We start from the raw sequence: 55,101 nt of genomic DNA, 5'->3' as shown, positions 1-55,101 counted from the left end.
ACGGGCAGCTGCTGGCGGTGGCGGTGGGCAATGACCGTCAGTTCCGGGAGCTGGCGCGGGCACTGGGCGCCCCGGAACTCGCCGAGGACCGCCGGTTCGCCCGCAACGGAGACCGGGTGCGAAACCGCACAGATCTCATCAAAGCCCTGGAGGCCCGGCTGGCCTCCGACACCCCGCACGGCTGGACCGAGCGGCTGACCGCCGTGTCCGTGCCGTGCGGTCCGGTCAACACCGTCTCCGAGGCCCTGGAGTTGGCGGCACGCCTCGGTCTCGATCCGGTGACAACCGTCGGGGAGGGGCGCGTCCCTCAAGTCACCAGCCCACTTCGGCTTTCGGGGACGCCGGTGGCCCAACCCTTCGCTCCACCCCGCCTGGACGAACACGGCACGGCACTGCGAACCTGGCTGTCAGGGCCATCCGACGCCCCCTTGCCGCCACGTATGTGACCTTCATCACAAGAGAGCCGTACCCGCAACCAAATCCGCCCGCTCGTGCTGTTTACCAGCACGGAATCACAACCCCCTGTTATGGAGCAGCTCGTGACAACGCCGGACAACCCCGCGCCCGCTCGGTCCCGCACCCCGCACCAGCTGCTCCTGTCAGACGAGCAGCCGGCGCCGGGCACGCCGCGCCGCAACCGGCGGATGCGCCGCACGCTCGCCGTGACGGCCCTGTTCGCCGCGGGCGCGCTGACCCTGTCCGCCTGTGGCGGGGACGCCTCGGCCGGTGGCAATGACGACGGCAAAAACGGCCAGGCCGGCGCGGACGCCGCGGCCGCCAAGAACGCCTCCGACGTCAAGATCAAGGTCTCGTCGGACGACGGTGCCACCAACGCCAGCATCAATGACACCGGGGTGAAGGTCACCGACGGCAAATTGACCGAGGTGAAGCTCACCGACGCGAACGGCAAGGACGTCGCCGGCGCCATATCGGCCGACGGCACGTCCTGGAAGCCGGGCGTCCAGCTGGAGCGCGGCACCAAGTACCGGATCGTGGCGAAGGCCAAGGACGCCAAGGGCCGGGCCGCCACCGAGAACGCCTCCTTCACGACGGTCTCCTCCGCCAACAGCTTCATCGGCAGCTACACCCCCGATGACGGCAAGACCGTCGGCGTCGGCATGCCGGTGTCGTTCAACTTCGACAAGGCGATCACCAACAAGAAGGACGTCCAGTCCCACATCAAGGTGACCTCCAGCAGCGGCCAGCAGGTCGTCGGCCACTGGTTCGGCGCCCAGCGCCTGGACTTCCGGCCCGAGGACTACTGGAAGGCCGGCTCCAAGATCACCATGAAGATCGACCTGGACGGGGTCAAGGGCGGCCAGGGCATCACCGGTGTCCAGTCCAAGACGGTGTCCTTCACCATCGGGCGCTCGCAGGTCTCCACCGTCGACATGAACACCCAGACCATGACGGTCAAGCGGGACGGCAAGACCCTCAAGTCCGTCCCGATCTCCGGCGGCAGCCCCGAGAACCCCACCTACAACGGCCAGATGGTGATCTCGGAGAAGTTCGAGCAGACCCGGATGGACGGCTCGACGGTCGGCTTCAAGAAGAAGGACGGCAAGGGCGAGTACGACATCCCTGACGTTCCGCACGCCATGCGGCTGTCGTCCTCCGGCACCTTCCTCCACGGCAACTACTGGGGCGACCCGTCCATCTTCGGCAAGGCCGGCACCAGCCACGGCTGCGTCGGCCTGCGGGACAACAAGGGCGGCGGGGGCGACACCCCGGGCAAGTGGTTCTTCAACGAGTCGCTGATCGGCGATGTCGTCGTCGTGAAGAACTCGAAGGACGACACCATCAAGCCGGACAACGGCCTCAACGGCTGGAACATGTCCTGGTCCGAGTGGCAGGCGGGCAGCGCGGCCTGACGGTCCGCGTCCGTGAGGCAGATCTGAAGGCGGTGGCCGGTCCCTGGCAGGGGCCGGCCACCGCCTTCTCCGTACGGGCCCCCGCTCCCCATTTGTCCGTACGGGGCCGGGCGGTCAGTCCGCCTCCGCCGGGCCCACCGTCGTCCGCAGCGGCACCTCCCGTACGAACCAGGCTGCCGCGAAGCCGAGCGCGGCCAGCACCGCGGCGCCGATGAGCACCCCGTGCAGCCCGCTGGTGACCGCCGCCCGGTAGGCGGCCCGTACCGGTGCGGCCACCCCGTCCAGCACCTGTGGCGTCAGCTGTCCGGCGCCCGCCGTCAGCCGGTCCGCGGTGGCCTCCCCCACCCGGTCGGCGAGCCCGCTGTGCAGCCGCCCGGTGAAGACGGCGCCCAGCAGGGCGACACCGAGCGAGCCGCCGACCGTACGCAGCAGGGTGACCGTGCCGCTGGCGGCGCCCATGTCCCGTGGTGCGGCGCTGTTCATGGTGATGATCATGGTGCTCTGCATGACGAACCCGATGCCCATGCCCGCGACGACGGTGAGCGCGGAGGCCAGGGCCGTCGCGGTGTCCGTACCGAGCAGCAACAGGAGCAGCACACCCGCGGTCAGCACCCCGCCGCCCAGGATCGGATAGATCCGGTAGCGGCCGTTACGGCTGATCAGGGCCCCGGTGCCGAGCTGCACACCGAGCATCCCGAACATCAGCGGCAGCAACAGCAGCCCGCCGGCCGTCGGCGACAGACCCTGTACGAACTGGAGGTACTGCGGCAGATAGCTGGTCGCGCCGAGCATCACCGCGCCGACCAGAAAGCTCAGGATCTGCGCCAGGGTGAAGTTGCGGCTGCGGAACAGCCGGGGCGGGATGACCGGCTCCACGGCCCGCCGCTCGACCCGTACGAACCAGGCCAGCGCCACCACGCCCACCGCCGCCAGCCCGAGGATCTGCGGCGATCCCCACCCGTAGCGGACGCCGCCCCAACTGGCCAGCAGGGTCAGTGCCAGGATCGCGCCGGACAGCAGCAGGACGCCCGGGTAGTCGATCCGTGCCGTGCTCCGCTCGGTGCGGCCCAGCCGGATGCACACCCCGACGATCACCAGCGCGACCGCGCCGAGCGGCACATTGACGTAGAACGCCCACCGCCAGCTCAGCTGATCCGTGAGGAAGCCGCCCAGCAACGGCCCCCCGATGAACGCGACCGGCATCATGGCGCCGATCATCGACTGCATCCGGCCGCTGTCCCGGGGCGGCACCAGCACCCCGATGATCGACAGCGCCCCGACCATCAACCCGCCCGCGCCCAGCCCCTGCAGGGCCCGGAACGCGATGAGCTGCCCCATGTCCTGTGCCAGCCCGGACAGCATCGACCCGGCCAGGAAGAGCACGATCGCCGCCATGAACGTGCCCTTGCGGCCGTAGAGATCGCCTGCCTTCCCCCAGAGCGGTGTGGCCACGGCGGTGGTGAGCAGATAGGCCGTCACCACCCACGACAGCTGTTCCAGGCCGCCGAGCTCCCCCACGATCGTGGGCAGCGCGGTCCCGACGATCATGCCGTCCACCATCGCCAGGAACATCCCGAGCAGCAGCCCGAAGACGCCGAGGTACAGCGACCGCGGCCGCCCCCCGTCCCCCGCCGCCCCGTCGGCCCCGTCGGCCCCCTCGGCCCGGCCGGTCCCGCCGACCGCTCCCCCCGTACTGTCCGTCACCTTCACTGCGCCCCCTCGCTCCGTCTCTCCGCGGCTTCCGGTGCGCCGTCAGGCGGCGTACGGCCGGACGGCCTTGGCGTCGGCCAATGCCCGTGCCCACCAGGACAGTTGGTCGAGCATGACCTTGGCCGCGCCCTCGGCCGCCGGGTCGGTCGGCCGCCCCTCCGCGTCGAACTTGTCCCCGTAGTTGTGGAAGCTGACGGTGTGCCGGACCGTCATCGCGTTCAGCTCCGCCAGCACCACACGCAGCTGCTCCACCGCCCGCAGCCCGCCGGACAGCCCGCCGTAGGACACGAAGCCGACCGGTTTGGCCTGCCACTCGGTGTGGTGCCAGTCGATGAGGTTCTTCAGGGGCGCCGGGAAGCTGTGGTTGTACTCGGGCGTGACGATCACCATCGCGTCGGCCGCCGCCAGCCGCGGTGAGATCTCGGCGAGCAGCTCGGTGGTACCGGGCGCCGGAGGCTGCCCGAACGCGGGAAAGACGGTGGGCGCCGGCGTCTCGACGAGATCGATCACCTCCGCGGCCATGTCCCCGCGCCGGGCGATCCGTTCGGCCACCCACGCGGCGACCGTCGGCCCGAACCGGCCGTCCCGCGTACTCCCGACGATGACCGCGACCCGCAGGCGCTTCTCCCCGTCCATGACACATCCCTCCCACTGCGCGCATACCGCCGTCCGGCATGCCGCTCCGCTGCTGTGTACGGCGTCGCGGTGCACGACGCCGAGGCGTACGTCCCTGGCGTGAACGGCCTGAGGTGTACGGCGTATCGAGCGAGTACAACGTACACAGCAGTGTGTACATCGTCTACTCCTGATACGTTGTACGCGATCTTCGGGGGGATCCTGGAAGGAAGTGGGGCCCATGGCCAGCAAGAAGACCGCCGACGCCGAGGGCCGGCGGCCGTCCGGGTCCGCAGCGAAGGCGCCGGACCGGGCGGACCAGACGGACCAGACGGAAGTCTCTCTCTGGGAGCGGCTGGACCGTCCGGCGCCGGCCCCGCGGGCCACTCTGACCCCGCAGAAGATCGCCGCGGCCGCCGTACGGATCGCCGACACCGATGGCATCGACGCCGTCACCATGCGCCGCCTGGCCACCGAACTGGGCGTCGCCCCCATGGCGGCCTACCGCTATGTCTCCGGCAAGGGCGACGTCCTGGACCTGATGACCGATGCGGTCTACGCGGACGTGCAACTCCCCGACGACCTGGAGAATTGGCGCGAGGTCATGCGCGCCCACGCGCTGCGCACCCGGGAGATCGTGCTGCGCCACCCCTGGCTCATCCAGATCTCCTCACCGCAGGCGCTGCGCGCGCTCACCCCCAGCCGGATGGCCACGGCCGAGCGGGCGCTCTCCTCCCTGGACGGCCTCGGACTCGACATCGACACGATGATGGCCGTGGTCGGGACCGTCGCCTCCTTTGTCCACGGGGCCGTATCGGCCGAGTGCGCCCAGTACTCCCTGATGCAGGAGCAGGGCTGGGACAGCCCCGATGATCTGCGGAGCGCCCTCGGCCCGCAGATGCGCTACCTGATGAGCACCGGCCGCTACCCCACCTATCACCGCTACCTCCGCGAAGCCGTCCACAAGGACGACCCGCAGTGGCGCTTCGAAACCGGCCTGGACAGCGTCCTCGACGGCATCGCGGCCCGACTGGACATCTGAGCCCTCGGCGCGAGGTGCGCGGAGCCCGCCTCAGCGCGGGTGCACCAGCTCCACCAGGCCCGCCAGCCCCTCGCTCCCGTGGCCGTCCGCCACCCGCCGTTCCATCAGCGCGAACAGCGGCGCGAAGAGTTCCGGGCTGACGCCCTGTGCGCGGCTGACCTCCCCGATGCTGTCGTGCGCGACCTGCATGGCGAGGGGTGACCCGGTAACGGAGTAGTCGCCGGAGTCGATCTGCGCCGCCATCGCGGGCAGGCTGCCGGCCATCGCCCCCAGCCACGGCTGAAGCAGCGTCGTGGTGAACTCCGCCACCGAGCCGCCCGCCGAGCGCACCAGCGCCGCCGCATGCAGAAAGCCGCCGAACATCCCATACATGCCGCTCAGCAGCGCAAGGTCGTGGAGCGGCGCGAGTCCTGGGTCCTCGCCCAGATAGACACTGCGTGCGAACGCGTCCAGCACGTCCCGGTGCGCCTCGAACGCCTCCCGCGAGCCGCTGTAGAGCACGAATGCATCCGGGCTCCCGATGATCTCAGGCACGGCCATGATCCCGCCGTCGAGGTAGGCGGCCCCGAGGCCCATCACCCGCTCCGCCATCACACGGGCCTCCTCGGGCGACCCGTTGGTCACATTGACCACCACCCGCCCCTGCAACGCCGCCCGCCCGCCGCCCTGTTGCTCCAGCAGCGGACCGATATCGCCGTAATCGAGGATGCAGACGAGCACGATCTCGCCCGCCCTGACCGCCTCCGCCACCGACCCGGCCCGCCGCGCCCCACGCGCCACCAGCCCCTCGCCTCGGCCGACCGTCCTGTTCCACACGGTCACGTCATGCCCGGCCCCCAGCAGCGCCTCCGCCAGCGCCGCCCCCATGCTCCCCAGCCCGAGAACCGCCACACTCTTCTTCACCGTCGACACGAACCGAACTCCCGCCTCATTGCGCATGATTCAGCGGCCGCCCGGGGGATTCCGGAGGCCGCTGCATCAGTCTTGGCCGAGGCTCAGCGCGGGACAAGTACCTACTTTTTGGTGCGTACTTACCTTGGGGTGAGTGGGCATGCAGGGCCGTGGGGAGGGGAGGCCCTCATCGCTGGATCGCCGCCGTCATGGTGAAGGCCGCCCCTCGCACAGGAGGGACGGCCCGTCCGGTGTCGGTCGGTGGCTGCCGGGGCGAGCCGTCAGCCGCTGCTGCGACGGCCCGTCGGTCGCTGCCCGATGTGCGACCCGTCAATCGCCGTCGGGGGCCGCCCGGGACGGCCGCACCAACAGGGCGGCGAGCGGTGCCAGCAGACCGGCCGCACCGGCCCACAGCCGCCACACACCGTTGTCCGGCACGGCCAGCAGCGCCCCCATGCTCACCAACGAGCAGACCAGGCCGGCCAGCAACAGCTTCGGGACGGTGGCGGACCAGGCGGCGCCGAGGTCCAGCAAGCGGACCTGCCGCCCGGCCCCGGGGAGCGCCCCGCGGTCCGGGCCCGGCGCGGCCGCCCCCATGTCCTCCGCCACACGGGCCGGCACCGCACCCGGCAACTGCCAGCCGTCATCGCCGATCAGCTCGGCGAGCATGTCCTTGCCCCGACGTCGCTGCGGATGCCACATCAGCAGCCCTGATGCCCCTGCCAGGACGGTCCCCGCGACGGTGCTGGACAGCCCGCCATGGAAGGGGATGGTCCGGTCCGTGCCGTCGACGGCGAGCAGCAGACACTTCAGCTGCCGGGTGTTCTCCCGGCGTTCGCGCACGGCTGCCTGATCCGTGCCCTCGACCGGCGGGGCGTCGGTGTGCTTTCCGCCGCCCGTGACGCGGACCCGCAGGGCGACCCAGCCCTCGCCGGTGCTGCACGCAGTCCGGCGCGTGACGCCCTCCCGCCACCAGCCTGCACAGACGGCCAAGGTCACCAGGATCCAGATACCGGCGACCACCCAGAACGTGGCGGCTTCCACCGTCCGCCCGGCCAACTTCCTTTCCACCTCGGCCTGTTGATCGTCACCCACGGCCCCCAGCTCGGGGTGCGCAGGGACGTAGCCGACATACAGCTCCCCGCCGACCTCCTGGCGCCGTTCGGTGTCCGCCGTGAAGCTCGCCGGAACCCCGCGGCCACCCCGCTGCCCGTTCGCCGGCGGAAGGAGGACGGTGTACTGGGCCGTGGCGTCCGCCTGCCGCCCGCGCCCCTCGGTCACCTCGTGCTCGATGGCGGTGATGCGGAGTTTGCCGGTGACCGCGCCGGCTTCGCGCAACGCCGCCGCCCGGCCACCGGAGTCCGGTTCCGCCACCGCGAGCGCGGCCCACAGGCACACCAGCGTCGGCAGTCCGACGAGCAGGCCGACGGCACGGACCGACGGCCAGGGCGTGCCGTGCAGCCGTGCCGGGAGGGCGGCGGTTTCACCTCCCGGTGCCGACGAGGCGGCCCGCACCGCCCGTGCGTAGGTGTGGTCCCGAGCCGCGCCGGCACGGAACACACTCACCCCGACGGCACCCAGGCACAGCACCAGCACCCCGAAGGCAAACCAGACGGCGACCGTCCGCACTTCCCCGGCCCCGAGAAACAGCCATGCCGCGGTGAGCGCCACCAGCGCGAGGGGCGCGGCCACGGTCACCCACCGGCCGCTGCGTGCACCGGCCGGAACCGGCTGCTCCTGGCCGCCGGGCCGGGCCGGCTTGGACAAGGTCACTTCGGACGGCTGCTCGCCCGTCATCCGAACGCTCCGAACTTGTCCGTGTCCGGGGATTCCTTCATCTTCTTCGTGCCCTCTCCGGCATGCCCGCGCGCATCGGCAGCGGCGCCGGGCTTGTCCTTTTCCTCGTCCGCGTTGGGGTCGCCATTGATCGCTGCGTCCATGTCCTTGACGATGTTGCCCTCAATGCCCAGGCCGATACTGACCGGGGCCCGTCCCGGCCGCACGAATCAACGGAACGCACACGACGGCGGCGACCGGCCCCGTGCTGGGGGCGGCCGCCGCCGTCGTGATCTTCGGGCCGGTCTCCTGAGACCGGGGCGTCAGGCGCCGGAAAGTTCGCCGCTCTTCACGACGGTGACGAAGGATGCCCAGGCGGGCGCCCCGAAGAGCAGGGCGGGACCGTGGGGAGCCTTGCTGTCGCGCACGGGGACGACGGGGAGGCCGTCGGCCACCTCGACGCAGTTACCCCCGTCCTGGTTGCTGTAGCTGGACTTGCGCCAGGTGACGGTGGTCAGGAGGTCGTCGGAGACCTCGATGCAGGCGCCGCCGTCCTGGTTGCTGTATGAACTCTTGCGCCAGGTGACGGTGCTCAGGTCGATGGCTCGCACGAGACTTCCTCCAACAGCTGGCTGATGAACTTCCGTGATTCAACCGGGGATAGGGCTAGGTCACGGACCAGATCGTAGCTGAGCTGAAGTCGTTCGGCTGCTGCTGTTTCCTCGACAAGTTCGCCGGAATATCCGGTCTCCACCCATGCCACGGTGCGGCCGTCCGGGAGTCGCAGGAACGTGGTGTCGGTGTTCGAGAGGGCATGGAGTCCGACCGCGTGTCGAACGACCTGAACCATCACGTTCGGCCGATCGCTCATGTCCAGGAGGAGTTCAAGCTGCTTCCTCCACTCCGCGGCATCCGCCAACGGTGTGCGTAGCACAGCCTCGGAAAGGATCGTGCGGAACCGTGGCGTGTCATCACCGTCCAGCAGCGCCCGACGTCCTTTGCGTGCTTCGACCTGCCGGGCCAGTTGTGCTCCGCTGAGGCCACCGGCCAACAGCAGTTCGTGTGCGTAACTCGGTGTCTGGAGCAGCCCGTGAACGGTGCTCACTCCGTAGTGCCAGATGCTCAACGCTTCCGATTCCAGCGTCATGTACCGCCGATACCGCTCCCGGAACTGCGTAGGATCCCCCGCCGCCAACTCCCACAGCGTCAGCAGAAGTCCAGCCGTCCCGTAATGCTGGTCCAAGGCCTGCGCGACCTCCGGGCCGCCGAGCGTCTCGCCCTTCTCCATCTTGCCGAACAGCGACCAGTCCCAGCCCAGCACGTCACCGAGCTGCCGGAGACTGTCGCCCTTCTCGGCCCGTAGTAATCGCAGCTCTTCTACGTAGCGCTGGCGCGGCTCCTGGCTGCGACCGGTGACCGCTCGCCTCGGCGGCATGGCGACCTCCTCCGTGGAAGGTGTGGAACTAACGGTGCGTGGCGACGAAGCACCGCCCACAAGCGGCATTCGCGCTCAATTCCGGGCCCATTCCCGTAGGGGCCGGAATACGCACGGTAGTGGTCCACGAGGGGCTCGGGCAGGGAAACGGAAGAGGGAAGTGGCAGGGATCAGGCTGCGGCCGGAACCCCTGCCCCTTCGTCGGCCGGTGCGGCCGCCGCGTGGGTGGGCGACGGCTTCCGCAGCCCCTTGAGCAGGACGACCAAGGCCGTGCTGACGCCTACGCCCGCGGCGATGGCGAGGAGGTAGAGGAAGGGCTGGCCGATCAGGGGGACGACGAAGATGCCGCCGTGTGGGGCGCGGAGGGTGCAGCCGAAGGCCATAGACAGGGCTCCGGTGACCGCGCCGCCGGTCATCGCGGAGGGGATGACGCGCAGGGGGTCGGCGGCGGCGAAGGGGATCGCGCCCTCGGTGATGAAGGAGGCGCCGAGCACCCAGGCCGCCTTGCCGTTCTCCCGCTCGGCCTTGGTGAAGAGCCGGCCCCGGACAGTGGTGGCCAGCGCCATCGCCAGCGGCGGGACCATGCCGGCCGCCATCACCGCGGCCATGACCTTGAGGCTGCCCTCGTTGGGGTTGGCGAGGCCGCCGACCGCGAAGGCGTACGCCACCTTGTTGAGCGGGCCGCCGAGGTCGAAGCACATCATCAGGCCGAGGATCGCGCCCAGGATGATCGCGTTGGCGCCGGTGAGACCGGACAGCCAGTCCGTCAGCCCCTTTTGCAGTGCGGCGATCGGCTTGCCGATCACGAGGAACATCAGGAAGCCGACGATCGCCGACGAGATGAGCGGGATGACCACCACCGGCATGATGCCGCGCAGCACCGGTGGGATACGGACCCGCTGAATCGCCATCACCACGGCGCCCGCGAGCAGGCCGGCGATCAGGCCGCCGAGGAAGCCCGCGTTGATGGTGAGCGCGATGGCGCCGCCGACGAAGCCCGGGACCAGGCCCGGCCGGTCCGCCATGCCGTACGCGATGAAGCCCGCCAGGACCGGGACGAGGAAGCCGAACGCGACGCTGCCTATCTGGAAGAGCAACGCCGCCCAGCTGGCGGACTCGGTCCAGAGGAAGTGCTCGGCGACGGGCGGGGCCTTGTTGATCGTGTAGCCACCGATGGCGAAGGCGAGCGCGATGAGCAGGCCGCCCGCGGCGACGAACGGCACCATGTAACTGACTCAGTACTGTTGCTTAGGTACTTGAGGATCTGACGAGAGGTTAGCAGTCGTGGCGACGTCGTCCAAGTGGCACATGCATCCCGATCTCAAACGGGCACTTGCCGGGGGGAAGACCCTTGAGGACTGGCTAGATGAGCGGACCCCATGTTGCTCGTACGCGCGCATCACCCAGGATCGCCGCGAAGAAATTGGCGTTGCCCGCCAGCATGCCAATAACGAAGAATTCGCCGCCAAGCACAATTGCGCAATTGTCTACCGTTACACGGATAACAACATCACAGCAGCCGACCCGGACATCGAACGTCCCGCATTCCTGCGATTGGTGCGTGACTTGCGCGCGCGACGCACCGAGGAGGGCATTACGGTTTGCGGCCTCTTCGTTGTTGAAGAAGAGCGAGTCGTCCGACTACCCGAAGACTACCTGAAACTGCATCGCGCCTTGACGGTAGATGATTCCGGAATCTACGGCGTTAGCGACACCAATACCGTTCTGGACGTACACGGCGACTCGGAGATTTTGCGAGGGCTCCTGACTTCCGCAATGGGAGAAAGGGAAGTGAAGAAGGTTAAGCGTCGGGTGACTCGCAACGCGCGAGACCACGCCTTAGAGGGTTCCCCCACAGGCCGCCGACGATTTGGCTGGAAAGGCGCCGACAAGAAGCTAGGCCGCCCGACGAATAAGTACCTGCACCCCGAAGAATCCAAGGTTCTACGCGAAGCCGTGGAGCTCGCACTAAAGGGTAAGAGTTGGGCAACGATCGTACGCCACTTCGGGAAAAGCGGATCGACTCCAGTCCGGGGAGGAAAGTGGGCGACAACCCCAATTCAGTACATGCTCACCAACCCTGCCCTTTGCGGGTATCGAATGCTGCACGGAGAATTGATCCTTGACCGGGAAACCGGAGATCCCAAGGTGGGCGACTGGGAGACCATCTGCACGCCTGAGGAATGGCACAAGCTCATTGGGCGATGCAGTACGTGGTTCAACTTGGACGGGAGCGAGACCGCATACACCCGCTACCGCCAAAAGGTAAAAACGCAGGGTAAGAAGAACTACCGCGAACTGGCCGACGCAACCCGCCGATTCCTTCTCACGAACATTCTCCGATGCGGATACATCGATGACGACGGGAATCTATGCGGAGCAAAAATGAAAGGCATGGGCCCAAGCGGCACTAACAAGCACGAGCGCTACAGGTGCGGGGACCCCAATTGCAATCGCGTCAGCAGGCGCGCCGATCTGGTCGATAAGGCCATCGAGATCGTAGTAATCAAGGTGCTCACGGCGCAGTACTCGGCGACCGAACCGGAAGATAAGAAGTGGTACGGGGAGGATTCCCTAGCCAAACTCCGTGCGCGCCGACAGGAGATCAAAGAGAGCTATAAGTCAGGAATCTTCTCTCTGGCCGAGTACCTTGAATTCAAAGACGCCAATGATACACAGATCTCAGAATCCGAATTGGACAGAAAGAAGTTCTACGCAGAGCAAGCAGCGCAGAACTTCCTGTCTGGATTCAGCGAAGAGAAATGGCATAACGAATACGACATGCGGCAGAAGCGTAAGGCCGTAGCAACGGTGCTCTCTGCCGTAATCGTTCATCCCCTACCGAAAGGCCGCGCGAAAAGCGCGCAGTTCGATCCGGAACTATTGGAGCCCATCTACAAGGCCAAGTCAGCCAAATAGCTCACGCAGAATCTCTAGCTGCTCCTCGTTTAGGCGAGGAGCAGCTTTTGCCTGTGCTTCCGCCCACCTCTCTATAGCCGCGTCGACATCATCCGTGGTGAAAATCAAGGACTGGTCAACTGAGGGCAGATTTCTGGTCTCGTCAGCCATCAGCCCTCCTGTCCCGATCCCGTATTTCCCGTGCGATCTCTCTCAGCTGCTCCTGATCCTCAGCGATGCCCGTGGCTATCTCTGCTTCAGCGGGTGTGTGGCCGGAACCGACGTACCGCCATGCCGACTCCGTCACCGTGCCGTCGCCCAAGTCGTGCAGGACCTCATCGGAGGAGTCCCACAGGTGTTCGGCTCGTGCCGCTCGCAGCTCCCCGTAAGTGGTCGAGTAGCGACGGGATTTGGTGAGCACGTGACCGCGATAGCCGAGGGTGTGAGCCCATGCCCGGAGTCTCAGGCCCTCCAGTTCCCGCAGGCCGCCGAGGCGCCAGCACATACCCATGAGCGCCCGCATATGGACTGTGGCGCCCGCATACGGGATCTCAGCGGCAGAGCTAAGCCGGCTGTCTGATCCGCCTGCCTGAGCAACCGACTTGCCGACGTACTTTGCGACGTAGGCAGCGACCCGGTCATCAGTCACGGGGGCGTCATCACCGAACGACCTGATCGGCGCAACGTCCAGCTCAGCGCCAAATCTGGCGGTCCACTCTCCAACGGCGGAGGAGTACGGGGCCGACATCGTGACCGTGGCCGCAGCCTCGCGAATAGCCGTTTCCAGACGCGCCGCAGTCGCCCAGTCCGGCGGAGCCGCGTCAGGGCCGGTCGGACCGTCGAGGCGAACAACCGCGTGGAAGTGGACCGCCGCCCGCTGTTGATATTCGGCGACCTTGGCAAAGGACAGCCGGACGTGATGGCGCAGGCGACTCTGCGCGATGCCCACCGAGGTGGCCAAGAGGCGCCGGACGCGATCGCAGAACCTATTCCAGAGCGCCCCGGCATGAGCGTGCCAGAGCACGTGTCCGGCGTAGTCGTAGCAGCCAGGGCACAGAGGCTGTCCCACAAGAGAGTCATCCGCCGCGTGCACCAGGCGACAGCCGATCGAGCGCCCATGCTCACAGACGCCGCCCCCACGTCGAGGCAGGCACGGCTGCCCTCCCTCGGTGAGGTGATGCACCTGCCCGAACGAAGGGGCAGTGAGGGTGACGAAGAGCCGCGGGTGATCCCGAACGACCTCAGGCGTGCCTTTGCCGCCGCTCAAGCCGGAGCGGACGAGGTGAAACGTATCTCCAGCGTGCAGGCGTGAGCACGGTGCGCACCGTGTCTCCCTGCGGTTTCGGCAGCGGACTGCTAGCCGGCCCCCCGGTTCGCCCTCAGTATCGAAGTGCCGCAGCACCTCCCCCGAGGCCCCGTCTCTGACGGTTGTGTGGCCGGACAGGTAGATCGGGTGAGCGCAGCCGCCCACGTTGCGGATCTGTTCCAGCCAGCGGCCGAAGCCAGGGTCGGCCACCAGGCGCACCATGTCGCGTTCGATGGCGGACAGAGAGCGCATGCGCTGATCCAGAGCGAGAGCGTCGCGACGGGCATTGTCGTCGGTGAAGGGATTGCCACGAGTGATCAGGTGACGCATGGGGGACCTTTCCCGGGCCGAAACAGCCCAGTTCCGAAGTTCCTTAGAAAGCAGAGGAATTGACCCTGATGCGGACGGAGGCCCGCACTTGTCCAGGGGGTTTCACGCCGAGCAGATGTCGGCTGAGCAGGTAGCCCGAAATGGGATCCGCCCGCCCGCATCGCGCCGGGGACTTGTGGCCTCAGGCAGGAGCGGGCGGGCGGAGGTGGTGTCAGCCGAATGCCTTGGCGATCAGGTTGACGACCCACACCACGATGTGAGCCAGCGGCGTCAGGGCGAGGTAGAAGCCCATCAGGCTCATGCAGATGGCCTGCCACGCTCGCACTTCGCCGGACCGGACCAACATCACAACGACGATCGCGAGGAACGTCACGAACCCGTAGATCTGCCCTTGTGTCATGCCGCTTTCCCTCCTTCCGCTATGGCTGCCGTCAGCGCGGGCATCGACGGGGTCCGGGACGCATGCTCGGCTGCATGGGCACGGGCCTGATCTGTCGTGACCAGCTCCGAGCGAGCACGCATCCAGCGCCCGCCGACCGTGGTCACGGCAACTCCCTGTTCCGCCTCACTGATCAGCTGCGCTACGGCGACGGCATCCGGCGACAGGTCGCCCAGTGCCATTTCCGCCGTCGCTGAGTCGTTCACGCGGTGTGCGATCCGGCCCGAGAGCTGCGCCCGCAGAGCCGTTACGCCCGGCCCCAGGTCGGAGCCGACCCGCTGTCCGGCCACGATCAGGTGGAGCCCAAGGCCGGCCCCGAGCTGCGCGAGACGCAGAAGCAGCGTGGAGCACTGGGCCGCTTCGTCACGGGAGACGCGGGAGCCGTCCGACAGGTACAGCTCTGCGATCTCGTCGACCAGGACCACGACGGGCACGGGCCGCTCTGGCTCGGGCAGCTCCCACACCGAGCGCACGTGCGCCGCCCGGCAGATAGCCATCCGGTTTTCGATCTCCGTCACCAGGGCGCCCAGCAAGCCGACAGCTTCGGACCGGTTGCAGGCGAGCGCCGACAGACGGGGCTCGAACAGACCCAGCTCCATGCCGCCTTTGCAGTCGATGCCCACCAGGGCTACCGGCTGAGGCGCCAGGCGGCATACCCAGGACGCCAGCAAGGTGGACTTGCCCGATCGGGTCGCGCCGACCACGAGCCAGTGCGGAATGCGCCGCAGGTTGAGTTCCCAGGCGCCGCCATCTTCGATCTTGCCGACCCGAGCAGCCAGCAGAGGGAGGGGAGGCAGCGCGGCCGCCTCCGTCTTCCCCCGCAGGGAGTCTCCGGCCGTGACAGTCACGATCAGCTCCCCGCGACGAGGGCTCGTGACCCGCACCCGGTGCACCCGCCAGGCATGTTCCAGCGCCTCAGATGCCGCCAGGAACGGCCCCGGAGTTTGCCCAGGGTTCAGGCGCACTCGCACCACCAGGCCCCGTCGCGTGGCCCGAGGAATCCCCAGGCGCGGCGCGACTGGCTTTAGCGCGGTGCCCCTGACGGCCAAGTCCCCGACGACCGCCCGTGCCGGCTTGCGGCTGATGGACAGGTCGTTGATCAGGCATACCTGCTTCCAGCGCCACCGCATCCGAATCGCAGTGGCCGGGAACCCGACCAGGTACCAGCGGATCGGCAGCGACCGCCAGTTGAACCCCTTCTTCAGCGCCCACGGCTCCCACCATTGCTGGGTGAGGACGCCGAGGATCAGCGCGGCCGAGGCCAGCCATACGACCAGCGACCACACCATTACGTCCCCTCCTTTCCTTCGTCTTCCAGATGGGCGAGCACCCGCCGTGCGTGGAAGGCCGCCAACTCGCCGTTTCGCTCGGCGAGCTGCAACAGCCACACCACGGTGGCGATGTCCGTCACCACCTCAAGGAGTTGCTCAACCCCGCTCAGCACCCTCAGATGCGTGGTGACCCGCTTGGCGTCGAGAACATCCACGTCCTTCATGGCCATCAGGAGTCACCCCCGGCCGACTTGGTCCTAGCCGGCCCAGCGTTGCCAGCACCGCCACCAGGCGGACCGGCCGGTGTGATCCCGGACGCCCGGAACGAGACGCCGTGCCGGTCGCCGATCTGCCAGGCCGAAGCCACCAGGTCCGCCACGTGCACCGGGACGCCCTCTTGGACACCCCGCGGCTCGACCGGTACGGCAATCTCGATCACGTCCGCGCGCCGCCGGTCACGCTGGCGGACGGAGACGCCGACTACGTACACGGTGTTGCCGTCCCTGTCCTTGCGGACCTCACCGGTCTCCGGGTTCACGCGAACCTCAGGCGGTACGACGCACATGCACGTCCCGAGTCGCCCCACGTCAATGGGCATTTGCTGCATGACTTGCTCCCTTCCAAGCACCGAGACGCTTGGCGCGCTTCTCGTCTGCGCGCCTCTCGTCCTAATAAGTAGAGAGCATGCGCCACCTTGACGGTGGTAGGCAACCCCTTATCCTGACGAGTGACCGTCTGCTGCCTATACCACGTACCACTGACAACTGATGCGGATCACAGGAGCTACCAATGCCGCGCGAGATCATCCGTCACAACGCGATTTATATGCAGGTCGCCGACCAGCTAGCGCAGGCCATCAAGGAGGGTGACTACGAGGCAGGCAGCCAACTCCCCAGCGAGACTGAACTCATGAAGGCGTACGGGATCAGCCGCCCCACCGCGCGATCCGCAGTCGCCGAGCTGCGCAACATGGGACTGGTGGAGAGCCGTCACGGCAGGGGAACTTTCGTCCGGCCGAAGACCGCGCCCACCTCAGCTCTTGCCAGGACAATCAGTCAGTCCGGCAAGCGCTACGGAGTCCCTGAGCTGGTGGAGAAGGAGAAGCCAGGTGTGACGCGCGTGCACATCCTTGGAACCCATGCGGAACTCTTGCAGCGGCGCGAGGAGGATGCGGAGGACGCCTTTAGCGCCGATCACCTGATGACCGATCCAGGTACCGGTGCCCGCATCTCACACCGCGTGATCATCCCCCTTGATGTGGCCTCAGAGGCCCCCGCCTTGGCCGAGACTCCAGACGCCCCCATCGCTGACCTATACGCCCACCTTGCCAAGGCCGGTCACGCCCTCACGTGGCAGGAGTACGTCACCGCGCGGACCCCGCTACCGGACGAACGCGAAGTCCTCGGGCTCACGGACGCCAGCCCGATCCTGATCACCTACCGCGTCACCTACGGCACCGATGACCGGCCGCTGATCTGCGAGGAGTTGCACACCGCCGCCGCACGATCCCGACTCGTCTACCGGATCAGCCCCGAGAAGGCACCTGCCAAGCGCCCCCGCCAGCCCAAGAGCTGATCGGTGTAACTCTTCTTCACTTCATCAAGGGCGCGCCTTCGGCGCGCCGGGCGGTCGGGCGCACCGGCCGGGCGTGCGGCCTTCGGCCGGTCCCGTCCGGACGCCCGCCGCCCTGACAGCGGCAGCGCCCAGAACGTGAGAAGCCCCCGCCAGCAAGAGCAAGCGGGGGCTTTCGTGTGCCTTCGGGAGCGCCAGGACGACCGGGCCGAGGGCGAGGTGCGGCTACCGCATCAGCGTCGACACGACCGCGCATGACGCTCTGCCTTGGATCGGGGGGAGCCGAACCCGGTTACGATCTGCCGTTTGCGACAGCCCGCGCAGACGACCCAGCTCACGCCACGGCCGTCCACCTCGATGTGCACTTCACTGCCCTGAGCAGTTTTGAGCGTCCGTCCCCATGCCATGCGATACCCCGATCTCAGATCTCCGTCGCAGCCGGCCCAGTGAATAGTCCGGCAGGTCTAAACGGCATCACCCCTGCGGGGCGATCCGGCAGTCGCGCGCCCGGAAGTCTCCCGCGGAGTGCGGCACCGTCATTCACCTTGGCGCCGTTCCCGCGCAGCGAAAGACCGTTTGGCGCGATGCGCCGCGCGCAATCTCGTGGGGGGCTCCTCCGGACCCCCGCCCCCCACGACCAGGTGAACCAGCTGACCACCGTGGGGCCAGCCGGTCAACACCCCCTCTAGGCAGTCCACTTACGCTCGTGTGTGGCGTCCTCAAGCAACCGCGCCAGCACACGCACCGCCTCAGGAGAAAGCCAAACCACACCTTCACCCGACGGGCCCGCATGCGGAGAGGCACGCCAGTCACCGACACAACCCGCCCTAAGTGCAGCCCCGTTCAAAGCCTTCGCCGCATCGTCCGCATCCCGCCACCCGGACAGGTAGTCCCCGCCCCGGACCCAGACGCCCTCGCTCTCGCCGTCGTTGATCCACGGCTCAGCATTCACGGCTCACACCCCCGAAATCTCGCAATGTCTCGCGGCCAACTCCGCACCATCGGCCAGCGATCCAGCAAATCAGGCCACATGTTTGACGCGCAACCACCTAGTGCTCTCCATTCCACCTACTGCAATAAAACCGTCTGACCGGCAGGTATTGTTTCGCCTACTGAAACGGCCGACCGGAAGGTACTTTCCGATACGAGTTCGGCCCCCTTCCGAACGTCGGAAGGGGGCCGAACCTCATGCAGATCAGCCGCCGCCGTACAGGTCGCACTGATCATCGGGGGCAGAAGCGCAGGTCGGAGGAGTCAGGTACGACTGCTTCACCCACCCAACCGAGCCAGCAGGCAAGCCACCCGCGGATGTGCGCAGAAGCCGAACCTTGTCCCACTGATCGGGTCCCGCGTTCCGGAAGGAGATGATCTCCACCTCATCATTCGCGTACAGCATTCCGCGCGCCACGTAATCGGTATTCGGGCCCGCCCGGAAATTCAGAGCGTCCGTCATAACCAATTCAGAAGTCGGCTTGCTCGGCGGAATCTCAGAAGCGTAGGCCGTACCTACGCCAAGACCCGCCATCGTCATAGCGCCGACAGCGGCAATGACCGTACGCAGGCGCGTGTAGGTAGATGCAGATTTCACGGAAACTCTCCTCTTGCAGGATCGATGACGAGTGCCACCGAAGGCCGGCTAGGCACTCGTCCTGACAAGTCACCAGCATGAGGGGCGGACGGACGGGAGGCAACCTCTTATCCTGATAAGTGCTGTGGGGCAGGGCTGTGAGCACAACTGCCCCTTTGTAGGCGATGTGTTGGGCGTGGTCGACTCACGCGCGAAGGTCCCGCCATGCCCCCGGTGGTCCGGAGGTAGGGCGGGACCTTCCTTCATGTGGCTCGCGCACGGCTCGCAGCCTTGGTGTGCTTCGTGCGCTGCGATGTCCCGGAATTAGTAGGCGCCGGCCCAGGTTCAGAGTGCGCCGAACGCTGCTGACTTGACACCCGCCACGAACTCCGAGAACGCGTCCGCGCGGAGCTCCAGGAACGGGCCACTGGGGTTCTTGGAGTCACGGACGGGGACCACGCCACGCGAAGTAACGAGATCGGCAGCAACCTCTACGCAGGAACCGCCACTACCGCTGTAGGAGGACTTGAACCAGGTGAGGGGGAGGGGGTCGGTCGTCACGGGATGCCCTTTCGTACCTGCTCTATCGTGGCCACTGATTCCGCCTGGGAAAGCGCTTCGGCCTGTAGTTGATGGTAGGCCCTCACCAGCGGCAGCACGGAAGTGATTTCCCTGTCCAACTGCCCGTTCGTCTCGGACTCGACGTAGGACATGACGGAGCGGTCAGGCAGGGTCAACAAGTTCACCAGCCGGTTGAACGGGCGACGCTCGCCTATGGCGAAGGGTGCCAACTGGAGTGCGGTGTCCGGCTGGTCAGCGAACTCGACGAGCCGGGCCAACTGGCGCTTCATGACCTCAGCGCCTCCGATCGGCCGTCGGATGCAGCTCTCATCCAAGACCACGATCACCATGGGCGGGTTGCGCCGCACCAAAGCCGCTTGCCGTTCTGCCAGGAAGGCAACCTGCTCTGAGGCTTGTTCGGGGCTGAGTGTGCCCCGCTTAACGTGCCCTTCTTCGATGGCCCTTGCGTACTCCGGCGTCTGAAGCAAGCCGGGGATTACCCCTACATCGAACAGCCGGATCTCTGCCGCGCGAGCCTCCTGCCCCAGGTACTCCGTGAAGCCTTCCAGCAAGCTGCCGTTCCGGATCTCCCCCCATGCGCGCTCAAAGGACTCTGCGCTGCCTGTGAGTCCGAGGGCAGTGTCTAAGCACCGCGAAAAACGGCGAGTTGGCGGTTTGCGTCCTGTTTCAACTGCGGAAATATGCCTGCCTGAGTAGCCCACCAGGTCAGCCAACTCGTCTTGTTTCCATCCGCGTGCCTCCCGCACGCTGCGCAAACGTGCTCCGTAGGCCGCTTGGGGGGAGGCATCTGGGGTCAGCTCCTTCACGTTGACCAATGTGCCCTCCGTTTCTGGAACGTTGAAGACAGGCCGACTCTAGGCCACGCTGAACCGCCCTGGTAGTGAAACCACTACAGAGAGGAGCGGCGGTGTCTACGCAGAACGTTCCCCCTAACGGCCAGGAGTCTCCCCCCACGCCAGCCACCGGCACGCTCATGGTGGACGCCACAGGGCGAGTCGGAGAGTTCCGCGGCGAGTGGTGCGGGCGCTGGTCACTGCGTCCCGTGAACGGTGGGACCGAATGGACCGTTGACCCCGACGACGTGAAGCCGGCCAGCGCCGAACAGCGCATACACGCCGAGAATGCCCGCGCGAACGCGCGAAGCCGGGGTGAGATTCTGTGACCACAGGGACACCCCATGTGAGCGGGTCGGCACTGCCCCCGGCCTACGCCTGCGAAGTCACCAAGGATGCCGGGGCGTACAGCGGCGGCAAGATCACGACCCAGGTCCTTGCCAGCGCTCAGGCGGTCTCACCGAAACTAGCTCTCCGGTGGGCACGCGGACAGGCGCAGCGCATCGCGAACAGGCTCGATCCGGGTTGCTCCGATGCGTGGAAGCCACAGCGCGGGCACTACTTCGACGTACCTGCCGCGACCTGCCCCGCGCAACTACGGGCGTGGTGCGAGGACTCCCGAGCACAGCGGACGGCCCGTGAACAGCTTGATCGAGGGTCGCCGGCAACGCTGGTGGTATCCGACCACGCAGACCGGTACACGCTGACTATCTGGCCGTTGCCTGCCCCCATGGTCGAGGCCACCGCGCCGCCGCCCGAAGATCACGGGCAGTCCACAATCCCCCGTCCTGGTCACGTGAGCCACAGGAAGGCCCGTCGCATGTCGGGTTGGCTCATCCCCCGTTTTGTGGCCAGGACGGGTCACGCTCGCCATGCATCCGCAACGCAATTCGCTCAACAACGGGATTTTAAAAGGAGTTTGACGAGTGCCACGCACGCCTGAGCAGCGAAAGGCCGCGCGCGAGAAGGTGCACGCGAGTCGGGACCAGATCATTAGGCGTTACCGCAAAGACGAGTCCATGAACGCTCTTGCTACTGCGTTCGGGGTGAGTCCCGGTTGGCTCGCCGCACGCTTCGATGAGTGGGGGGAGCCGCGCCGGGACATGGCTGCCGCTCAGGCGTTGCTGCGTACCACTCAGGGGGCGCGCTCCCACATCGAAAAGGCACCCCACGGCGAGTGAGGTTCGTCCGGACGATGCTCGTCAACGTGACCACGCTCGCCACATTCGCAGTGCTCGGGTGGCTGCTGGTGTACCCGTTCGCCCGTTGACCGGTCTTCCCCTCCCCTGCTACCTCCCCGCTCGGGGAGGGGATACCAGACCCGCACACCCTCGCACCCTGGAAGGGCTATGAAGGCATCACCAGAACCACAGCGCGCCTCTGGGGTGAAGCTGGACGAGTTGCGCAGTGCGCTGGACGCTCTCGCAATGGGTCCGCACTATCAGTGGGCGGACGTACGCCAAATCGCCCGGTCATTAGCCCCTCTTGTCTGGGGCGAGCTGAAAGCCCATGGCCTCTGGGACGAGCTTCCCGAACACGATCAAGTTGCCGTGTACTGGGCACTTGCGGACGGCCACAACATTGCAACCGCTCCCGCACCGAAACCGCTGCGGCTTACCCGGCTGATCTCCGAAGTTGCCTATTTCGCCGAGGAGTGCGAACGCCCTTGGTCTAGTCGACGGTGGCCCGAAGCCCAACCCGACCGGGCCCGGGAAGCAGTCAATGCGGTGCAGTTTGAAAGCCAATACGGGACGTTGTCCCCCGCCTGGATGGTCGAGACCATGCGGCGCATGGAGACCGCGCGAAAGCCCGCTGGCTGGGAGCGCGACCAGCGCCAAGCCGAACGCCCCTCGCTCTCGGTCGCCCTGTTTGCTGCATCCGAAGCGATGAAGCGCGACCAGGCACCCCCGGAGCCGGTGAGCTACGACGACCGGAGCAGCGAGAACAGCACCGGCGTAGTGCGCCGGCTCAACAGGCTCCCACCGGAGTGGCGGATCGAGACTCTGCGACGGGTTGCACAAGGCGGCAGTCCCGCCCACCTCGTTTCAGAGGCTGCGACCACGATCAACGTGCTTCACAGCGCGTTCGGTGTGTCGCTCGCGTGGTGCGCACGCCGCCGCCCGTAGCGGCTGACGACTTCCGCAATCGATGGAGCCGGTAGCCCTCACGACCGGTAGCCCACCGATGGCGGGCGCCCGTTCCGCTGTGACGGACGGACGGGCAACACCCGAGCCCATCCGGGCCGGGAACAACCGAGAGAAGGGGGCCGCGGTATGCCCGCGACCATCGAGCCCGACACCACCGAGCACGAGACCGACCAGCCCGAGACGATCGGGACCGAGACGGAGACGCCCGAGCACCCCACCGACACCCCCGACCAGGGCGACGGAGGCACCACCGAGCCGACCGACGTAGTGGGTGCGCTGGTCGCTGCGTAGTACGACAGACCAGCACCGTGCCGGCGGGGTTGGGGAGGTCATCCAAGACCCCGCCGGAAACGGAGCGAGGGTGGTGCGCCCGCCCGTTCGGGAGTACTCGATTTGAACCAGACGTGACCCGTAGCGACTGCAAGAGTTGTGTCAAGCACTGCGGGCACACAGCCGCAGCACCCATCAGCACAGCGAAAGGCACACCCGTGAAGCGACTTCTTGCCCGACTGTGGCGGCTCATCCGAGGCCCCTTGCAATGGCGAGTGCTGTGGTTCGCACACGCCAAATTCATGGTGGGGGTTACCGGGGTCGTCCGGAACGACGCGGGTCAAGTGTTGCTACTCAAGCACCGGATGTGGCCCCCGGAACGACCCTGGGGCCTGCCGACGGGCTACGCCATCAAAGGCGAAGAATTCCCGTTGACCATCGTCCGGGAAGTGAAGGAAGAGACCGGGCTCGACGTTAAGCCCGGTCGCCTGGTGAACGTCACGAGCGGTTACAAACTCCGCGTGGAAGTGGCCTACGAAGCGCTTCACACCGGAGGAACCCTGAAGATCGACAGCTTCGAGATCTTGGAGGCACAGTGGTTCAACCTGGACTCACTGCCGACGGAGATGCAGGAATCCCACCGGCTACTCATCGAGGGCACCCCCTCGTAACCCCGTTGGCGCCCAACGAATCCGTCGTGGGGGCGCAAACCGCGGTGACCTTATCCGCACTACGCGCAGACTCGTCTGTACTCACGGCGAGACACCCGGATCACACGTTCCGTCCGGTTCCGGATCGCCTGGCGCGGTGGCAGGCATTGGGGGTTGATACGGCCTTGTTCCACAGCGGTCTGTACGCAGCCCGGTGCCGCTATGCCGAACTCGGGCTCTCACAAATGCTTCCGCCCGACAGGGTGCTGGTGGGGGCGGAATCGGTTCGGTCGGGTGCGTTCGGTGGGTTCCACCACCCTGACCAGGGCTACCGGCACCTGCAAATGTTGTCGGTCGTCACCATGTACGGCCCCATGGAGCAGGACAACCCCGAGCGCCCGGAACTGGCACTTCTCGACCTGCTACGGGCGTACGCCCATGACTGCCTGCACTACGGGTCTCGGCGACGGTACGTAGACGTAGGGGGCAGGCCGACACGGACGCAGTACGGGATCAACTTCCGGCGCCCAACAGGCCAGTCGTACTCTGCCGCCGACCCGGAGGGCACTCCGCACACACGGAATCTCGGCGTTGTGATGGAGGGTGCTTGCGATAGGGAAGCCCGTCGCATCACTCGCGACGTAGCGGCCCGAGCCGGCATGCGTGAACCCGCTGACGTGTTGGGTCGGCTCGCCTTCCGGGACACCACAGGGACACTCGCCGAAGAGGACGTGACGGGGGATCTGGGCGAGGGGAATACCGCAGAGGCCGCCCACTACGTCGGAGCGCTCCAACGCTACGAAGCGGGGGTGAACAATCGGTACGCGGCGTTCCTTGCCGAATTTGCGCCGTGCGAGGAAGAGGATTTGCACGATCTTCTCTTGACCGCAGTAATCAGCGGAGACACACGAGCACTGAGCGCGTGGCTTGACGATCGGCACGGCCCCAACACCTTCGCCGGCGCCTTCCTGACAGGCGCCTACTTCACTCCCACACTGGATCTCAGCGCTTAAAAGCCACCAGCAGCGAAACGCCGCACGCTGCCCGAGCCCCGTCCGGCAGTCGGTTTCCCTCGGGGGCAGTCGAGCGGGGCCCAAGTTCGCTCGACAAGGTACGCAGCTGTCAGCCAGGCCAGCTGGCCCAGGGCGCCCTGATGCAGAGCACTCCCGAGACACAAAGAGGCCCCCACCAACAAGGTGGGGGCCTCAGCGCCGGTTCACTCTGGCAAGTCGATGCCCAAGGCGTCGGCCAGGTCGCGCAGTTCCTCGCGCGGGATCTCAGGTGCCCGAGCCGCCTGACGGTCCGCCCAAGCTTCCAGAATCTCATCCATGGTGCCTCCCACCTGCGGTTCTTCCAAGTACCTTGACTCAAGTACCTGACGCCGGTCATCAGCCACTTGCGCAGCCGGGTGGCGAAGTTGTCGCCCGCGTCGGCGCCCTTGTCCATGGGGGCGGCGGCGCGCGCCGGGGCGCTGGTCTCGCCGTGTGCGGCCTTCTCCCGTACCTCGGCGATGAGTTCGGCGGGGCGGTTGATGCCCGCCTTCACCCCGACGTCGACGGTGGGCTTCCCGGCGAAGCGTTCCTTCTCCCGGACCTCGACGTCATGCGCGAAGATCACGCCGTCCGCGTCCGCGATGAGCCGCGGGTCGAGCCGCTGGAAACCGGCCGAGCCCTGGGTCTCGACGAACACCTCGACACCGGCGGCCTGTCCGGCCTTCTCCAGCGACTCGGCGGCCATGTAGGTGTGCGCGATGCCGGTGGGGCAGGAGGTGATGGCGACGATGCGGAAGGGGGTGGGAGTGGTCTCGGTGGCGGACGAGGTGGGGGCGGGCTCGGCGCCCGGCTCATCGGCCGCCGCGGTGGGCGTCTCGTCGGCCGCCGCGATGGAGGTCTTGTCGGCCGCCGCCACGGTCGCGGGCGGCTCCGCCTCCGCCCCGGCCGCCGCAGATTCCGGCTCCGCATCCCCCTCGGCCGCCCCCGGTTCGTCCCCCCGGATCAGGGCCGCCGTACGCTCCGGGGCGGTGGCGGACCGCAGCGCGCCGGTGAAGGTCTCGTCCATCAGCTGCCGGGCGAGGGTCGAGAGGATCGACAGATGGTCGGCGTCGCCGCCCGCCGGGGCCGCGATGAGGAAGACCAGGTCGGCGGGGCCGTCCGGCGCGCCGAAGTCGATGCCGGAGGCGCTGCGTCCGAAGGCCAGCGTCGGCTCCGTGACGTGCTCGCTGCGGCAGTGCGGAATGCCGATCCCGCCGTCCAGACCCGTCGGCATCTGGGCCTCGCGTGCGGCGACATCCGCGAGGAAGCCCTCCAGATCGGTGACGCGACCGGAGGCGGCCATCCGCTCGGCCAGGGACCGTGCGGCGGCTTCCTTCGTTTCTGCGGACAGGTCGAGGTCGACCAGTTCCGCGGTGATCAGCTCACTCATCGCGGGCTCCCTTGCGCGCGGTACCGCCGTACGGGCGGTGGGGACGGGACGGGGGGTGGCTGGGGCGCCGCCCGGTGCGGACCGGGGGAACGGCGGAGGGGATGCGGGGATGCGCCGCGGACCCGACAACCCCGGCTCCGTACGCGGCAGTCACGGCAGCGGCCCGACGCGCAGTGCTCATGGCACCGGCCCCGTACCCGGCGGTCACGGCGGCCGCACGGCACGCGGCGCTCATGACACCGGCTCCGCACACGGCGGACACGCCGGTCACGGCAGCAGCCCGGCGCGCGGCCCTCATGGCACCGGCTCCGTCAGTGGGCGGTCGAACGGCACCGCGTCGGTGGTGCGGACCGCGGAGGTGTCCAGGTCGGCCGGGGTCGGCATCTGGCTGCCGGGGAGTTGGACGGCGGCCGCGCCGTGGGCCAGGGCCACGGCCAGCGCCCTCGGGCCCGTACCGCCCGCCGTGAGGAAGCCCGCCAGCGAGGCGTCGCCCGCGCCGACATTGCTGCGGACGGCGGCGACCCGGGCGCTGCCGTAGTAGGCGCCTTCCTCGTCGACCAGGATCTGACCGTCGGGTCCCAGGGAGGCCAGTACGGCGCGGGCACCCCGGGCGCGCAGCTCCTCGGCGGCCTTGACCACGTCGCCGAGAGTGGTGAGCGGGCGGCCGACCGCCTGGCCGAGCTCCTCGGCGTTCGGCTTGACGACGTCGGGGCGTTCGCGCAGCGCCGCGGTCAGCGAGGGACCCGAGGTGTCCAGGGCGATCCGGGCGCCGACCCGGTGGGTGCGGGCGACCAGCTCCGCGTACCACTCGGGGGCCAGACCGCGCGGGAGGCTGCCGCAGCAGGCGATCCAGTCGGCGCCCACGGACCGCTCGCCGACCGTGACGAGCAGTTCCTCCGACTCCTCCGCGGACAGTTCGGGGCCGGTCGCGTTGATCTTGGTGAGGGTGCCGTCGGGTTCGGCGACGGAGATGTTGGAGCGGGTCTGGCCGGCCACCGGCACCCCCGCCACCTCGATGCCCTCGGCGCTCAGCAGTCCGGCCAGCGCCGCACCGGCGGGTCCGCCGACCGGAAGCACGGCGAGGGTGCGGTGCCCGGCGGCGGCGACCGCGCGCGAGACATTGACGCCCTTGCCGCCGGGGTCGATCCGGTCGCCGGTGGCCCGGAGCACGGCCCCGCGGTCCAGCGCCGGGATCTCGTACGTGCGGTCCAGGCTGGGGTTGGGCGTGACGGTGAGGATCATGCGCGTACTACTTCCGTGCCCGCACGCTCGATGGCGAGGGCGTCGTCGGGGCTCAGACCGGTGTCGGTGATGAGCAGGTCCACGTCCGACAGCTCGCCGAAGCGGGCGAAGTGCTGCTGCCCGAACTTGGCGGAGTCGGCGAGGAGGACGACCCGGCGGGCGGCGGCGATCAGCGTCCGCTTGACGGCGGCCTCCGCGAGGTCGGGGGTGGTCAGGCCGCCGTCGAGGGAGAAGCCGTTGGTCGCGAGGAACAGCACATCGGCGTTGATCTCGCGGTAGGCACGCAGCGCCCAGTCGTCGACCGCGGCCCGCGTGCGGTGCCGGATGCGGCCACCCACGAGGTGCAGGGTGAGGCCGGGGTGGTCGGCCAGCCGTGCGGCGACCGGCAGACCGTGGGTGACGACGGTCAGCTCGGCCTCCAGCGGGATCTCGGCGGCGAGCCGGGCGGCGGTGGTGCCGGCGTCCAGGATCACGCTCCCGGAGCTGCCTGCGCCGCCCGGGCCGCCCTCGCCGCCGGGGAGCTCGGCGAGCGCGGCCCGTGCGATGCGCTGTTTCTCGTCGGCGGCGACGGCGTCCCGTTCGGCGAGGTCGGGCTCGAAGTCCAGCCGGCCGGCCGGGATGGCTCCGCCGTGCACCCTGCGCACCAGGCCGGCCCGGTCCAGGGCCTTCAGATCGCGCCGCACGGTCTCGGCGGTGACCTGGAACTCCTCCGCGAGGGAGAGCACATCGACCCGGCCGCCCTCACGGGCGAGCCGCAGAATCTCCTGCTGGCGCTCCGGTGCATACATCTGCGTAAGTGTCCGTTCCATGCCCGAGCCTGTGGTTTCAGTGCGAGGCTACGCCCGGATTCCCGCAAAGTAAACAGACCCGGGCGTCAGGCAGACTCAAACGGACATCCACTCTCGGCGGCGGTGATGCCGACGCCCTTCGAGACGTCGCGGCGGTGATGCCGACGCCCCTTCGAGACCCCTGGGCTCCGGACACGACGGAGCCCCGACACCTCGAAGGGCGTCGGGGCTCGTCCGTCACAGACCGTGCCTGGGATCTTGGCGCGCGCACCCGCGCGCTCGCTACGCGGCCGCGTCGAATCCCGTGTCATGCGCCATCCGCTTCAGCTCCAGCAGCGCATGCTTCTCGATCTGGCGGATCCGCTCGCGGGTCAGGCCGTGCTGCTTGCCGACCTCGGTCAGGGTGCGCTCACGGCCGTCCTCGATGCCGTAGCGGGCCTTGATGATCGAGGCGGTGCGGTGGTCGAGGCGGTCGATCAGGTCCTCCAGCTCCTCACTGCGCAGCAGCGTGAGCACGGACTGCTCGGGCGAGGCCGCGGAGGTGTCCTCCAGCAGATCGCCGAACTGGGTGTCGCCGTCGTCGTCCACCGACATGTTGAGGCTGACCGGGTCGCGCGCCCAGTCGAGTACGTCGGTGACACGGGCGGGCGTGGAGCCCAGCTCGCCGGCGACCTCCGCCGGCTCCGGGTCCCGGCCGTTCTCCCGGTTGAACTCGCGCTGCACCCGGCGTATTCGGCCCAGCTCCTCGACGAGGTGCACGGGCAGCCGGATCGTGCGCGACTGGTCGGCGATGGAGCGGGTGATGGCCTGGCGGATCCACCACGTCGCATACGTCGAGAACTTGAAGCCCTTGGTGTAGTCGAACTTCTCCACGGCACGCACCAGACCGGCGTTGCCCTCCTGGATCAGGTCCAGCAGGGGGAGTCCGGCGCGCGGGTAGCGGCGGGCTACGGCCACCACCAGGCGGAGGTTGGAACGGATGAAGACGTCCTTGGCCTTGGCGCTCTCCTCGACCAGCGCCGCCAGCTCCTCGCGGCCGGCGCCTGCGGCATTGCCGTCGGTGACCTCGCCGTCCAGGATCTGCTGGGCGTAGACGCCCGCCTCGATGGTCTGGGACAGCTCCACCTCCTTGGCCGCGTCGAGCAGTGGCGTACGCGCGATCTCGTCGAGGTACATGCCGACCAGGTCGCGGTCGGCGATCTCCCCGCCTACGGCGCGAACACTGTTGGCCCCGTCAGAACCGCTGCTGCTTTCCTGACGGCGGGCGACGGCACGGGTTGCCATGCGTGTGCTCCCTTTGCGATGAGTCGGTCGCGGGACGGTGGGCGGGCCGGGTGGCATCGAAGCCGATGCTCGCCGCGAGGCCCGTCCGAAGGAAACAACGGCTGGAATCCGGACAGAATTCCCAGGAGGCCCCGCTATTTTTCTGATCATGCAGTACCCTGCGGCACCATTTAGGAGGCCACATGCTGCAACGACACGGGGAAGTGCAGGTCAGGGCGGGCGTCGAAGCGGACCTTCCGGCCCTTACCGATCTTTACAATCACTACATTCGTGAGACCTCCATCACGTTCGACCTGGAGCCCTTCACTCCGGACCAGCGTCGCCCGTGGTTGCTCTCCCACCCCCAAGACGGCCCGCACCGTCTTCTGGTTGCCCAAGAGGCGACAGAACGGACGAAAAACCCGCACAACGGGTCGATACCCGGCCCCTCCGCGGGCTCGGCAGCCCCCGGGCCCGGGCAGCCGGCGGATGCGCTGCTCGGTTACGCGACCAGCAGCGCGTTCCGCCCCAAGGCCGCCTACGCCCCCTCCGTCGAGGTCACCGTCTACTGCGCGCCGCACGCGTCCGGCCGCGGCATCGGCACGCTCCTGTACAAGACCCTGTTCGAGGCGCTGGCCGACGAGGACGTGCACCGCGCCTACGCCGGGATCACCCAGCCGAACGCGGCCTCCACCCGCCTCCACACCCGCTTCGGCTTCCGGCACATCGGTACGCACACGGAGGTGGGCCGCAAGTTCGGCCGCTACTGGGACGTGGCCTGGTACCAGAAGGATCTGGGCTGAATCTGCGGTTCACCCCCCGCCCCCGGCGGCGTCGCCCGCCGTTCCGGTTGCCGCGGGCGGCGCCCGGGTGTCGCCTGGACAGGAGGGGCAGCGGGGGAAACCGAGAGGAGCCCGCCATGGACCAGCACGCCCAGCGGCACGGCGCGAGGGCCGCCCGCTCCCACGGCACCGTCGAACCCGAGCACGGCGCGACCACCGACGCCCCTGCGCTGCCGCGGGCCTCGGGAATGGCCGGGATGAAGGAGCGGGCCCGGCACATCCCGCCGACGGTGACACTGCCGATCCTCACGGCGCTCGCCTTCGGCTGCTTCATCATCTTCCGCACGCACACCGCCGGCATCAAGGGCGGTCAGGCCGTGCTGTACGGGCTGGCCGGGGCGGTGGTGTCGGGCGTACTGGGCCTGGTGGTGGCCCACTTCCAGTCGAGCATGATCACCGAGACCCGGGCGGCCGCCTACGGTGCGCTCTTCGGCTGCTCGATGGGCTGGGTCTACAGCCTCGGCGGTGAAGCCATCCTCAAGTCGTGCGCCTTCGGCCTCACCCTGGGCGCCGTGATGTTCGTCGCCGCCCTCTACGTCTTCCGCACCCACCGCGTCCGCGAGCCCCACGGCCTCCACCGGCCGCACGAGCACCACCGTCACAAGGGCGACCGGGCCCACCGACTGCCGGTGGCCACCCACTGAAGCGGCCCGCCCCTTGACCTCAATCGCACTTGAGGTCCTAGCGTCAGCGCTATGACCACGCCCTCCAGCGGCCCGACGCCGCACACCCCGGACACCTCGGCACCGGACGCCGCCGCCCCGCCCACCACGACGGCGCCCACCCCCGACACCACCGGGAAGGTCTTCACTCCCACGGAGCGCGCCTACCTCGCCGGTCAGCCGCTGGCCCGTCTGGCGACCGTCGGGCCGGACGGCGGGCCCCAGGTGCGCCCGGTCGGCTTCGTGCTGAACGACGACGACACCCTCGACATCGGCGGGCCCACACTGCGGCGCAGCCAGAAGTACCGCAACGCCCAGGCCCGTCCCGAAGTCTCCCTGCTCATCGACGACATGGCCCCGGCCGACGACCCGGTCGCGCCCGGCTGGGGCCGCGGCGTGGAGATCCGCGGCCGCGCCGAACTACTGACCCTCGACGCGCCGCCGATGGCCCCCGACTTCTTCAGCAACGACGTGATCCGCGTCCATCCGCGCCGCGTCATCAGCTGGCACCTCGAACCGGACGACGGCCGCTCCCGGGCCCGCGACGTCGGCTGAGCCCGGCCGCCCGCCCGCTCATTCCTCCCGCTGCGCCGGGTCGTTGGAGGTCCGCCGGATGGTGCGCGGCCCCCGGCCCGGCGCCCAGCTCTCCACCACCACATACGGGGGCTCGGTGGACGTCCGCACCACCTCCGTCAGCTCCGCCCGGAAGAGATGGAACGGCTCCGGCGGCCGCACCGCCGCCGCGTAGCGCGCGACCTGACCGGGGTCGGTCACCTCCACCGCCCGCCCGGACACCCGGACATCCCCGCCGGTCAGATCGGTGCCCGGCCCCGGATTGGCATGCAGCGAGAACCGGGGGTCGCGCCGCAGATCCGCCACCTTGCGCGAGCCGGTCATCATGCCCAGCCACAGTTCCCCGTGGCGGAAGTCCGCCTCCAGGCCGGTGAGCCGCGGTGCGCCGTCCTTCCGTACGGTCGCCAGAACGTGGTGCCGGTACGCCCCGAACCGCTCGCGCACCCGCCGGGCGAGTTCCGGAACCACCGCCTCCACCCCCGACCAGCCGACCGCGTCGCCCGCACCGCTCCCGATGCCTTCCCTGCCTCTGCTCTCACACGTCATGGCAGCACCCTCCCTCCAATACCCGACACCTCCTGTCCGGTATGGCTGACGCCCCCCGCGACCGCCCCCAGCAGCGGCCTTACGACCGGCGCCGTAAGCCGTGGAGGCCGGCGGCATAGGCCGCGAAGACCAGCGGTGTGGGCCGCAAGCCCGATACGGGACGCCTTCGCGCCGACCTAGCCTCGGGCCATGGAGAAGACGACGAACGGCACCCTCGACGAAGCCCTGTTACGACTGCACACCGCCGGCCCCGAGTTCGGGGGCTATCTGAGCAACCACGGCCCGATGGCCGTCGAAGCCATGGTCCGCAACGGCCAGGCCCGGACCGTCCACCGCTGGCTCGACACCTACGCGCGAAAGCTGGAGGACGTACCGGCTCCCCAAGGCCGTATCACCGACGCCAACTGGCAGCAGGCACTGGGCGATCCGGGCCGGGTCACCGACTGGACCGGCTACTTCACCGAGCGGATCGCCGAGCGCCCCTGGCGTGCGCTCCTCGCCGAGTGGTGGCCGCGGCTGCTGCCCGGCATCGCCGGCGCCGCCACCCACCCCGTCATCCGCGTGGGCCATGCCGTACGCAGCCTGCTGGCGGAGGGGGAGAACGAGGCACGGATCGCGGAGCTCGCGCACGCCCTCGGCTACTGGGCCGCCCGCCATCTGCTTCTGCCCACCACAGTGCGCCCCCAGGGCAGCGCCACCCCGGCCGAGGCCCTGGCCGCCCTCCCCCGCATCCCCGAGCGGAACGTGACACCCCTGGACGGCTACGCCCAACTCCCGTGCATCTCCGGCTGGTTGAGCACCACCGAATCGCTGCACATCCCGGAGGATCCCGAAGCCGCACGCGAGGGCCTGACCGCGCTCGTGCGGGCCGCCACCCTCAACTACGCGGACCACGGTCATGGGAACGGCATCCTGCTGGTGCACGCCGCCACCGCGCCCAACGCGGTGCTGCGCACCCTGCCCGCGCTCCCCCGGGAGCTCTGGGCGGGCTCGTTCACGGTGGCCTGGTCGGCGGCCTCCGCGCTCACCACGCTCTACGCCGCGGATACCGCCCGCCCGGCACCGAGCGCGGAGGGACTCGCACCCGAGGAGGTCTTCGAGCGGGCGGTCACCCACGGCGACGAGCATGTAATCAAGTTCGCCGACACCGCGCTGGACGTCGCGGCGGCCTCCGAGGGCGGTGACACCCGCGCCCTGTCGGCCGCCCTGAACGCCATGGCACTGATCGACAAGGTCGACTGACGGACGGACCGTTGTGCCGGACAGATCGTCGGCCGCCCGTTACGGACATCACCGCTCCACGGCGTCACACTTGGCAGTAGTGGGTGCGGAGGACCGCGCATCGACAAAACCACATACTTGAAGTTTCAAGTGTCAGGATTTGGGCATAATTCGACGTTGTTAAAACTTAAATAACTCTCCGAGTGGTGAGAGAGTGGATGGTATGAGCAACGAACCCGCAGCCGAGCCGCGCTGGCTCAGCGACGAGGAGCAATTCGCTTGGCAGTGCTACCTCCACGCCACCACGCTCCTGGAGGACCACCTCGACCGCCAGCTGCAACGGGACGCGGGGATGCCGCACGTCTATTACGGCCTGCTCGTCCAGCTCTCCCGGGCACCGCGGCGCCGGATGCGGATGACCGAGCTGGCTCAGAACGCCAAGATCACCCGCTCCCGGCTCTCGCATGCGGTCGCGCGCCTGGAGAAGAACGGCTGGGTACGGCGCGAGAACTGCCCGTCCGACAAGCGGGGCCAGAACGCCCTTCTCACGGATGAGGGGATGCGGGTCCTGGAGAAGGCCGCCCCCGGACATGTCGCCGCCGTACGCTCCGCGATCTTCGACCGACTCTCCCCGGAGCAGGTCGGCCAACTCGCCGAGATCTGCCAAGTGATGACCGAAGGGCTGCAACCGAAAGGCGCCGACCTCCCCTGGCTGCGCTGACGGATCAGCGGAGCCGGGAGAGGCCGACGCCCGTGTGAGCGAAGGGCCCGGGGCAGACCGGCGCCGGAGCGCGGAGTGGCGTACGGCGCCGGGGCGGGTCGGCCACGGCCGGGCCCGCCCCCGCGCGGGACGCCGTACGGCCCGGCCCGGCCCGTAGCCGCCCGCTCAGTGCGCCATGACCGGCACCTGGATCTCGTCCTGGCCCTCCGACGAGCCCAGGACCGTGCGCTCCCCCTCGGCCGAGGAGGCCGCCGGCGAACCGGCGCCCGGCCGCCCGGTGTTGATGAAGGTGAAGGCGATCACGCCCGCCAGGGCCAGGATGCCGACCGCCCACCAGATGGCGGTGGTGTAGCCGTGCACCATCGACTGGAGCTTGAGCAGGTCGGCCGAGCGCGCACCGGCCGCGTGCGAGGTGGCGTACGCGGTGGTGGCACTGGCCGCGATGGTGTTCAGCAGGGCCGTACCGATCGCGCCGCCCACCTGCTGCGAGGTGTTGACCATCGCGGAGGCGACACCGGCGTCGCGCGGCTGGACACCGTGCGTGGCCAGCGACATGGCCGGCATGAACGCCGTACCCATGCCCAGACCCATCAGCAGGAAGCCGGGCAGGATCAGCGCGGGGTAGGACGTGTCCAGGTCGATCCGGGTCAGCACCAGCATGCCGAGTGCGGCGACGGTGAAGCCGGGCGCCATCAGCAGCCGCGGCCGGACGCGGGTCATCAGCCGGGCGCCGATCTGCGTGGAGCCGGTGACCATGCCGACGATCATCGGGAGGAAGGCCAGACCGGTGGTGACCGGCGTGTAGCCCTTCACGATCTGGAGGTAGTAGGTCAGGAAGAGGAACAGCCCGAACATGCCGATCACGGCCAGGCCCAGCGAGGCGTAGACACCGGCGCGGTTCCGGTCGGTGAGCACCCGCAGCGGCAGCAGCGGGGCCTTCACCCTGGCTTCGACCAGCACGAACGCCAGCAGGAGCACGGCCGCGGCGGCGAACAGGCCGAGCGTCGGCCCGGCCAGCCAGCCGTCCGACTCGGCGCGGGTGAATCCGTAGACCAGCGAGACCAGGCCGAGGGTGGCCAGGATGACGCCGGGGATGTCCAGCCGGGACGGGTTACGGCCCTCCGCGGGCTCACGGATGACCAGGAAGGCGCCGGTCGCGGCGACCACGGCGAACGGGATGTTGACGAAGAAGGTCCAGCGCCAGTTCAGGTACTCGGTCAGCACCCCGCCGAGGATCAGCCCCACGGCGCCGCCGCCACCGGCGATCGCACCGAAGATGCCGAACGCCTTGGCCCGCTCCCTGGCCTCGGTGAAGGTCACCGCGAGCAGTGACAGCGCGGCCGGCGCCAGCAGCGCACCGAAGACGCCCTGGAGGGCACGGGCGCCCAGCAGCATCCCCTGGTTGCCCGCGGCCCCGCCGAGCGCGGAGGCGACCGCGAATCCGACGAGCCCGACGATGAAGGTCCGCTTCCGTCCCCACAGGTCGGCGACGCGCCCGCCGAAGAGCAGCAGCCCGCCGAAGGCCAGTGCGTAGGCGGTGATCACCCACTGCCGGTTGGCGTCGGTGATACCGAGATCCTGCTGGGCGGAGGGCAGTGCGATGTTCACGATGGTCGCGTCGAGCACGACCATCAGCTGGGCGAGAGCGATGAATATCAGCGCTTTCCAGCGCCGGGGATCGACGGACGGGACGGTTTCAGGCATGGCGGGATCCACCTACTGGTGCAGTGAGCGAAATAAAGGGGAGGACGGGAAGGGGAGGACGGGAAGGGGGTGACGGTCGGCGGTGCAGCGACCGCCGGGGGGTTAGGAGCGGCGCCTCAAGTCATCCAACGTGGCGGCGGCGCCTGGGAGTTCGGAGCGGGCGGGTGCCTGGAGACCGTCCAGGAACAGTTGCAGATGCCGGTGCACGAACCGGTCGAAGTCCGGACAGCGGCTGCCCGGCAGCGGCCGGGTGAGCTGGGTGAGCGCGACCATCAGATCACCGACGGCGATGTCGGTGCGCAGCCGACCGCTGTCGCGTCCGGCGGCCATCACGGCCTCGACGGCCGCCTCCAGCCGGTCCCGCGCCGCGCACAGATCGGGGTGGTCCCGGTCGACGCCATCGGAGAGCAGCGGGCACAGCGCCCCGATCCGCTCCTCCACCGCGGCGTGGACAAAGCGCCTCAGCGCCTGGAACGCATCGGACTCCTCGGCAAGGGCGCTCTCCGCGCGGTCCGCGGTACGGGACATGACGGACAGCGTGACGTGGTGGATCAACTCCAGGCGATCCGCGAAGTGGCGATAGAGCGTCGCATTACCGACACCCGCGCGACGGGCGATCTCATCGAGCGGGACCTCGGCCCCGAACTCGACCATCGTCTCGCGGGCGGCCGCGATGATCCGCTCCCGGTTGCGCAGCGCGTCGGCCCGCAGCCGGGGCTGCTGCTCCTGCTTCCCGGACTTCGCACCTGCGGCGATGGCGGTCACGGCAGCTCACTCCTCTCCTCTGTCGGCGCATCCGACGGCTGGGTCCCGCGTGCGGTCTCGACGACCCGCACGAACCGGGGACAGGCTCCCCGTTTCACCCGGACGTCTGGTTAAACGGGGACACCCTCCCCGGATATTTCACTCCCCCATGTGACCTGAACCACACCCCGGCCTGCCGCGTCCGCCGCGTCCGCCCACCCGACCCCGCCATGACTCCAGTTGACGTAATCCCGCGCGCGAGCGATCACCCGCCGACCCAAGGTGATCGGTATGAAGCACAAGGTCTCCGTGGTCCTGGCCGCAGGCGCGGCCACCGCCGCCGCGGCGATAGCCCTGGGCTCACCGCCCAGCGCCGTGGCCATACCCTCGGTGCCCGGCGCGCCGCCGAGCGGCCCGTGCGCGCTGCGCGGCATCAGCGACGACGTCGCCGAATCCGCCGAGACCCCCGCCGGCTTCTCCCGCTCGACCGGCGCCGTAGAGGCGCTCACCCTCTTCATCGACTTCCCGGACGCCCGCGCCACGATGTCCCCCGGCGACCGCTTCGCCGAGTTCTTCCCGGCCGCGACGGACTACTTCCGCACCAGCTCGTACGGCAGGCTGACCTACCGCCCCAGGCCGCTGCTCCGATGGATCCGTATGTCCCGGCCGCTCGCGGCGTACGGCATCCAGCGCGGCGCCGGCTTCGACCCGGCCTCGGATGGCGGCTACCACGCCCTCTCCCGGGAAGTCGTACGCGCCGTCGACCCCCTCGTCGACTTCCGCGACTACGACGTCATCAACATCATCGCCACCCCCAACGCGGGGCCGCCGGCCACCCGTACGGTCCTTTCGGTCACCTTCAGCGGTGGCGACATGGGGCTGCGGACCGCCGACGGGGTGCCGTTCCGGAACGCGTCGTTCATCTGGAGCCGGCAAACCGGGAGGAGCGCCTTCCGCGTCCTCAACCACGAGAACGCCCACAGCTTCGGCCTGCCCGACCTCTACTTCACGGACGGCCGCGACGCCCCGCCCCCCGCAGGGCACTGGGATCCGATGGACGAGGACTGGGGGCCGAGCAATGACTTCGTCGGCTGGCACAAGTGGAAACTCGGCTGGCTCTCCGCCGATCAGGTGCACTGCGTCCCCCACCGCGGGACACCCGGCGAACACACCCTCACCCCGGTCTCCGCCCGCGGCGGCACGAAGATCGTCGTCATCCCGACCTCCGCGCACACCGCCCTGGTGGCCGAGGCCCGCACCCGCGGCCTGCTGGACCCGACGGTCTGCCGCCCCGGCATCCTCATCTACCGCGTCGCCACCCACGTCCCCTCGGGCCGCGGCCCCCTCCGCATCGTGGACGCCACCCCGCACAGCGGCGGCTGCTACCGCGACAACAAGTACGTCGACCCGGAACTGACCGACGCCACCTTCCTCCCCGGCGACACCTACACCGACCGCACCACCGGCGCAGCCGTCACGGTCCTGACGGAGAACCCGGACGGCACCTTTCGCGTACGGGTGACCCCGGCACGCGCATAGCGCCTACCCCGCGCCCTCCTCCCCCTTCCCCCTCCCCTCCGCCAGCCAGTGCCGCCGTCCGACGCTGATCAGCCGCAGCTGACGCCGCGCCACCCGTACGACCTGCTCGGCCGCCCCCTCCGCACCGTCCGCCTCGGCATCGAGCAGCGCCGCGGCCGTCGTCACCAACCGGTCCACATACAACTCGGCCAGCATCCGCACATCGTCATCGCGCCAGCCCTCCGACACCGGCTGGGACTTGAGCGCCGCCGCGACCTCCTCCGCGAACCGGTCCAGCTCCCCCGCGATGGCCAGCCGCACATCCCGCACCCCGCCGTGCCGCTCGCGCGCCACGAACCGGATGTGCAGCGGATGGTGGCGCACATGCTGCTGGACGACCGCGACCGTACGGTCGATCCGCTCCTCGGCCCCGTCCTGCTCGGCGAGGATCGCCCGCACCATCACATGCAGACTCCCCAACGCCTCCTCGACCAGGGCGACGCCCAGCTCCCCCATGTCCCGGAAGTGCCGGTAGAACGCGGTCGGGGCGACCCCCACCACCCGGGTGACCTCCCGCAGCCCCAGGCTGCTCAGACTCTGCTCCTCCAGCAGCCCGAGCGCCGCGTCGAGCAACGCCTGACGGGTCTTCTGCTTCTGGGCCTGCCGGACTCCAAGACTGTGACTCATGTCATCCAGTAAACAACCGTTCTCCGAACTACTCCACCCGGCGACAGTCGTAGACTGAAGGAACTGAGTGAACAACTGTCCTCTGGAATCGGAAAGGAAGATCATGCTCTTCCTCGTCGCAGCCCTCCTCCTGATGGGGATCCTGCTGGGCACCGCGGCACATCTCCCCGTCCCGGTCACCCTCGTCGCGGCCGCCGTCATCGCCGGCTGGCTACTCGTCTTCTTCCTCCGCGAACGCCGCCACCACCACGAGGTGACCTCCCGATGACCACGCTCAGCGAAACCATCCGAACAACCCCGGCCCAGCCGACCGGGGAGGCCCAGCCGACCAAGGGGCCCCAGCCCACCGAGGGGGCCCAACCCACCAAGGGGGCCCAACCGCCCCAGCCCGCCGACCCGGCCACCTCCCGCCTCCGCCGCCACGCGGACGGTATGGCCGTGGCCTCCTTCATCCTCGGCCTGCTCGGCACCCTGGTCCTCAACCTCCTCCTCGGCCCCTGCGCCCTGGTCCTCGGCACCCTGGCCCTGACCCGCGGCACCACCCGCCGCGGCCGCGCCCTCCTCGGCCTCACCCTCGGCGCCGCCGACCTCCTCATCCTCGCCCTCCTCGCCACCACGGACGGCACAGTCAGCTGGCACATCGGCAGCTGACCCCCGACGGCGGCCCCCGTCCCCAACCACCGCCACCCCCGGGCCACGCCCGCCACCCGCTCTCCCCCACACAAGCAATCTCCAGCGAACGCATCAGCTACCCTGTCAGGGGTTCCATCCCATGCCTCCGTAGCTCAGGGGATAGAGCACCGCTCTCCTAAAGCGGGTGTCGCAGGTTCGAATCCTGCCGGGGGCACCAGTGCAAACGGCCCGGACCGATCACGGTCCGGGCCGTTTTGACGGCAGCAGTTGACGGCAGTCGCCTCTCAGGTGGCCGGGCAACCGAGCCTGAAGCCCCGTCACCCCCTGCCCAGCCGACCAGCCGCCCCGCCCCTCACAGCGCCGGGCGCCGTGCGCGGACCGGACTTACCGACTCCAGAAGGGCGCCCAGGCGGAGCAGTGCGTCCTCGGCGTACCACTTCGTCACCAGCTGTACGCCGATCGGGAGTCCCTCGGGGCTTGCGCCGAAGGGGACGGAGAGGGCCGGCAGGCCGGTCAGGTTGAAGGGGACGGTGGCACGCATGACGTTCCAGGCGGGCACCGTCACGCCGTCGACGACGTACTCGGTCCGGCCGTGCGGGGGCGCGGGCATGGTCACGACGGGGCACAGCAGGGCGTCGTAGCGTGCGAAGTACGCGGAGAACGCCGACTTGAGTCCTTCGAGGGTGCGCTGCGCCGTCACGTACTCGCCGAGCGGGACGTCCGGCAGTGACAGCGTGTGCGTGAGCACCGCGTGCAGCTCGTCCTCCCGGCCTGCCGTGTGCTCCTTGAAGTACGGGAGGATCTCCGGCAGGAAGAGGGTGGCGCTCAGCTGTGTGCTGTCGCAGGTCTCCAGCTCCGGCACGCGCACTTCCTCAACGTCGCAACCGGCGTCAGCGAGCGCTTCCGCGGCGGCGGTCACGGTTGCCGCCACCGCGGGGTCCACCGGGCCGAAGCCGGGTCGTACCAGCCATCCGACCCGGAGGCCCTCCCGCGCGGCCGGCGCCTCCGCGGGACCGGCGGCGGCCGGGACGTCCACGGCGTAGCCGTCCTGTCCATCGGGGCCGGCCAGCACCGCGTAGGCCGCTTCGATGTCCCGGACGCTGCGGGCCATCGGGCCCACGTGCCAGTAGCGGCGCAGGATGTCCGGCCAGTGGCCGGTGAAGGGGATCCGGCCGTGGGTCGCCTTGAGCGCGACGATGCCGGTGTAGTGGGCCGGTCCGCGCATCGAGATCGCGACGTCGCTGCCGAGGCCGATCGGCGACAGCCCCGCTGCGATGGCCGCCGACTCCCCACCGCTCGACCCGCCGGGGGTGCGCTCCGGGTCCCAGGGGTTGCGGGAGCGGCCGGAGACGAGGTTGTCGCTCTCCGTCCAGTAGGAGAACTCCGGCAGGTTGGTCTTCCCGATCGGGATCGCGCCGGCCGCCCGGAAGCGGGCCACCGTGGTGGCGTCCCGGTCCGGGACGTGTTCGGCGAACAGGTGCGAGCCACGCATGGTGCGGACACCGGCCGAATCGAGTGAGTCCTTGATGGTGAACGGGACGCCGTGCAGCGGTCCCAGCGGCCGGTCGTGCACCACCGCTTCCTGTGCGGCCTTCGCGGCATCGAGGGCCTGCTCGGCGGTCACCGTCACGACGGCGTTGAGCCTCGGATTGATCTTCTCGATCCGGTCGAGGTGCGCCCGGACGACCTCCAGCGGGGACAGCTCCCGCGTCCGGATCCGGGCAGCCAGATCGGTGGCATCCAGGAAGCAGATATCGGTCGGCGTCATCGGCGCTCACCACACGAATCCATGGACAACGGAATCCCCTCACCCTCACCTTGCTTCGAACGCGTGTGCGATCAGGTGTTCAGGCTACCTGGGGATGGGCGTCCCGATCAGCAGGCGCCTGCCGTAGTGGGCAAGGAACCTATGAGGCCGGTGAGGTGAGGCCGGTTCGCCAGGACCAGGCGGCGATTTCGACGCGGTTGCGGAGTTTCAGCTTGGCCTGGATGTTGGCGAGATGGGTCTTGGCCGTGCCCGCTGAGATGACGAGTTCGGCGGCGATTTCCTGGTTGGTGAAGCCTTGGGCCACCAGGCGGGCGATGTCGCGTTCGCGGTCCGTCAGGGCGTCCGGGCCGGGGCCGGGGTGGGGGTGCGAGGGCGCCGGCGGGGAGAGCCGGCGGAGGAGTCGTACGGTGATCTGGGGGCTGATCAGCGCGTCGCCCGCCATGGCTGCGCGGACGCCCTCGATCAGCAGGTTCGGGCCGGATCGTTTGAGCAGGAAGCCGCAGGCGCCGTGGTGCAGGGCGGTGTGGACGTAGTCGTCCAGGTCGAAGGTGGTGACAACGACCACCTTGGTCGGCCGGGGGGCCTCGGGCCCGGCGAGCAGGCGGGTGAGTTCCAGGCCGTCGAGGCGGGGCATGCGGATGTCCGCCAGCACGACGTCCGGCCGTAGATGGCGGGCCAGTTCGAGCGCGGTGGCGCCGTCCGCGGCCTCGCCGATGACGGTCATGTCCGGCTGCGAGTCGAGGACGAGCCGGAAGCCGCTGCGGACGTCGTCCTGGTCGTCGGCCAGGAGGATGCGGGTGGGGGTGCCGCTCATGTCGCCTCCGGGGGGAGCGGGTGGGTCTGTGGGAGTACGGCCCGTATCCGCCAACCGCCGTCGTGCGGGCCGTAGGTGAGGGTGCCGCCGGTCGCCTGGACCCGTGCGCGCAGGGAGGCCAGGCCGCGGCCGCCGTGGCCGGCACGCTGCCGTCGGGCGCGGAGGGCGGTGGCGGGAGCGGTTCCGGCGTCGTTGATGACCTGGACTTCGAGGGTGGGTACCAGGGGGTGGGCGGTGAGGCCGTTACCGGTGGCCGGTGTGAGGGTCACCTCGACGCGGGCTGCTCCCGGGGCGTGGCGGCGGACGTTGGTGAGGGCTTCCACGACCATCCGGTAGGCGGTGGAGCCGGCTTCGCGGGAGAGGGTTTCGGGGGTGGTGGGCGGCATGGTGAGGCGGGCCTCGGTGGCTCCTGCGGAGGTGAAGCGTGCGATGAGGGTGGGGAGTTGGGCTACGCCTGGTAGGGGCTCGGGGTGGGGCGGGGAATCCAGGGGTGGGGCGGGGAGTGTGGGGGCCTGCTGGGACGGCGGGACGGCCGGTGGTGCGTTGAGGGCATGAGGTGCTTGGGGGGCATGAGGTGCTTGGGAGGCTGGAGGTGGTTGGTGGGCCTCTGATGGCCTGGGGGCGTCTGTTGCTGGGTGGGCATGCGGCGGTGTGGGCGTGTCCAGGCGGGTGATGCCGTCGCCTTGTGCCTCGTGGAGCATGCGTACGGTGCGGTCCATGGACGCCAAGGCGTTCAGGCCGGCCCGTTCGATGCGTTCCAGTGCCGGCAGGGCCTGGCCCGGGTCGGATGCGGCCACGAAGCGGGCGGCCTGTGCCTGCGCGACGATTCCGCTGATGTCGTGGGCGACGAAGTCATGGAGATCCTGGGCGAGTTCGAGCTGCTGTGCGCGCCGGGTCTCGATGACCAGCCGGCGCCGCCGGTTTTCCATCAGCCGTGGATAGCCGCCCACAACGGCCGCGCCCAGCACCGGAAGCGTCCAGAAGGCAGCGGCACCGGCCAGCGCCAATACGGACGGCTCCGGGACCAGGGGAAGCGTCCATGTCGCGACTGCCACCCCTGCCACCCCAGCCGCGATCACCGCCTGCCGGAGCGGCGCCCAACGCGCCACTACGGCAAGGAGCACCAGCAGCATCGCCATTTCGGCCAGCCGCCATACGGAACCCCAGGGCGCCGACGGAGGGTCGGAGGCCGCGGTGGTCATCAGCGACAGGCTCCCGACGAGCGCCAGCGGGCGGGCGAGGCGGTCACGCGAGCGCGGCCGGCGGGCAACGGCCCAGAGGAGCAGGGCGGCGGACGCGGCGGCCGGGACGGCTCCGTAGGGGATCACCGGCCAGGTGCCGTACGCGAGAGGGAGGGCGATCAGGGCTGCGCAGCCCGTTGAGCCCGTCCCCACATGACGCCTCATCCAGGCCCACCCCCATGTATCGCCCGCCACGGGCGGGCACAGCCCCCGTATCGCTGAATGACCATGCACCGCCCTGGCCCTCAGCGCGTGCATCGCCCCACGCCGTCGATCCTACGAGCGGCCGTCCGGGCACTCCCTCCGCCGAACGGCAGAGAGGACGCCCGCTTCGGCGCCCGGAATCCGCTGATCGGCAGATGGCCGGGGGCCGCGGCCACGGCGTCAGATGGGAGGCGTCATCGACAGGGCGGTGGCCGTCAAGGCCGCCGCGTATTGAGGGAGTTCATCGTGCCCGGCATTACTTCTTCCGTTCGTTCGTCGCGCCTCGCCAGTACGGGGCTCGCCACTTCTCGCCGCCGTAGGGCCGTAGTGGGAGCCGGTGCCGCGGTGGCCGTGCTCTTCGGGCTGACGGGGAGCACGCCCGCCGCGTCCGCTGCTCCCTCGGGTGCGGCAGCCGTCTCGAAGGCGCCGACCGGGCTCGCCCGGGTGAGTGGTCAGGCGCGCGTCTTCTACGCCTACTCGCCGCACGACGACATCCGTTTCTCCGTCGATGCGGAGGCTGCGCCGTTCAGCCGGCCGGTCGGCGGGCTGCCTCAGGGGATGCCCACCGACGCACGGGGCACTGTCACGATCTCCCACCGGTCGCCCGGGAAGGGGCCGGGCCGGCGTGCGGAGGCCGCGGTGGACTGCCTGGTCACCGGGGGCGGCACCGCGACGCTCAGCGCCAGAGTGACCAAGTCCGAGGACCCCGGCGAGATCGGGGAGCGGCTGGGCTTCAGCGTCACGAGCGGTGGGCCCGGCAAGGGACGGTTCGGCTTCTCCTGGGCCGTGTCGAACGTCGACGTCGTCGATGGCAAGGCCGTCTTCCCGCATGTCGGCACCTGTATGGCACCGGCTCCCTTCGCCGCGGTGACGAAGGGCGGCTTCAAGATCAGGCATGCGGAGCTGCCGCCGCTGCCGGCGGGGTGGGGGAAGCAGGCCGAGGGGGCCGGCGCCCGATGACGACGCCCGCGGTGCGCCCGCTCGTCCCCCGTGCGGTGCGGTGGGCGGCGCATGCCGCGCCGCTGACGCTGCTGCCGTCGGGGCTGTGGCGGTGCGCCATAGCCTTCGGGGTGCCGTCCGGGTTCGATGTGAGTCATCCGCTGCACCCGAGCAACTTCCCCGGGTGGACGTCGCTGTATTTGATCGGGCTGAGCCTGGTTGCCGAGGGGCTGGGGCTGCTCACCCTCGGACTGGTCCGGCCATGGGGCGAGCGGGTGCCGCGCTGGGTGCCCGTCCTGGGCGGGCGGCGCATTCCCGTCCCGGCCGCCGTCGTCCCCGCGTCACTGGGTGCGGCCGCGGTCACCGTGATCACGGTGGTGTCGTCGTTCGGCTGGGGCGAGGAGATGTCCGCCCCCGGCGCCCCGAAGGGCGTGGCGGCCTGGGTGATGACCGTCTCCTATCTGCCGCTGCTGGCCTGGGGCCCGCTTCTGGGGTGGGTGACGGTGGCGTACTGGCATCGGCGCCGCGGGGCCGGCTGACGGCGCCGGACGGTGTGAGTTATCCACAGGGTCGACGGGGACCCCCGCGGAGCTCGTAGGCTTTCGGAATGGCTCTGGCGGACGTGGAAGTGGTCGTGGACATGGATGTGGAAGGCGCTTCGGACGCAGGCGAGGCGGTGCAGGTGCTGCGCCGGGTGTTCGGGTATGACGCGTTCCGCGGCAGCCAGCAGGAGATCATCGAGCACGTCATAGGGGGCGGGGACGCGGTCGTCCTGATGCCGACCGGTGGTGGAAAGTCGCTCTGTTATCAGATTCCCTCGCTGGTCAGAAGCGGTGTGGGGGTGGTGATCTCGCCGCTGATCGCGTTGATGCAGGACCAGGTCGACGCCTTGCGGGCGCTCGGTGTGCGGGCCGGGTTCCTGAATTCGACGCAGGATCTGGAGGAGCGTCGGCTCGTCGAGGCGGAGTTCCTGGCCGGAGAGCTGGATCTGCTGTATCTGGCGCCCGAGCGGCTGCGGGTCGAGCAGACGCTGAATCTGCTCGACCGCGGGAAGATCTCCCTCTTCGCGATCGACGAGGCGCACTGTGTCGCCCAGTGGGGCCATGACTTCCGGCCGGACTATCTGGCGCTGTCGATGCTGCACGAGCGGTGGCCCGACGTGCCGCGGATCGCGCTGACCGCCACCGCGACCGAGGCCACGCATACCGAGATCACCTCACGGCTGCGGATGGCGGACGCCCGGCATTTCGTGGCGAGCTTCGACCGGCCGAACATCCAGTACCGGATCGCGTCGAAGAGCGAACCGAAGAAGCAGCTCCTGGAGCTGCTGCGGAACGAGCACGCCGGAGACGCCGGGATCGTCTACTGCCTGTCGCGGGCGTCGGTGGAGAAGACCGCGCAGTTCCTGGTGGACAACGGCATCGCGGCGGTGCCGTATCACGCGGGGCTCGATCCGCGGACGCGGGCCGAGCACCAGGGCCGGTTTCTGCGCGAGGACGGGCTGATCGTGGTCGCCACGATCGCGTTCGGAATGGGCATCGACAAGCCGGATGTCCGGTTCGTGGCCCATCTGGATCTGCCGAAGTCCGTGGAGGGCTACTACCAGGAGACCGGGCGCGCCGGGCGGGACGGGCAGCCGTCGACGGCCTGGCTGGCGTACGGGCTCCAGGATGTGGTGCAGCAGCGGAAGATGATCGACGGGTCGGAGGGCGACGAGGCGCACCGGCGCCGGCTGTCGGCCCATCTCGACGCGATGCTGGCGCTGTGCGAGACGGTGCAGTGCCGGCGGGTGCGGCTGCTGGCCTACTTCGGGCAGGAGAGCAGCGCGTGCGGCAACTGCGATACGTGCCTGGCCCCGCCGCAGACCTGGGACGGCACGGTGCCCGCGCAGAAGCTGCTGTCCACGGTCGTACGGCTCCAGCGTGAGCGCGGGCAGAAGTTCGGCGCGGGCCAGATCATCGACATTCTGATGGGGAAGAAGACCGCCAAGGTCATCCAGTTCGATCACGACGGGCTGAGCGTCTTCGGCGTGGGCGCCGACCTCCGGGAGGCCGAATGGCGGGGCGTCGTACGGCAGTTGCTGGCGCAGGGGCTGCTCGCCGTCGAGGGTGATTACGGCACGCTGGTGCTCACGGAAGCCAGCGGCGAGGTGCTGGGCGGCCGTCGCGAGGTGCCGATGCGGCGGGAGCCGGAGAAGGCGGCGCGGGCAGCGCGGACGAAGGCGAAGGGCAAGCGCGCGGTGCCGGCGGACCTGCCGGAAGCGGCGCTGCCGGTCTTCGAGGCGCTGCGTGGCTGGCGGGGCCGTACGGCCAAGGAGCAGGGCGTGCCCGCGTATGTGATCTTCCACGATGCGACGCTGCGGGAAATCGCCACGCTCGGGCCGACGACGATGGCCGAGCTGGGCACGGTCAGCGGTGTCGGCGAGAACAAGCTCGCGAAGTACGGCCAGCCGATCCTGGATGTGCTGGCCGGGCGGGAGGCTCCGGAGGGCGCGGAGGTGGGCGCGGACGCCGGTGCCGCGAAGGTGGCGGCTGCGGCGGGCGAGGCGCAGCACGCCGCACCGGAGCCGGAGGACGAGGAGCTGCCGGAACCGCCGGATGACATCGATTGGTGAGCCGGCGGGTGCCGTAGCAGTCGGGGGGTGACGTAGCGGTCGGGAGGTGCGGTAGCAGTCTGGGGTAAGAGCGGCTGGGGTGGGGTGAGCGCGTCGAATGGGCACGACCAAGGGGGGAATTGAATGGATTTGGCCCGGCCTGCGCGGGCGTTCCTTCACACGACCGATCCCAGAGATCTCGGTGACTGTTACACAACGGATGGATCGCCGTTAAGGACGCTCCGTAGCGTGCTGACTCTCATCGCGTTCTTTATCGCATCCCTACGGCGGCCCGAGCCGCCCACGACGAGGAGTACCCATGCGGGCCCAGCGCCGCTCCGTGATCCGTACCGCCACCGTCGCCACCGGTGCGCTGGCCGTGCTGCTGCTCCCCACGGGCGCCGCCTCCGCCGCCGAGCCCAGCGTCTCCTCGGAGAGCCGGACCTCGATCATGCTGCCCGACGACGGGCTGGTCGGACTCGCGGAGAAGGCCGGCCACCTGCCCAAGGGCGGCCTGATCGGTGGCGCGAGTGTGCTGGGCGTGGCCGCCACGGCCCTCACCGTCCACCGTCGACGCCACGGAAGCCGCGGCCGGCAGGCCTGAACCTATTCCTCCTCCCCCACCAGCCGCTGCACCTCCGCGTAGCCCAGGACCTCGCCGGCCGTCCCGGCCGCTTCCGCCGGCTGCCCGCCCGTGCGGATGGCGTCCGCCGCCGTGAGAGTGGCCTGGAGGGCGGTCCGGAAGAGCAGGGAGCCGGTGCTGATGCGGCGTACGCCGAGCTCCGCCAGACGGCTGACGGTGTGCCGGCCGGGAGCGAAGAGGATGTTCAGCGGGGCCGGGACCTCGGCGACCAGGGTCGAGATGTCCTCGTCGGCGACGACGCCCGGCACGAAGACGCCGTCCGCGCCCGCGGCCAGATAGGTCTCGGCGCGCGAGAGCGTGACCGAGAGGGGCGGCGGGCTGTCCGCCAGCCAGTGGGTGTCGATCCGGGCGTTGAGGAAGAGGCCCGGGGCCCGTTCCTTCACCGCGCTGATCAATTCGGCCTGCTGCACCGGATCCTTCAGCCCCTCGCCGCCGGGCAGCCCGTCCTCCAGGTTCAGCCCGGCCGCCCCCGCCTCCGCCAACTCTGCGGCCAGGTCCCCCACTTGGCCTGCGTCGCCGCCGAATCCACCCTCCACATCGACCGTGTAGGGGCAGGCCAGCCGACCGTTGAGCCGCAGCGCGAGTGCCACCGTGGCGTCCCGGACCTCGGCGAGCCCGCGCCCGTCCGGGTAGCCGTGGGCCGCGGCGACGCCCAGGCTCGTGGTGCCGACTGCCGCGTATCCGGCCCCGGCGAGTGCGACGGCCGAGATGACGTCCCAGGCGTTGGGCAGCAGCAGCGGCTGATCAGCGTGGTGCAGCGCGTGGAAGTGGAAGGTGGCGTACTCCGGGGAGGTGCTCATGTGGGCACCGTAGGCCGGAGTCCCTTCGGTAGGGGGCGAAGACTCGCGGCGGACGACGCAGTCATGACCACTCCGGCGTACAACCACCGTGCGCCACCGCCCGTCCGCCACCGCCTGTCCGCCCCCAGCCGCGCGCACCGCCCGGCCGTGGCCGCGGCTCCTCCCTCGCCGCCGGGCCCGCGCCTTCGGCTCCCTCACTGCCGCCCGGCCCGCGCCCCTCCTCCCATCGGCTCCCCGCCGCCGCCCGGCGGCCCCACGCCCCGAAATCACCGCGCGCCCGCCCGCCCCGGCGCCCTACCGTACGAGCATGATCGAGACGTCGTCGCGCCGGAGCGAGACCGTGCCCGCCACCCTCACCCTCTGGCGCCCCACCGGCCCCGAGGAGCTCGCCCTGGTCGCGGCCTCCGGCTGGCGCGCCTGGCCGCCGCGCCTGCCCGACCAGCCGATCTTCTATCCCGTGCTCAACGAGGACTACGCGATACGGATCGCCCGCGACTGGAATGTGCCGGCCTCCGGCGTCGGCCATGTCACCCGCTTCGAGGTCGAGGCGGACTTCGCCGCGCGCTATCCGGTGCGGCAGGCGGGCGGCGAGACGATCCTCGAACTGTGGGTCCCCGCCGAGGAGCTGGCGGAGTTCAACCGGCACATCGTCGGGCGCATCGAGCTGGTCCGCAGCTTCCGGCCGGCTCGGGAGGAGTCATCGGAGGACGGGGAGTGAGGGGCGGGAATGAGGAGCGGGAATGAGCGGACGGGGAGCGGCCAGGCAAGGAGCGGGCGACAGGAATGACCAGCGGGGAGTGATCGAGCGGGGAGTGGCCGCGGCGAACGGCCGGCCGGGAATGACCGGGCAGGGAATGACCGGGCAGGGAACGGCCCCAGAGGACGCCCGGCCGGGACCAGCACCACGGCCCGGCCCCGGGCCGCCCCCTCCGTACGCCGACCACAGCTACGCCGCCCCGGAAAGCACCGCCAAGCCCCCGGCCCACCTCCCCCTCGCCGAGCCCCCCGCCTACCGACCGCCTCCCCCACCACATACCCCCGGCCGCCCGTACACCGTGACCCGGGCGCCCCGGACCTCCCTGCTGCCGCAGATCTCGAAGGCGGCGCGCAGCGTGGACCGCTTGGCGATTTCCTGGTCGCTGTCGTCGGCCGGCTGACCGTCCGGGTCCCCGGCGACAACGATCCGGCGGGCGGCCAGCATCCGGTCGCGGATCGCATCGCCGGCGCGCTCGGTGCCGTAGAGGGTGTGCGAGGCCAACGGGCTCTTGGCCAGCGCGAGATCGTGCAGCCCGCGGAACTCGTGCGGCAGGGTCGCCCGCCAGATCCGCCGCCGGGCCGGCATGAACAGCAGCCCGTCGCCGGGCTCGGCCATCGCGCGTACGGCGTGCGCGACCGCGGTGACATCGTCGACCCGGCTGTCCGGGCTGCGCAGATGGACGTTGACCGGCAGCAGCGCCGCCGGCAGCAGCGCCACCGCCGTCGCCCGGCGCAGTCGCCGGCCACGGGTCTGGCCCCGCTCACCGGCCGGCCGCAGCAGCCGCGCCAGCGCGGCGCCCGCGAGCAGCGCGAACCCGACGACGTAGTACAGGACATAGCGGTCCACGTACGCCGGCTCGACATGGGAGAGCAGCAGCAGGAGGAGGGTGGGCAGAAGCAGCAGCGGGACGCCGAGGGCCCGCAGCCCGATGGGGCCACGGGAGCGGATCCGGACGCGGGCACAGGCGATGCCGAGGACGGCGAGCACGGCGAAGGTCAGCAGTTGGAGGGGGTCCGGCCACATGAGCCAGCTGATCTGGGCCGACTGCCGGGTGCTGAACACCGCGAGCGGCGCCAGACCGGCAAGGACGGCGGCCGAGGCGAGCAGCCAGGCGCGCAGTACGCGGCGGGGCAGCCGCGCCAGGACCACCGCGGCGCCCTGCGCGGGCAGCGCCAGCACCGCGAACTCGTGCAGCAGACAGGCGGCCAGCATCAGCGCCGTATAGCCGACCCACAGCCCTTTGCGCGGCCGGGTCGCGGCCAGCAGCAGCACATACGTGGCCCAGACGACCAGCGCGCAGACCATCGCGTACGAGCGGCCCTCCTGCGCGTACTGCTGGACGACCGGGATCAGCGCGAACGTGAAGCCCGCCAGCAGCCCCGCCCGCCGGCCGACGAGGCGCTGCCCCAGCAGCGCGACGCCGGCCGAAGCGACCGTCATCGCCACTACGGACGGCAGCCGCAACCCGACCGCGTCGCCGAACGTGCCGCGGAGGGTGGCGTCGTAGCCGGCGAACCAGAGGTGCATCAGCGCGTAGTACAGGCCATGCACGACGTCGACGTGCTGGAGCGTGTGCCACAGGTCGGCCAGGCCGCGGTGCGCCATGTCGTAGGTGACCGCCTCGTCCCGCCATATGGCGTCCTGGCGGCGGATCCCCCATGCCCCCAGAAACAGCATCAGCCCCGCGGGCATCAGCACCACCGCGCCCTGCGCCACCCGGGTACCGCGGGCGGCGACGGCGGACACATACGTCTTCTGCGCTTGCGCTACGTCGATGACGGACTCCGGTCACGTACGGAACGGACGGACAGACGAACGGACGGACAGACGAACGGTCAGACGAACGGGGTCAAACCAAGGGGTTCAGACGAACGGGGTCAGACGAACGGGTTCCGACGAGATGAGTCAATCGATGAGACAAACGAGGGGCGGGCGAGGGGCCGAACGACGAGACGGACGGAGGATCGACCGAACGCCGAAAGGCTGAAAGGCCGGAAGACCGAAAGGCCGAAAGGACGAAAGGCCAAAAGGCCGAGGACGGCCGGTGGCCCGGGGGCGCTCCCCCTCAGCCAACCAGCGTCCCCGGCCCCCGGCCCCGGCCCGCTCAGGTGATGCGGATCAGCTTCGCGCCGAAGGACGGCTCGACGAGGTCCTTCTGCAGGGCGACCGGCACCTTCTGCATGCTCTCGCCGTTGCCGACGGTCAGCACACCGACCTCGGTACCGGCCTTCGCGGTGTGCGGGACGGTCTTGCCCCCGTCACCGACACTCAACTTCAGCTGCTGGCCCGGGACTCCCACCGCCTTCAGGTCCTTGGTGGCGACGACCGGCGTGCGGCCGTTCAGGCCGTCGTCGACATAGCCGACGACCTGGCCCTTCTTCACCGCCGGGGCCGAGGTCAGCGCGTTGCGTACGGCCTCGATGACCTTCTGGCTGTTGTCCTTGACCAGGGTGAGGCTGTTGGAGCCGTTGGGGTCCAGGCCCTTGAAGTGCTGGTCCATCATCGTGCCCAGTATCAGCTGGTCCTTGCCGTCCACGGTCTTGTAGGCCGCCCAGGACAGCGTGCCGCCGGCCGCCGAGCTGGAGCCGGTCTTGATGCCCTTGATGCTCAGGCCGGCCAGCAGCAGGTTGTCGATGTTGCTGTTGATCCGCTCCGGCAGGCCCGGGATGTCGGCGTTGGTCATGGCGACGATCGGCCGGAAGGCGTCGAACTTCATCACGGCCTCGGCCAGCTTGAGCTGGTCGACGGCGGTGCTGACGGTCTTGGGGTCCAGGCCGCTGGGGTCGGTGTAGGTGGTGTTCTTCATGCCCAGGTCCTTGGCGGCGGCGTTCATCTTCTTGACGAACGCTGCCTCGTTGTCGGACTTGGTGTCCCAACGGGCCAGCAGCCGGGCGATGTTGTTGCCGGACGGGATCATCAGCATCTTCAGCATGTCCTGCTGGCTGAACTTCTGCCCCGCCTTGAGCCCCTCGATCCGGGACTCACTCGTGGAGCCGCCCTCGGCCACAGCCTTGGCGTCGACATCGATCTGCGGGCCCGGCTTGTCCTTCTTGAGCGGGTGGTCCTGGAGGACGACATAGGCCGTCATGATCTTGGCCACGCTCGCGGTCGGCACCGGCTTCTGCGGGCCGAATGTCCCCACGTCCCCGGAGCCCACCACCTTGACCGCCGCCTGCCCCTGCGCGGGCCACGGCACGGCGAGCTTGCCGCCCTCGAAGGTGAACGAGGACTTGGCGTCGCCGACGGTGAGCGTCGGTTCGGGCAGCGGGCGCACCGCCTGGGCGACCACGAAGATGATCAGCAGCAGCACCGCCAGCGGGGTCCAGATCTTGAACCGGCGGACGACCGTACGCAGCGGAGTCTCGGGCGGCGGCGGGGTGTTGGTGAGCTGCGCCAGGAGGTCGAGCGGCGGCAGCGGCTGCTGCTTGGTGCGCTCGGCCTCGGGCAGCTCGGACGGGGCGGCCGTGGCACCCGTGGTGGCGGGCGGCATGGCGCCCGGCCGGTCCGCGGGCTTGGACGGCGCGGCCGGCTTGGCGGAGCCGGCGGGCTCGGCGGCCGGCAGCGCGCCGGTGGCCTTGCCGGCCGGCTTGGCACCGGACTTGCCTGCGGGCTTGTCCGCGACCTTGCCCTCGGGCTTGTCGGCCGTCTTGTCGGCCGTCTTGTCCGCGGGCTTGCCGGCGGCCTTGTCCCCGGGCTTGTCCGCGGCCTTGTCGGCGGCCTTGTCGGGCGTACGGGCGGGCGTCTTCGGCGCCGTCTTGCCCAGCGACTTGCCCGCCGTGCCGTCGTCCGCCGACTTCAGCGCCACGAACTGGCTGGTCCGCTCCGAGTCCCGCTCGGCGACCTTCGCCGCCTTGCCCTCGTTCTTGCCCTCGTTCTCGTCCTTGGAGTTCTTGTCCTGGGCGTCGGTCTTGGCGTCGGCCTTGGCGTCGGCCTTGGCGTCGGCCTTGGCGTCGGCCTTGCCCTTGCTCTCGGGCTTGTCCTTGGCCCTGCTCTTGGCCGCGTCGCCGTCCTTGGCGGGCGGGGTGATCTTGAACGCGGTGGTCGCCTGATCGACGGCCTCCGCCTCGGCACCCTTCTTCGACTTCGCAAACGCAAAGACACGCGTCGCCTCATCGACCGCCGACTCCTCGGCCTCGGCCGCTTCGCCGCCCGTGCCGTCCCCGTTACCGTCACTCGCCGCACCGGCCGCCCCACCGGGCTTGCCCTTCTGCGGCCCGACGGTCTTGAAGACGGCGGTCGGCTGATCGACAACCTTGGCCTTGGAGGACGAGGCAGGCTTGCCCTCGGAGCCGGACTTGGCCTGCCCCTCAGGCTTGCCCCCGGAGTCGCCCTTGCTCTCGGCCTCGGACTTGCCCTCAGGGTCGCCCTCGGGCCGGGGGTCACCCTTGCCCTTGGGCTGGGCCTTCGCCTCGGACTGCGACTTCGCACCGGTCTTGGAGCCACCACGACCGGCATCGGCGTCGGCATCCGTCTCGGCGTCGCCGTCGACGTCGGCGTCAGCTCGGGAATCGACGTCGCCGTCGCCCTCCACCCCGGACGCGGCAGCCTTCACCCCGGCCCCGGCCCCGGCCTTGGCCGTCGCCCCGGCCTCAGCACCCTCGTCCGCGCCCTTCTCCGCCTTCGCCTCCGACTTCATCGACGGCTGCACACCAGACTTCGCGCCCGGCTTCGCATCAGGCTTCTCATCGGCCTTTGCATCGGCCTTCGCACCAGACTTCGCTTCCGGCTTTGCGGCGGCACCAGCACCAGCCCCCGAAGCCTCACCCGACCCAGCGGCCGACTCGGTCTCCGCCTCAGCCTTCACGTCGGACGCCGACGCCGCAGCAGCGCCGGCCGCACCCGCCTCGGCACCCTCGGCGTCCTCGCCGCCCTCACCGTCTTCATCGCCCGTGCCCGCGACCCAGGCGGCCACAGCGGCGCGCAGACGGTCGTCGCCGCCCCCGGGGCCCGTACCGCCCTCCTCGCCCCCCTGAGGCTCCGCAGGCGCGCTCTCAGACGCGCCCTCAGACGCGCCCTCGGACGCCGACTCGGCCTCGGCCCCGGACTCCGCCTCCGTCACGGCCACCGGCTCGCTCCCGTCCGCCGGCCCCGCCGAAGCCTCCACCCCACTCGCCGAGGCAGACTTCCCCGCCGAGGCAGACTTCCCCGCCGAGGCGGACTTCGCCGCGGCAACCGGTTCCGGCTTCTCCTCCGCCGCGGCCTCCGCCCCGTCGTCCTCAGGCTTCGGATGCTTCCCGGCATCCGATTCCTTCGCCGATTCGTCCGGCTTCCCGCGGAAGGCCGACAGCCGCGGATCACGTTCGTTCCGCGCCGTCTTCCCCGACGACTGCTTCTTGTCCGACTTGTCGGGGGACTCGCCCGCCACCGATGTCTCCTTCATACGTCCCACTGCTGCCTGGCCCAGTGTTCCCAAGTGTCCTGTGTCCACGTGGCCTCATCTCGCCGCCACGCGTACCGGTAGGTGCCGCACCCCTCAGAAAGATGTCGCCGACGTGCAAGACGAGAACGACATACCTACCGGTTCCATACCGAACCCCCCACGCACTCTCGACAGATGAATGTGAGAGGGGTCACCCTGTCATTCATCCACGCGGGGAGGCATGGATGGGCAGGAGCCGCAGAACAATTCCGGAGGAGCTTCTGCTGCTCGCTTTGGACCCGACAACGGGCACCACAGCGCAGCCGCAGTCGCTCGACCTCGGCCTGGCCGGGGCACAGCTAGTAGAGCTGGCTCTGGCAGGACGGATAGCCCCAGACGGGGATCGTATCGCCGTGGTGATGGCACGGCCGACAGGAGATCCAACTCTGGACTCCGCGCTCGAACTGCTGCGCCGACGCGGCAGTCCGGTGCGCGCGGTCCACTGGATCGGCGGGCCCCGACTGGGGCTGCGCCAGACCTACCTCACGCATCTCGAACGGTGCGGCATGGTGCATGCCGTGGCGGGACAGATGTGCGGGGTGCTGCCGACGACGCGCTACCAAGCGACGGAGACGGCCATCAGCCGGGAAATCAGGGCCCGGCTGGACAATGCGATCCGCACCGGCGTACCCCCGGACCCGCGGACCGCGGCGCTCGCCGCGCTGGCCCATGCGGTCGGCCTCGGCAAGCATCTGTATCCAGGGAACGAAGGGCGGTCATCGCGCTCCCGTCTCCGGGATCTGATCCGGCACGACCCGATGGGCGGGCTGGTCGCACACGCCGTCATGGATGTGCAGAACGGTGTCGCGGCACAGCCCCGGCGGCAGCAGGCGGCCGCCGCGGGGCCGGTCCGGCAGCCGGCGGCACGGGCCACGGCGGACCCGGCCGGCGCGCCGGTCCAGTCGCGGCACGGCCACGGCCGGATGGCCCGGGTAGGCGCCCGCTGACGCCGTAGAAAGCCGTACGACCTCTCGCACCACCCAGCGCAGCACTCGTACCACGCGTCACCCGCACCACCCGTCCCCAAAGTCCCGTACGGGAGCCGCAGCACCAGGCGCGGGGGGGGGGGGGGGGGGGGGGGGGGGGGGGGGGGGGGGGGGGGGGGGGGGGGGGGGGGGGGGGGGGGGGGGGGGGGGGGGGGGTGGGGGGGGGG

At 69.7% G+C, this 55,101-nt stretch carries 53 protein-coding genes, 1 tRNA gene and 2 pseudogenes (1 of these 56 only partly in view); 25 read left to right on the top strand and 31 right to left on the bottom strand.

Features of this window, described 5'->3' with window-relative positions; all coding sequences use genetic code 11:
* Window positions 1-446, top strand: partial view of a CoA transferase gene (locus ACZ4XD_RS10285; RefSeq protein ID WP_468040204.1) — the final stretch only. 589 nt of this gene lie to the left of the window's left edge; only the last 446 of its 1,035 coding nucleotides appear in the window; its start codon lies beyond the left edge, outside the window; the stop codon is at window positions 444-446.
* 81 nt (window positions 447-527) lie between these two features.
* Entirely contained in the window at window positions 528-1,871 is a 1,344-nt protein-coding gene (locus ACZ4XD_RS10280; RefSeq protein ID WP_468040201.1) for a L,D-transpeptidase, read from the top strand.
* Window positions 1,872-1,985: 114 nt separating this feature from the next.
* On the opposite strand, the gene ACZ4XD_RS10275 is transcribed toward ACZ4XD_RS10280, so the two are convergent.
* Together ACZ4XD_RS10275 and ACZ4XD_RS10270 are read right to left on the bottom strand one after the other, a co-directional pair.
* The gene (locus tag ACZ4XD_RS10275) at window positions 1,986-3,575 is read right to left on the bottom strand and encodes an MDR family MFS transporter (RefSeq protein WP_468040199.1); all 1,590 of its coding nucleotides are present in this window, start codon (window positions 3,573-3,575) and stop codon (window positions 1,986-1,988) included.
* Between the two features lie 48 nt (window positions 3,576-3,623).
* A complete protein-coding gene (locus ACZ4XD_RS10270) occupies window positions 3,624-4,217 on the bottom strand; it encodes an NADPH-dependent FMN reductase (RefSeq protein ID WP_468040197.1) in 594 nt (197 codons plus the stop codon).
* A 220-nt stretch (window positions 4,218-4,437) separates the two neighbouring features.
* Here ACZ4XD_RS10270 and ACZ4XD_RS10265 point away from each other — a divergent pair, with 220 nt between their 5' ends.
* A complete protein-coding gene (locus tag ACZ4XD_RS10265) occupies window positions 4,438-5,238 on the top strand; it encodes a TetR/AcrR family transcriptional regulator (RefSeq protein WP_468040195.1) in 801 nt (266 codons plus the stop codon).
* Between the two features lie 30 nt (window positions 5,239-5,268).
* Here ACZ4XD_RS10265 and ACZ4XD_RS10260 read toward each other — a convergent pair whose 3' ends face one another.
* The 6 genes and pseudogenes from ACZ4XD_RS10260 to ACZ4XD_RS10235 form a co-directional block, all read right to left on the bottom strand.
* Window positions 5,269-6,177 carry an NAD(P)-dependent oxidoreductase gene (locus ACZ4XD_RS10260; RefSeq protein ID WP_468040192.1) on the bottom strand — a complete coding sequence of 303 codons (909 nt, stop codon included), beginning with the start codon at window positions 6,175-6,177 and terminating at the stop codon, window positions 5,269-5,271.
* 282 nt (window positions 6,178-6,459) lie between these two features.
* Window positions 6,460-7,926, bottom strand: a complete 1,467-nt coding sequence (locus ACZ4XD_RS10255) for a hypothetical protein (RefSeq protein ID WP_468040190.1) — start codon at window positions 7,924-7,926, stop codon at window positions 6,460-6,462.
* Window positions 7,923-8,069 (bottom strand): hypothetical protein, encoded by a 147-nt coding sequence (locus ACZ4XD_RS10250; protein WP_468040188.1) that lies wholly within the window; start codon window positions 8,067-8,069, stop codon window positions 7,923-7,925. Before ACZ4XD_RS10250 ends, ACZ4XD_RS10255 begins: the two co-directional genes overlap by 4 nt.
* 159 nt (window positions 8,070-8,228) lie before the next feature.
* On the bottom strand, window positions 8,229-8,516 hold the full coding sequence (locus tag ACZ4XD_RS10245; RefSeq protein WP_468040186.1) for a DUF397 domain-containing protein: 288 nt from the start codon (window positions 8,514-8,516) through the stop codon (window positions 8,229-8,231).
* Window positions 8,498-9,340 carry a DUF5753 domain-containing protein gene (locus ACZ4XD_RS10240; protein ID WP_468040184.1) on the bottom strand — a complete coding sequence of 281 codons (843 nt, stop codon included), beginning with the start codon at window positions 9,338-9,340 and terminating at the stop codon, window positions 8,498-8,500. The genes ACZ4XD_RS10245 and ACZ4XD_RS10240 overlap by 19 nt, the downstream gene beginning before the upstream one ends.
* A 170-nt stretch (window positions 9,341-9,510) precedes the next feature.
* Window positions 9,511-10,575, bottom strand: a pseudogene (locus tag ACZ4XD_RS10235) (PTS fructose transporter subunit IIC); the annotation flags it as partial.
* Window positions 10,576-10,624: 49 nt separating this feature from the next.
* Between ACZ4XD_RS10235 and ACZ4XD_RS10230 the strand changes: the two are divergent.
* On the top strand, window positions 10,625-12,259 hold the full coding sequence (locus ACZ4XD_RS10230; RefSeq protein ID WP_468040182.1) for a recombinase family protein: 1,635 nt from the start codon (window positions 10,625-10,627) through the stop codon (window positions 12,257-12,259).
* Here ACZ4XD_RS10230 and ACZ4XD_RS10225 read toward each other — a convergent pair.
* The 6 genes from ACZ4XD_RS10225 to ACZ4XD_RS10200 form a co-directional block, all read right to left on the bottom strand.
* Window positions 12,248-12,409: a hypothetical protein gene (locus ACZ4XD_RS10225; RefSeq protein ID WP_468040180.1), complete on the bottom strand. Its 162-nt coding sequence runs from the start codon at window positions 12,407-12,409 to the stop codon at window positions 12,248-12,250. The two genes, ACZ4XD_RS10230 and ACZ4XD_RS10225, sit on opposite strands and share 12 nt — an antisense overlap.
* Entirely contained in the window at window positions 12,402-13,874 is a 1,473-nt protein-coding gene (locus tag ACZ4XD_RS10220; protein ID WP_468040178.1) for a replication initiator, read from the bottom strand. The genes ACZ4XD_RS10225 and ACZ4XD_RS10220 overlap by 8 nt, the downstream gene beginning before the upstream one ends.
* A gap of 211 nt (window positions 13,875-14,085) precedes the next feature.
* Window positions 14,086-14,274, bottom strand: a complete 189-nt coding sequence (locus tag ACZ4XD_RS10215; protein WP_423677841.1) for a hypothetical protein — start codon at window positions 14,272-14,274, stop codon at window positions 14,086-14,088.
* Window positions 14,271-15,602 carry an FtsK/SpoIIIE domain-containing protein gene (locus tag ACZ4XD_RS10210; RefSeq protein ID WP_468040176.1) on the bottom strand — a complete coding sequence of 444 codons (1,332 nt, stop codon included), beginning with the start codon at window positions 15,600-15,602 and terminating at the stop codon, window positions 14,271-14,273. Before ACZ4XD_RS10210 ends, ACZ4XD_RS10215 begins: the two co-directional genes overlap by 4 nt.
* Window positions 15,602-15,814 (bottom strand): hypothetical protein, encoded by a 213-nt coding sequence (locus ACZ4XD_RS10205; RefSeq protein WP_432143085.1) that lies wholly within the window; start codon window positions 15,812-15,814, stop codon window positions 15,602-15,604. Before ACZ4XD_RS10205 ends, ACZ4XD_RS10210 begins: the two co-directional genes overlap by 1 nt.
* Complete coding sequence (locus ACZ4XD_RS10200; protein WP_468040424.1) at window positions 15,814-16,182, bottom strand: SCO3933 family regulatory protein; 369 nt, start codon at window positions 16,180-16,182, stop codon at window positions 15,814-15,816. The genes ACZ4XD_RS10205 and ACZ4XD_RS10200 overlap by 1 nt, the downstream gene beginning before the upstream one ends.
* A 191-nt stretch (window positions 16,183-16,373) precedes the next feature.
* Between ACZ4XD_RS10200 and ACZ4XD_RS10195 the strand changes: the two genes are divergently transcribed.
* Window positions 16,374-17,159 carry a GntR family transcriptional regulator gene (locus ACZ4XD_RS10195; protein WP_468040173.1) on the top strand — a complete coding sequence of 262 codons (786 nt, stop codon included), beginning with the start codon at window positions 16,374-16,376 and terminating at the stop codon, window positions 17,157-17,159.
* Between the two features lie 1,192 nt (window positions 17,160-18,351).
* Here the strand turns inward: ACZ4XD_RS10195 and ACZ4XD_RS10190 are convergent.
* The 3 genes from ACZ4XD_RS10190 to ACZ4XD_RS10180 all read right to left on the bottom strand — a co-directional run bounded on the left by ACZ4XD_RS10190 (window position 18,352) and on the right by ACZ4XD_RS10180 (window position 20,120).
* Window positions 18,352-18,744: an SH3 domain-containing protein gene (locus ACZ4XD_RS10190; RefSeq protein ID WP_468040171.1), complete on the bottom strand. Its 393-nt coding sequence runs from the start codon at window positions 18,742-18,744 to the stop codon at window positions 18,352-18,354.
* Between the two features lie 324 nt (window positions 18,745-19,068).
* Entirely contained in the window at window positions 19,069-19,284 is a 216-nt protein-coding gene (locus tag ACZ4XD_RS10185; protein WP_468040169.1) for a DUF397 domain-containing protein, read from the bottom strand.
* Window positions 19,281-20,120 (bottom strand): helix-turn-helix domain-containing protein, encoded by an 840-nt coding sequence (locus tag ACZ4XD_RS10180; protein ID WP_468040167.1) that lies wholly within the window; start codon window positions 20,118-20,120, stop codon window positions 19,281-19,283. The genes ACZ4XD_RS10185 and ACZ4XD_RS10180 overlap by 4 nt, the downstream gene beginning before the upstream one ends.
* Before the next feature lie 92 nt (window positions 20,121-20,212).
* Here ACZ4XD_RS10180 and ACZ4XD_RS10175 point away from each other — a divergent pair, with 92 nt between their 5' ends.
* The 5 genes from ACZ4XD_RS10175 (at window position 20,213) to ACZ4XD_RS10155 (ending at window position 24,218) form a co-directional block, all read left to right on the top strand.
* Window positions 20,213-20,467, top strand: coding sequence for a hypothetical protein (locus ACZ4XD_RS10175; RefSeq protein WP_468040166.1), 255 nt, complete (start codon window positions 20,213-20,215; stop codon window positions 20,465-20,467).
* Between the two features lie 1,098 nt (window positions 20,468-21,565).
* The gene (locus ACZ4XD_RS10170) at window positions 21,566-22,264 is read left to right on the top strand and encodes a hypothetical protein (RefSeq protein ID WP_468040165.1); all 699 of its coding nucleotides are present in this window, start codon (window positions 21,566-21,568) and stop codon (window positions 22,262-22,264) included.
* A gap of 147 nt (window positions 22,265-22,411) precedes the next feature.
* Window positions 22,412-22,576 carry a hypothetical protein gene (locus ACZ4XD_RS10165; protein WP_468040163.1) on the top strand — a complete coding sequence of 55 codons (165 nt, stop codon included), beginning with the start codon at window positions 22,412-22,414 and terminating at the stop codon, window positions 22,574-22,576.
* A 197-nt stretch (window positions 22,577-22,773) separates the two neighbouring features.
* A complete protein-coding gene (locus ACZ4XD_RS10160; RefSeq protein WP_468040161.1) occupies window positions 22,774-23,226 on the top strand; it encodes an NUDIX domain-containing protein in 453 nt (150 codons plus the stop codon).
* Window positions 23,227-23,450: 224 nt separating this feature from the next.
* Entirely contained in the window at window positions 23,451-24,218 is a 768-nt protein-coding gene (locus tag ACZ4XD_RS10155; protein WP_468040158.1) for a hypothetical protein, read from the top strand.
* Between the two features lie 355 nt (window positions 24,219-24,573).
* On the opposite strand, the pseudogene ACZ4XD_RS10150 reads toward ACZ4XD_RS10155, so the two are convergent.
* The 4 genes and pseudogenes from ACZ4XD_RS10150 to ACZ4XD_RS10135 all read right to left on the bottom strand — a co-directional run.
* Window positions 24,574-25,626, bottom strand: a pseudogene (locus tag ACZ4XD_RS10150) (fructose PTS transporter subunit IIA); the annotation flags it as partial.
* Between the two features lie 294 nt (window positions 25,627-25,920).
* Window positions 25,921-26,868, bottom strand: coding sequence for a 1-phosphofructokinase (gene pfkB, locus ACZ4XD_RS10145; RefSeq protein ID WP_468040156.1), 948 nt, complete (start codon window positions 26,866-26,868; stop codon window positions 25,921-25,923).
* Window positions 26,865-27,656 carry a DeoR/GlpR family DNA-binding transcription regulator gene (locus ACZ4XD_RS10140; protein WP_468040154.1) on the bottom strand — a complete coding sequence of 264 codons (792 nt, stop codon included), beginning with the start codon at window positions 27,654-27,656 and terminating at the stop codon, window positions 26,865-26,867. Before ACZ4XD_RS10140 ends, pfkB begins: the two co-directional genes overlap by 4 nt.
* 282 nt (window positions 27,657-27,938) lie before the next feature.
* On the bottom strand, window positions 27,939-28,940 hold the full coding sequence (locus tag ACZ4XD_RS10135) for a sigma-70 family RNA polymerase sigma factor (protein ID WP_251084718.1): 1,002 nt from the start codon (window positions 28,938-28,940) through the stop codon (window positions 27,939-27,941).
* A gap of 182 nt (window positions 28,941-29,122) precedes the next feature.
* Here ACZ4XD_RS10135 and ACZ4XD_RS10130 point away from each other — a divergent pair, with 182 nt between their 5' ends.
* From ACZ4XD_RS10130 to ACZ4XD_RS10120, 3 genes are all read left to right on the top strand, one after another.
* Window positions 29,123-29,722, top strand: a complete 600-nt coding sequence (locus ACZ4XD_RS10130) for a GNAT family N-acetyltransferase (RefSeq protein WP_468040151.1) — start codon at window positions 29,123-29,125, stop codon at window positions 29,720-29,722.
* A 116-nt stretch (window positions 29,723-29,838) separates the two neighbouring features.
* Window positions 29,839-30,405, top strand: a complete 567-nt coding sequence (locus tag ACZ4XD_RS10125; protein ID WP_468040149.1) for a hypothetical protein — start codon at window positions 29,839-29,841, stop codon at window positions 30,403-30,405.
* Between the two features lie 51 nt (window positions 30,406-30,456).
* Window positions 30,457-30,978, top strand: coding sequence for a PPOX class F420-dependent oxidoreductase (locus ACZ4XD_RS10120; RefSeq protein WP_468040147.1), 522 nt, complete (start codon window positions 30,457-30,459; stop codon window positions 30,976-30,978).
* 18 nt (window positions 30,979-30,996) lie between these two features.
* On the opposite strand, the gene ACZ4XD_RS10115 is transcribed toward ACZ4XD_RS10120, so the two are convergent.
* On the bottom strand, window positions 30,997-31,542 hold the full coding sequence (locus ACZ4XD_RS10115) for a pyridoxamine 5'-phosphate oxidase family protein (RefSeq protein ID WP_468040145.1): 546 nt from the start codon (window positions 31,540-31,542) through the stop codon (window positions 30,997-30,999).
* A 189-nt stretch (window positions 31,543-31,731) separates the two neighbouring features.
* Between ACZ4XD_RS10115 and ACZ4XD_RS10110 the strand changes: the two genes are divergently transcribed.
* Window positions 31,732-32,784, top strand: a complete 1,053-nt coding sequence (locus ACZ4XD_RS10110) for a questin oxidase family protein (RefSeq protein ID WP_468040143.1) — start codon at window positions 31,732-31,734, stop codon at window positions 32,782-32,784.
* A 202-nt stretch (window positions 32,785-32,986) separates the two neighbouring features.
* The gene (locus ACZ4XD_RS10105; protein ID WP_042156153.1) at window positions 32,987-33,484 is read left to right on the top strand and encodes a MarR family winged helix-turn-helix transcriptional regulator; all 498 of its coding nucleotides are present in this window, start codon (window positions 32,987-32,989) and stop codon (window positions 33,482-33,484) included.
* Between the two features lie 165 nt (window positions 33,485-33,649).
* Here ACZ4XD_RS10105 and ACZ4XD_RS10100 read toward each other — a convergent pair whose 3' ends face one another.
* Together ACZ4XD_RS10100 and ACZ4XD_RS10095 are read right to left on the bottom strand one after the other, a co-directional pair.
* Window positions 33,650-35,188, bottom strand: a complete 1,539-nt coding sequence (locus tag ACZ4XD_RS10100) for an MFS transporter (protein WP_468040141.1) — start codon at window positions 35,186-35,188, stop codon at window positions 33,650-33,652.
* A gap of 102 nt (window positions 35,189-35,290) precedes the next feature.
* Window positions 35,291-35,953 carry a TetR/AcrR family transcriptional regulator gene (locus ACZ4XD_RS10095; RefSeq protein ID WP_468040138.1) on the bottom strand — a complete coding sequence of 221 codons (663 nt, stop codon included), beginning with the start codon at window positions 35,951-35,953 and terminating at the stop codon, window positions 35,291-35,293.
* Between the two features lie 270 nt (window positions 35,954-36,223).
* Here ACZ4XD_RS10095 and ACZ4XD_RS10090 point away from each other — a divergent pair, with 270 nt between their 5' ends.
* On the top strand, window positions 36,224-37,471 hold the full coding sequence (locus ACZ4XD_RS10090; protein ID WP_468040136.1) for a M6 family metalloprotease domain-containing protein: 1,248 nt from the start codon (window positions 36,224-36,226) through the stop codon (window positions 37,469-37,471).
* A 3-nt stretch (window positions 37,472-37,474) separates the two neighbouring features.
* Here ACZ4XD_RS10090 and ACZ4XD_RS10085 read toward each other — a convergent pair whose 3' ends face one another.
* The gene (locus ACZ4XD_RS10085; RefSeq protein ID WP_168479758.1) at window positions 37,475-38,137 is read right to left on the bottom strand and encodes a TetR family transcriptional regulator; all 663 of its coding nucleotides are present in this window, start codon (window positions 38,135-38,137) and stop codon (window positions 37,475-37,477) included.
* 67 nt (window positions 38,138-38,204) lie between these two features.
* Between ACZ4XD_RS10085 and ACZ4XD_RS10080 the strand changes: the two genes are divergently transcribed.
* From ACZ4XD_RS10080 to ACZ4XD_RS10070, 3 genes are all read left to right on the top strand, one after another.
* A complete protein-coding gene (locus tag ACZ4XD_RS10080) occupies window positions 38,205-38,405 on the top strand; it encodes a hypothetical protein (RefSeq protein WP_468040441.1) in 201 nt (66 codons plus the stop codon).
* On the top strand, window positions 38,402-38,788 hold the full coding sequence (locus ACZ4XD_RS10075) for a hypothetical protein (RefSeq protein ID WP_468040133.1): 387 nt from the start codon (window positions 38,402-38,404) through the stop codon (window positions 38,786-38,788). The genes ACZ4XD_RS10080 and ACZ4XD_RS10075 overlap by 4 nt, the downstream gene beginning before the upstream one ends.
* A 123-nt stretch (window positions 38,789-38,911) precedes the next feature.
* Window positions 38,912-38,987, top strand: a tRNA-Arg gene (locus tag ACZ4XD_RS10070).
* A 135-nt stretch (window positions 38,988-39,122) separates the two neighbouring features.
* On the opposite strand, the gene ACZ4XD_RS10065 is transcribed toward ACZ4XD_RS10070, so the two are convergent.
* The 3 genes from ACZ4XD_RS10065 to ACZ4XD_RS10055 form a co-directional block, all read right to left on the bottom strand.
* Window positions 39,123-40,538: an amidase gene (locus ACZ4XD_RS10065; RefSeq protein ID WP_468040131.1), complete on the bottom strand. Its 1,416-nt coding sequence runs from the start codon at window positions 40,536-40,538 to the stop codon at window positions 39,123-39,125.
* A 139-nt stretch (window positions 40,539-40,677) separates the two neighbouring features.
* Window positions 40,678-41,352, bottom strand: coding sequence for a response regulator (locus tag ACZ4XD_RS10060; protein ID WP_468040129.1), 675 nt, complete (start codon window positions 41,350-41,352; stop codon window positions 40,678-40,680).
* On the bottom strand, window positions 41,349-42,758 hold the full coding sequence (locus ACZ4XD_RS10055) for a sensor histidine kinase (protein ID WP_468040127.1): 1,410 nt from the start codon (window positions 42,756-42,758) through the stop codon (window positions 41,349-41,351). Before ACZ4XD_RS10055 ends, ACZ4XD_RS10060 begins: the two co-directional genes overlap by 4 nt.
* A gap of 384 nt (window positions 42,759-43,142) precedes the next feature.
* Between ACZ4XD_RS10055 and ACZ4XD_RS10050 the strand changes: the two genes are divergently transcribed.
* From ACZ4XD_RS10050 to ACZ4XD_RS10035, 4 genes are all read left to right on the top strand, one after another.
* Entirely contained in the window at window positions 43,143-43,757 is a 615-nt protein-coding gene (locus tag ACZ4XD_RS10050) for a hypothetical protein (protein ID WP_468040125.1), read from the top strand.
* A complete protein-coding gene (locus tag ACZ4XD_RS10045) occupies window positions 43,754-44,275 on the top strand; it encodes a hypothetical protein (RefSeq protein WP_468040123.1) in 522 nt (173 codons plus the stop codon). Before ACZ4XD_RS10050 ends, ACZ4XD_RS10045 begins: the two co-directional genes overlap by 4 nt.
* A gap of 68 nt (window positions 44,276-44,343) precedes the next feature.
* Window positions 44,344-46,350 carry a DNA helicase RecQ gene (gene recQ / locus ACZ4XD_RS10040; RefSeq protein WP_468040121.1) on the top strand — a complete coding sequence of 669 codons (2,007 nt, stop codon included), beginning with the start codon at window positions 44,344-44,346 and terminating at the stop codon, window positions 46,348-46,350.
* Between the two features lie 298 nt (window positions 46,351-46,648).
* Entirely contained in the window at window positions 46,649-46,933 is a 285-nt protein-coding gene (locus ACZ4XD_RS10035; RefSeq protein ID WP_468040118.1) for a hypothetical protein, read from the top strand.
* 2 nt (window positions 46,934-46,935) lie between these two features.
* On the opposite strand, the gene ACZ4XD_RS10030 is transcribed toward ACZ4XD_RS10035, so the two are convergent.
* Window positions 46,936-47,772: an isocitrate lyase/PEP mutase family protein gene (locus tag ACZ4XD_RS10030; RefSeq protein ID WP_468040115.1), complete on the bottom strand. Its 837-nt coding sequence runs from the start codon at window positions 47,770-47,772 to the stop codon at window positions 46,936-46,938.
* A 307-nt stretch (window positions 47,773-48,079) separates the two neighbouring features.
* On the opposite strand from ACZ4XD_RS10030, the gene ACZ4XD_RS10025 reads away from it, so the two are divergent.
* Window positions 48,080-48,490: an ADP-ribosylation/crystallin J1 gene (locus tag ACZ4XD_RS10025; RefSeq protein ID WP_468040113.1), complete on the top strand. Its 411-nt coding sequence runs from the start codon at window positions 48,080-48,082 to the stop codon at window positions 48,488-48,490.
* A 291-nt stretch (window positions 48,491-48,781) separates the two neighbouring features.
* Here the strand turns inward: ACZ4XD_RS10025 and ACZ4XD_RS10020 are convergent, their stop codons facing one another.
* Complete coding sequence (locus ACZ4XD_RS10020) at window positions 48,782-50,221, bottom strand: glycosyltransferase family 39 protein (RefSeq protein ID WP_468040421.1); 1,440 nt, start codon at window positions 50,219-50,221, stop codon at window positions 48,782-48,784.
* Window positions 50,222-50,633: 412 nt separating this feature from the next.
* Window positions 50,634-53,909, bottom strand: a complete 3,276-nt coding sequence (locus ACZ4XD_RS10015) for a D-alanyl-D-alanine carboxypeptidase family protein (RefSeq protein ID WP_468040111.1) — start codon at window positions 53,907-53,909, stop codon at window positions 50,634-50,636.
* A gap of 224 nt (window positions 53,910-54,133) precedes the next feature.
* Here ACZ4XD_RS10015 and ACZ4XD_RS10010 point away from each other — a divergent pair, with 224 nt between their 5' ends.
* Entirely contained in the window at window positions 54,134-54,895 is a 762-nt protein-coding gene (locus ACZ4XD_RS10010) for a GOLPH3/VPS74 family protein (RefSeq protein WP_042156119.1), read from the top strand.
* The last annotated feature ends 206 nt before the right edge of the window (window positions 54,896-55,101 follow it).

It is taken from the genome of Streptomyces sp. NPDC029466, from assembly GCF_055574515.1.
Note: the sequence above shows the minus strand (reverse complement) of the source record. Positions and strands in the feature narration are given on the sequence as shown.

Bases quoted from the DNA above. Each gene is read 5' to 3' on its own strand.
- ACZ4XD_RS10280 (WP_468040201.1), top strand. From the start codon at position 528: ATGGAGCAGCTCGTGACAACGCCGGACAACCCCGCGCCCGCTCGGTCC.
- ACZ4XD_RS10270 (WP_468040197.1), bottom strand. From the start codon at position 4,217: ATGGACGGGGAGAAGCGCCTGCGGGTCGCGGTCATCGTCGGGAGTACG.
- ACZ4XD_RS10265 (WP_468040195.1), top strand. From the start codon at position 4,438: ATGGCCAGCAAGAAGACCGCCGACGCCGAGGGCCGGCGGCCGTCCGGG.
- ACZ4XD_RS10260 (WP_468040192.1), bottom strand. From the start codon at position 6,177: ATGCGCAATGAGGCGGGAGTTCGGTTCGTGTCGACGGTGAAGAAGAGT.
- ACZ4XD_RS10255 (WP_468040190.1), bottom strand. From the start codon at position 7,926: ATGACGGGCGAGCAGCCGTCCGAAGTGACCTTGTCCAAGCCGGCCCGG.
- ACZ4XD_RS10250 (WP_468040188.1), bottom strand. From the start codon at position 8,069: ATGGACGCAGCGATCAATGGCGACCCCAACGCGGACGAGGAAAAGGAC.
- ACZ4XD_RS10240 (WP_468040184.1), bottom strand. From the start codon at position 9,340: ATGCCGCCGAGGCGAGCGGTCACCGGTCGCAGCCAGGAGCCGCGCCAG.
- ACZ4XD_RS10225 (WP_468040180.1), bottom strand. From the start codon at position 12,409: ATGGCTGACGAGACCAGAAATCTGCCCTCAGTTGACCAGTCCTTGATT.
- ACZ4XD_RS10220 (WP_468040178.1), bottom strand. From the start codon at position 13,874: ATGCGTCACCTGATCACTCGTGGCAATCCCTTCACCGACGACAATGCC.
- ACZ4XD_RS10215 (WP_423677841.1), bottom strand. From the start codon at position 14,274: ATGACACAAGGGCAGATCTACGGGTTCGTGACGTTCCTCGCGATCGTC.
- ACZ4XD_RS10210 (WP_468040176.1), bottom strand. From the start codon at position 15,602: ATGGTGTGGTCGCTGGTCGTATGGCTGGCCTCGGCCGCGCTGATCCTC.
- ACZ4XD_RS10205 (WP_432143085.1), bottom strand. From the start codon at position 15,814: ATGGCCATGAAGGACGTGGATGTTCTCGACGCCAAGCGGGTCACCACG.
- ACZ4XD_RS10200 (WP_468040424.1), bottom strand. From the start codon at position 16,182: ATGCCCATTGACGTGGGGCGACTCGGGACGTGCATGTGCGTCGTACCG.
- ACZ4XD_RS10195 (WP_468040173.1), top strand. From the start codon at position 16,374: ATGCCGCGCGAGATCATCCGTCACAACGCGATTTATATGCAGGTCGCC.
- ACZ4XD_RS10170 (WP_468040165.1), top strand. From the start codon at position 21,566: ATGGGTCCGCACTATCAGTGGGCGGACGTACGCCAAATCGCCCGGTCA.
- ACZ4XD_RS10165 (WP_468040163.1), top strand. From the start codon at position 22,412: ATGCCCGCGACCATCGAGCCCGACACCACCGAGCACGAGACCGACCAG.
- ACZ4XD_RS10155 (WP_468040158.1), top strand. From the start codon at position 23,451: ATGCTTCCGCCCGACAGGGTGCTGGTGGGGGCGGAATCGGTTCGGTCG.
- pfkB (WP_468040156.1), bottom strand. From the start codon at position 26,868: ATGATCCTCACCGTCACGCCCAACCCCAGCCTGGACCGCACGTACGAG.
- ACZ4XD_RS10140 (WP_468040154.1), bottom strand. From the start codon at position 27,656: ATGTATGCACCGGAGCGCCAGCAGGAGATTCTGCGGCTCGCCCGTGAG.
- ACZ4XD_RS10135 (WP_251084718.1), bottom strand. From the start codon at position 28,940: ATGGCAACCCGTGCCGTCGCCCGCCGTCAGGAAAGCAGCAGCGGTTCT.
- ACZ4XD_RS10130 (WP_468040151.1), top strand. From the start codon at position 29,123: ATGCTGCAACGACACGGGGAAGTGCAGGTCAGGGCGGGCGTCGAAGCG.
- ACZ4XD_RS10125 (WP_468040149.1), top strand. From the start codon at position 29,839: ATGGACCAGCACGCCCAGCGGCACGGCGCGAGGGCCGCCCGCTCCCAC.
- ACZ4XD_RS10120 (WP_468040147.1), top strand. From the start codon at position 30,457: ATGACCACGCCCTCCAGCGGCCCGACGCCGCACACCCCGGACACCTCG.
- ACZ4XD_RS10115 (WP_468040145.1), bottom strand. From the start codon at position 31,542: ATGACGTGTGAGAGCAGAGGCAGGGAAGGCATCGGGAGCGGTGCGGGC.
- ACZ4XD_RS10110 (WP_468040143.1), top strand. From the start codon at position 31,732: ATGGAGAAGACGACGAACGGCACCCTCGACGAAGCCCTGTTACGACTG.
- ACZ4XD_RS10105 (WP_042156153.1), top strand. From the start codon at position 32,987: ATGAGCAACGAACCCGCAGCCGAGCCGCGCTGGCTCAGCGACGAGGAG.
- ACZ4XD_RS10100 (WP_468040141.1), bottom strand. From the start codon at position 35,188: ATGCCTGAAACCGTCCCGTCCGTCGATCCCCGGCGCTGGAAAGCGCTG.
- ACZ4XD_RS10090 (WP_468040136.1), top strand. From the start codon at position 36,224: ATGAAGCACAAGGTCTCCGTGGTCCTGGCCGCAGGCGCGGCCACCGCC.
- ACZ4XD_RS10085 (WP_168479758.1), bottom strand. From the start codon at position 38,137: ATGAGTCACAGTCTTGGAGTCCGGCAGGCCCAGAAGCAGAAGACCCGT.
- ACZ4XD_RS10075 (WP_468040133.1), top strand. From the start codon at position 38,402: ATGACCACGCTCAGCGAAACCATCCGAACAACCCCGGCCCAGCCGACC.
- ACZ4XD_RS10065 (WP_468040131.1), bottom strand. From the start codon at position 40,538: ATGACGCCGACCGATATCTGCTTCCTGGATGCCACCGATCTGGCTGCC.
- ACZ4XD_RS10060 (WP_468040129.1), bottom strand. From the start codon at position 41,352: ATGAGCGGCACCCCCACCCGCATCCTCCTGGCCGACGACCAGGACGAC.
- ACZ4XD_RS10055 (WP_468040127.1), bottom strand. From the start codon at position 42,758: ATGAGGCGTCATGTGGGGACGGGCTCAACGGGCTGCGCAGCCCTGATC.
- ACZ4XD_RS10045 (WP_468040123.1), top strand. From the start codon at position 43,754: ATGACGACGCCCGCGGTGCGCCCGCTCGTCCCCCGTGCGGTGCGGTGG.
- recQ (WP_468040121.1), top strand. From the start codon at position 44,344: ATGGCTCTGGCGGACGTGGAAGTGGTCGTGGACATGGATGTGGAAGGC.
- ACZ4XD_RS10035 (WP_468040118.1), top strand. From the start codon at position 46,649: ATGCGGGCCCAGCGCCGCTCCGTGATCCGTACCGCCACCGTCGCCACC.
- ACZ4XD_RS10030 (WP_468040115.1), bottom strand. From the start codon at position 47,772: ATGAGCACCTCCCCGGAGTACGCCACCTTCCACTTCCACGCGCTGCAC.
- ACZ4XD_RS10025 (WP_468040113.1), top strand. From the start codon at position 48,080: ATGATCGAGACGTCGTCGCGCCGGAGCGAGACCGTGCCCGCCACCCTC.
- ACZ4XD_RS10020 (WP_468040421.1), bottom strand. From the start codon at position 50,221: ATGCCCGCGGGGCTGATGCTGTTTCTGGGGGCATGGGGGATCCGCCGC.
- ACZ4XD_RS10015 (WP_468040111.1), bottom strand. From the start codon at position 53,909: ATGAAGGAGACATCGGTGGCGGGCGAGTCCCCCGACAAGTCGGACAAG.
- ACZ4XD_RS10010 (WP_042156119.1), top strand. From the start codon at position 54,134: ATGGGCAGGAGCCGCAGAACAATTCCGGAGGAGCTTCTGCTGCTCGCT.